This window comes from Mesorhizobium sp. B2-3-6 (assembly GCF_006442305.1).
Taxonomy (GTDB): domain Bacteria; phylum Pseudomonadota; class Alphaproteobacteria; order Rhizobiales; family Rhizobiaceae; genus Mesorhizobium.
The window spans coordinates 57,038-114,708 of the sequence record NZ_VFVW01000011.1 but is presented as its reverse complement, the minus strand read 5'-3'; the positions used below and the strand labels follow the sequence as shown (position 1 = coordinate 114,708).

The following is a 57,671-nucleotide window of genomic DNA, read 5'->3' as shown; positions in this document are numbered from 1 at the left end:
CGCAAGCACCTGATCATCGGCAACAATGACGGAAGCGATGCAACGCTCGCATCCGGCTGGGCCAGCATCCAGCACTATGCGGAACTGGTGGTGGACGGCACCCTCCTCATCCTGTGCCATTATCCCTTCCGGACCTGGAATCAGATGGGCAAGGGATCGGTGAATTTGCACGGCCATTCGCATGGCAAGCTGAAGCCGCTTACTCGCCAGCGTGATGTCGGCGTTGACATGTGGAATTTCCGGCCGGTTTCCCTGCCGATCCTGCTCAGCAAGCACAACCGTCGATCAGGCTGAGCGTGGCCCGTCGCCACTGACCGGCAGTCGTCCTTTATACAGTTCTGGATGTGCTTCGCTCAGCATCAAAGCCGGACAAGAATGAAGATCGATCACGATTTTCCGTTACAGGAACAACAAGGACGGCGCTCCGTTGGGAAAGTGATCGCAACAAGCGATTTAACCAATGGAGGCACTTATGATGAAAACGATCTTGGTCGCATCCGCCCTGTCCTTAGCGCTTGCCACATCCGCCCTGGCCCAAACGAGCGGCTCGGGCAATGCGGGCGGTACCGCAGGCGGCGGCATGAACAACAGCGGCACGAGCGTCAACGGCTCCGGCAGCACCACGGGGACCGTCACAACTGATCCGAATGCGACGAACTCGACCACGACAACACCAAACGGCATGAATGACCGTTGCAAGGACACTGCGGGCAATGACGTCGACACCAATACCGCCAGCGGCACTGCCACCTCGCCGTCCCAAAATTGTAACAAATAGTTCCGCCAGCAGAATTCAGCTCAGGCCTGGCGATGACGGGCCTGAGACATCATGTCGAATCGCAAGGCTGGGGCTATCGAAAGACGGAGTGCATGACCGCTATAGCGTCTTGGAGCACAAAGTCTTGAGCCTCTCAGTCGCACCCGATCGGCAGCGGTTTCGTTTTGCCGGTCAATCTGGCTCCCAGCGTCAGGCTGTTCGGGAAGCCGCTCACGAACGTGTTCATCGCGGCAGCGGACATGGGATGGGAGGCAAGGCGTGCCAACAAGGCAGCCACGCGAATGCGGGTTGCAAATTGGCTGTTCCAGACCTTCGAATAGCGGCGGCCAACAGCAATCCTCGCCGCTCGGTCCCAACGGGCGAACCTAGCCAGTTCATTGGCCAACAACCAGCCTGACTGCAAGGCCATCGAGATGCCTTCAGCGATGATGGGATGGGACTCACCGGCGAGGTTGCCCACCCGAAATATGTCGTTGGCAAAACATGGGCGTATGCCAGGCCGTATGGGACCTGCGGCGAGCCATTCGCCATCGAGCGTGGCATTCACGATCGTGGAGGCGACACGGGGACACGAAGCAAGGATATGCGCATGAACAGCTTGGGCTGCCGACGAGGCGTTGCCTTTTTTGCGTAGCCTGATCAAGGCGTCGCGGCGTATGCAGCACGACAGCGACATCCTGTTCCGGTCGGCCCAGACCATGCCGCCATAGCCGCCCGGAAATGCCAGCAGGGGCATGAGGTCGCGGTCGAGCTCAGCGCCGGTGAAATGAGCCTTGAATCCGAAAAGATCGTGCGGCGCGTTGGTTTTCGGCAGGTTCGTCGAAAGCTTTCCTTGTTCCCATGAGCCATGCGCGGCAATCACGACCGGCGCAACGAGAACTCCCTGATCGTGCTTGCTTTCGATCCGAACCGTAGCGTTGTCACCATCGGTGCTGATCTCCGCCGCCCGCCAAGGCTGGAACACGTCGGCCCCGGCATCGCGAGCCGCATCCAAAAGCATGCCATCCAGAACGTCGCGCCCGAGCGCGCGTCCAAATGCATCTCCCGCGGCCCGCGGCATGCCCGCATCCGTGCCGGGACCCGATGCAAAAAGTGCAACCCGCTTGACCTCCGGACCGGCTTTGGCGCGAACCGCGGCGCCTCCGCCCAATCTATCCAACAGATCCAGATTGACCGCGGACATGAATTCCCCGCAAACTTTGCGGCGCGGGAATTCACTTCGCTCGACGATGGCAACAGCGCGCCCCTGGCCGCTCAAAGCCAGGGCCACCGAAGAACCACTTGGCCCGGCGCCTATGACGATGGCGTCGTACATCATGGCAAACCTTCCGAAGCGCGGTCGACGGCAAGGAAGGCATGGGTAAACGGTCCAATTCTGCGTTCTGCACACTGGCGCCTGAAATCCGGGGGCCATAGGCTGGAAAGCTCATGACCCGCAAAACCGGCGCGGACGCTTGCCGGCGCATCGTGCAAAGTCACCTCGTTCGCGCCAATGATATGCAGAAGCGAGCAGGCTCTTAAGGCAATGGCGTTTCGGCTCGGCTCGGTGGCGAGAAACACTGGCGCCAGAGGGCGAAGCGCCAAAAACAGGCGTTTCAGGGCTGCGTCCGGAAAATGGTGCAGAAACAAGTTGGCCGATACCACATCGAAGGCGCCGGCTCGGGGGCTTTGGATCCATTCGAAGACATCATCGATGATGGTTTCGACCCGCCAACCAAGTGCGTAGAAATCAGCGAACCGCCTGTCTGAAATGAGGTTGAACTGGTCAAGCATGACCAGGTCGACATCTGTCCAGCGCCGGGCGAGGCGCTTTGCGACGGAAAGCATGAATGCTCCATCGCCGGAACCAATTTCCAAAAATCTGGTCGGGCTTTTGCGCACGCTTGCCTTCAACAGGCTGGCCATGATCGCGCTCTGAAACATCAGTGCGTTTATCCAGGCGAGATCACGCCGCGAACCGACGGCCCTTGGATCGTCGGGAGGCAAATTGTCGAGCAGTTCCCGCTCGATCCGACGATGGTCGAGATCATTGACCATTCAGGTATCGCCGGCTGTGTGGAACATCATCGTCTCGGTCGTCAGGCCAGGTCCGAATGCCATGGCACAACCCACACGGTCTTCCTTTGTGGCCTCGCGCAGCATTCGCTCGAGTACGAACATGACGGTAGCAGAGGACATGTTTCCGTTTTCACGAAGGACCTCGCGGGAGGTCGACAACGCATCGGAACGGAGATTCAGCGCGCGCTCCACTGCGTCGAGAACGGAGCGGCCGCCCGGGTGGACGGCCCAAAGGTCGACGTCTGAAACGCTCCTGTTTCCCAGAATGCTGCCTATGTCTGTGCCGAGTGCATGGTGGATTGCGGCGGGAACCTCTCCCGACAACACCATGTCGAAACCGTCGTCGTGTATGTTCCAGGTCATGAGGTCGCGGCTGCCGCCATCGACGAGCGCGTGAAAACTATCCAGTCCTATGCCAAAAGGACTGGCGCTTATCGACGCAGCCGAGCAGCCATCGCCCCACAGGCAGAACGAGAGCAGCTTTTCAAGGTCGGAGGTCTCCTTGAGGTGAAGCGTACAGAGTTCGATGCTGACCACCAGAACCCGGGCCTCGGGTTCCGACCGGATGATGTGTCGTGCCTGCTTGAGTGCGTTGATCGCTGCATAGCAACCCATGAAGCCGAGGATTGTGCGCTCGATGGAGGTCGGCAGGTTGCACCGGGCAATTATTTCCAGATCCAGGCCGGGGGCGGAAAACCCCGTGCAGGTGGTGACGATCAAATGTGTGATACGGCTCCTGTCCTGACCATGAAGGAGCTTCTCCACGGCCTGTTCAGCCAGAGCGGGCGCTGTGGCCGCGAACATCTCCATGCGCTTTGCCGTGCCTGGAAACGCGCCGCGTTTGAAAACACCCTCCAAATCGACACTTGGGCCTTCAGGATCATCGGCGGGCGCAAAGCACGAATAACGATGCTCTATTCCGCATCTGTCCGCCATGCGATCAAAGATCGCCCGGCGACGGGGATCTGCCGTCAGCTGGGAACCGGCAAATTGAAGAAAGAAGCGGTGAACGCCATTCTCCGGAACGGCTGCCGCAATCCGGTTGATGAAAGCTTGAGCGGGCATTTTTTCCTCGGCCTACAGCTTTAGGCTGGTGTACCGCGGGCGGTGACTACGAACCCGACCGGGTCGGGACCAGCCCCTGAGAGGTGGTAAACACCCTCATAAACGTTCGGGACAGATGAAAGCTTCCCTCGTCCTCGACGATTTCCAAGGTGCCGGCCAATGGCGGCACCAAGCGCAATTGGAGGCCTCCTCGCTGTCGGCGGCGCAGGCGGGCGAGCGTCGAATGTGGCACCGTACCGCAACGGATGCCGCATTCGCGTCAGGATGGATGGCATCGCGGCCGCCATATAGCCAGACGAGTCATCCATTCCTTGACCGGCCAAGGCCTTGGCCAGTCGACCGCGATCTCGGTCGGACCGGCGGGTTCCCCGGACCACCAGGGGTATTGTCAAGCGGCTTAGCTATCATGGCAGCGGGGACAAACCGCTGTCGAATGGCCGTGCGCGGAGATACCCTATTTGGCGTTTTTGGCCCCGCCGATCTCCTTGTCCCACTTCTCGAACATGGCAACCAGCGGTTTGGCGTCGAGCGGCGGTTCGATCGGGTTGTCGGCGATCATCGCGGCATATTCGGGCCGGCCGAAACGCATGATCGTGTCCTGGCTGTCCTGCGGCGCCATCTCTATCGGCACGTCCCTGATCGACGGGCCGGGGTACATGTAGCCGTGATCGTACATGAATGCCTGCTGCTCGGGCTCAAGGATGAAGGCGATCAGTTGCAGGAGAACGCCGAGCTTTTCGTCGGAAACGCCCTTTGGGATAGCCACATAGTTGGCGTCGCTGACCCAGTGGAAGCCCTTCAGGGTCGCAATCTTGTAGTCTTCGGGAACGATGCCGAGATAGCGCGGATTGATGTCCCATCCGGTGGTCGTGGCGATGATATCGCGCGTGCCGTCACCCAGTTCCTTCATGGTGACGGTCGTGCCGGAGGGATAATAGTCGATGCAGTCGTTCAGTTCCTTGAGATAGGCCCAGGTCTTCTCCCAGCCGTCGATAGGATCCAGCGGATCCTTGTCGCCGAGCAGGTAGGGAAGGCCCATGACGAAGGTTCGGCCGGGGCCGGAATTCGCCGGGCGCGCATACATGAACTTTCCCGGATGCGCCTTGCACCAGGCAAGCAACTCTTCAGCGGTCCCAGGAAGGTCCTTGACCCGATCCGGCGCATATTCCAGGAGCGGGCCTGACGGATACCAGCTATCGACGAAGGCTTGGCCCTTCGCCATCTGCTGCATGGCATAGGCGCCCGGTAGGTAGCGCTCGTCGAGCTTGGGGAACATATCGGCGTAGTCGGGCAGGATCTGGGTCCACAATCCCTGGTCGATGCCCGCGGCAAGGGCGTCGTTACCGGTGAGCACGAAATCGATGTCCAACCGGCCTGCCGCCTGCTGGGCCTTGAGCTTGGCGGCAAGTTCGGGCGCGGGCGCCTGCGTGTAAACGAACTTCGAAATCAGTTCCGGATGGGTCTCGGCGAACTTTTCAAGCGCCCGCTGGCTGAGTTGCAGGTCGCCGGCAACGTCGACCACATTGATGACCAGCGGTTCCTTCGGCTTCGGGAACTCCTTGGCAAGCACGAAAACCGGCCTTGCCGCCGCGGCAACGCCAGCACCCAGGATCGTTAGAAGGGCATTGCGTCGGGTTGTCATTGGTGTCTCCTCCCTTTCTAGGTTGCGTGGACGGTTATTCGCCCACGGTGTCCGGCACTTCGCGAAGCAGAGCAGCCGATTGCGGATCGAGAAACAGGTGGCAGTCGGCATGCCTGCGCAAGATACCGGCCGGCACCATCGGCGAGATCGGCGCTTCGACCGTATCGCGCACCGCCTCGGCCTTGCGGCGGTCCGGCACCGCCAGCACGATCAGACCGCTTTTCATGATCTGGTTGACGGTCATGGAGATCGCCCTGTGCGGAACGTCTTCCAGCGTCGGAAACCAGCCTTCGCCGAACTGCTGGCGGCGGCAGCGGTCGTCCAGCGTTACCAGGTGGAACGGTGCGGTCGTCTCGAAGTCCGCGGGCGGATCGTTGAAGGCGAGGTGGCCGTTCTCGCCAATGCCCGCGAATGTCACATCGATGGGGTGACGCTCAATCAACGCATTGATGCGCGCCACCTCGGCACCTGGATCCGGCACGTCCCCGTCGATGAAATGAAAGGCCCCGAGCGACGGCAGCAACGCGGTGAAGCGCTCCTTGAGATAGCGCCGAAAACTGGCCGGATGCGTATCCGGCATGGCGACATATTCATCGAGGTGAAAGCCGGTGACGCGCGACCAGTCGATGTCATCCCGCTTCACCAGCGCGGCAAGTACCTCGAACTGGCTGGCTCCGGTGGCGACGACGATATTGGCCGCCCCGCGCGCCTCGATCGCGGCGCGGATCGACTGCGCCCCCAGTTCAGCGGCAGCGGCGCCCAGCAGCTTTTTGTCCGGTTTCACGTAAATTCGCATGATCACTCCGTGGTTGTAAGTCGATCGAGCCCCGCCGTTTCTCGCTGCGAGCACGGGGCCTGGGTTGTCGCCCTGATGACGAATTCGGTGACGAGATTGATGCGCTTGTGCGCGAGCGGCTTGCCTTGCAGCATAGCGACGAGAAGCTCGACCGCCTGCCTGCCGGCCTCCGCGCAATGGGTTGCGATGGACGTCAGGGGCGGGAAAAGGGTCGGCGCCAGTATGCCGTCGCAGCCGATCACGCTGTAGTCGCCCGGCACCGACAGGCCGCGCGCGGCAAGCCCGGCCATGATGCCTTGCGCCATGACATCGTCGAATGCGAGTATGGCGGTCGCGCCCGTCAGGACGAGTTCATCGACGCAGGCCTGGCCGGCCTCGAAGCTTGGCCGCGAGGTCGGAACCCGTACGATCTCAACCCCAAGCTCGGCGGCCCTCCTGGTCACGGTGCCGTAGCGCTGGCTGTTCGACCAGGAGAATGCCGGCCCGGCAACATAGGCGATCGATCTATGGCCCAGCGAAACCAGATGCTCCAGCGCCTGCCCATAGCTTGGCCCGCTATCGACCAGAAGCCGTACCATGCCGGGAATGTCGCGGTTGACGAGGACGCAAGGCCGCCTCCGCGCATGTTCAAGGATCTGTTTCGTGTGCAGGCGCGAAGAGGCGATGATGAAACCTTCTACCTGCGCTGACAGCTTGGTCAGGAGAATGTCTTCCACTTCCGGCGTCTCGTCAGAATCGCCGATAAATGTCGCATAGCCACAGTCGCGGGCCGTCGCCTGCCCCCCACGCATCAACGCCGCGAAGAACGGGTTGGTGATGTCGGGCACGATCAGCGCGATATTGCCCATCCGGCCGGTGCTTAGTGCGCGCGCGGCATGGTTGGGGACATAGCCGAGTCTTGCGGCGACCGAGTGAACCCGCGCGACCGTCTCGCGACTGAGAAGCTCCGGCCGGCTGAAAGCACGCGAAACCGTAGCCGAAGAGACGTTGGCTGCGTCCGCCACCTCGCTCAGCGTCGGTGCTGAAGATGAATTGTTCCGCCTTCGGTCAGGCATGCGCGCCCCTAATGCAAGCGCTTGCATGAAAGCGCTTGCACGAAGTCGTGTCAAGGATTGATTGGCCTAGAACAGGTCGGATAATCGGACTGTCCCCCGAGGCAGTCCTCCACAGGCGGAAACCGACCTAATGCCGATCGACGTCAGGGATAGGGCAGGATCGGCGCAGGCGGACCGAAGCCGCGCCGATCACGGTAGGCATTGCCGCGCTGTCAACCCTTCGACTGGAGCGCGTGGATCACGCCGCGCAGTTCCGCCAGACCGCGCAGGCGACCTATCGCCGGATAGCCGGGATTCACCGTTTTTGTGAGATCATCCAGCATGCGGTGGCCGTGGTCGGAGCGGAAGACGATGGTGTCGTGCGGTTCCCGTTTGCCGTCTTCGGCCAACAATTCGCGCAGTACCGCAACCATGTCCACGTCGCCGTCCAGATGCGCCGCTTCATGGAAGGTGCGGCCATCGCCTTCGCGCTTGGTCGCCCGCAAATGTGCGAAGGGGATGCGCGACGCGAAGTGCTTCGCCATCGCCGGAAGATCGTTGTCGGCGCGCACGCCAAGGCTTCCGGTGCAAAAGCACATGCCGACGGCCGGCGACGGAACTGCCTCGAAGAGCGCGTTGTAGTCGGCGGCGGTCGAGGCCACCCGCGGCAGACCAAAGAGCGAGCGGGGCGGATCGTCCGGATGCAGCGCAAGCCGGACGCCGCTGCTCTCTGCGGCGGGCGCGATCGCCGCCAGGAATTCGGTGAGATGGTGGCGCAGCCGGGCGGCATCGATGCCCGCATAACGCGCCAGCCGGTCGCGAAACTGCGGGACCGTCAACGGCTCCGTGGTCGAGCCCGGCAGCGCACTGGCGATGTTGGCGACGAGGGTCGCGGCCTCCTCTTCGCTCATCGCCTCGAAAACAGCTTTCGCCCGCTCGCGGTCCTCGTTCGAATAATCGGCTTCGGCTCCCCTGCGCTGCAGGATGTGGAGGTCGAAGGCTGCAAACCGGTCCTGGTCGAAACGCATCGCGGTCGCGCCGCTTGGCAGTTCGTAATCAAGATCGGTGCGGGTCCAGTCCACCAGGGGCATGAAATTGAAACAGATGATATGGATGCCGTTGGCCGCAACCGCTTCCATGCTGGCGATCCAGGCCTCGATCTCGGCTTTCGCCTCGCCGCCGTGACGCTTGACAGCGTCGGGGACCGGTATGCTTTCAACGACCGACCAGACAAGCGGCGAGCGGTCGGACGGCGTATCCTCGATCATCGCCTTGCGCGTCGCCACCTCCGCCTTCGTCCAGGCACGCCCGATCGGGACTTCGTGCAACGCCGATACGATATCGGTGGCGCCGGCCTGACGCACCGCATCGAGCGGAACCCCCGCATCCGGCCCAAACCATCTCCATGCCTCGCGCATTCGTCATTTCTCCAACTATTTCAGGGCTGGTCGGCTCAAATAAACCAGTCGGGGTAGGCGTCGCGCAGTTGCTCGACATCGGGAATGACAGCGCCCAAATGGATTCGCATGGCTTCACAGGCAGCCTTCACGTCATGCACCGCTATGGCGTTGCGGATGACCGTATGCTCGCCGATCACATGGTCCATGCGGCCAAGCGCGGGCAGCGTCATGCGCCGCGCCCGGTCGATCTGCACCTTGACCGGCTTCAGATAGTTCCAGATGCCGGAATAGCTGGCTATTCGGGCAATCGCCTCGTGAAAGGCCTCGTCGGCCTCGTGAAAGCCGTTCATGTCCTGTCGTTCGGCAAGGAACCGCTGCCGCGCCAATATGTCGTCGAGCTTTCCCACATCGTCGCCGTTTGCGCATTGCGCGGCCTTTTCGACCGTGGCGCCTTCCAGCGCCTTACGGATGACGACGGCTTCAGGAATGAGCGAGATCGGTATCGGCGCGACGAAGGTTCCCGACTGGGGATAGATATTGACCAGCCCGTCCTCGACCAGGCGAATCAACGCCTCGCGAACCGGCGTGCGGCTGACACCGAAACGCTCAGTCAGGACCTTTTCATTCAAGGCGTTGCCGGGCTTAAGCTGCATGGATACGATCGCTTCGTGCAGTTCGCGGTAGACTGCGGACGCAGCGGTCGTACGCACGATGCCCGGCCGACGCATCTTCGTTCGAACGGGGACGGCGTCGCGGTCGGAGCCCGCAATGCCCGCATGCGCCTTTGCTGATGTCATTTCTCGATCCCCGATCTTCAATCAGTTGACATATTAATATATTATTCCTTACTGTTCGCCAATATCGGAACGCCGCTTCATCCCAAATTATGATCGCGCGCATTCAATCGCCCCTCCCTTCCGAACGCCGCTTTCGCGGCTCGACCGCAAGGATTTTGCAATGCCGCTCCATCCCGACAGGCTTTTTTCGCCTGACCCTACCGTCCGTTCCATCGCCAGGCGCCTCTATGAAGGCGTGCGTGCCTTGCCGATCATCTCCCCGCACGGCCATACCGAGCCGGATTGGTATGCGTATGACCTGCCGTTCCCGGATCCGGCCACGCTGTTCGTCAAGCCCGACCACTACATTTTGCGCATGTTCTATTCCCAGGGAATGCGCATGGAAGATTTCGGCGTCCCGCGGCTGGATGGGGGGCCGATCGAAACCGATCCTCGCAAGATCTGGCGCCGCTTCGCCGAGAACTACGCCCTTTTCCGCGGCACGCCGACGCGGCTGTGGTTCGAGCATTCGCTGGCAACGGTCTTCGGAATCGAAGAGCGGCTCGGCGCGAAGAATGCCGACCTTCTTTATGACCGCATCGCCGAACAGCTCGAGCGGCCGGAGATGCGCCCGCGCGCGCTCTACAAGCGTTTCAACATCGAAGCCATCTCAACGACGGACGCCGCCACCGATGCGCTTGCCGCGCATGATGCGATCAAGGCTTCCGGATGGGACGGCCGGGTTGTGCCAGCCTACCGGCCAGACGCCGTCGTCGACCCTTCGCGCAAGGGTTTCCATGCCGAGGTGGAGCGGTTCCTGGCGTTGGCCGGAACGCCGGCCAGCTATCCCGGCTATCTTGAGGCGCACCGAATCCGCCGTGCATATTTCAAGCAGCGCGGCGCGACGTCCACCGACCACGGCCATCCGAATGCCCGCACCGCCGACCTGTCGAAGGCGGAAGCAACGGCACTGTTCAACCGGGTGCTGAAGGCCGATGTTTCGCCCGAGGATGCCGACCTGTTCCGCGCGCAAATGCTGACCGAAATGGCGCGCATGAGCGTCGAGGACGGCCTGGTCATGCAAATCCATCCCGGCTCTTTCCGCAACCACAACCCGCAGATTTTCGCCGAGTTCGGCTTCGACAAGGGCGCAGACATTCCCACCGGCACCGATTATGTCCACGACCTCAAGCCGCTCCTCGACGCGTTCGGCAACGACACGCGCCTGACATTGATCCTGTTCACACTGGACGAGACGGCCTATGGGCGCGAGCTTGCGCCGCTTGCCGGGCATTATCCGGCGCTGCGCCTCGGCCCCCCCTGGTGGTTTTTCGACAGCCCCGAAGGCATGTACCGGTTTCGCAAGCTTACCACGGAGACAGCCGGCTTCTATAACACGGTGGGCTTCAACGACGACACCCGTGCCTTCTGTTCGATCCCCGCGCGGCACGACATGGCGCGCCGCGTCGACTGCAATTTTCTCGCGGAATTGGTGGCTGACCACCGGCTCGACGAGGACGAGGCGCAGGAAGTGGCGCACGATCTCGCCTACCGCGTGGCCAAGAAAGCCTATAGGCTCTGACCATGGCGCAGCGGCTTTCCAATCGGACCTGGGTGACCTGCCGGCCGGGATCGGGCGCGCGGACCGCAAAGATCGGCTTGGCTGCCCAACTGGCCGCCGTCTTCCTGCGGCTGAAGCAGGTCCTCGGCACCGATCTCCCGGCCGAGCCCATTTCGCAAGCCTGGGAACCCTATTGACCGATCTTTTGAACGACGGCGCCGCAGCCACCGTGGCATGATTGGCGCAGCGGTTCATGCACGGAGCAGAAAGCGGTTGTTTTTGATGACTGGTAGATTAATATATCAAAATTGAAATCCTGCCGGACAAGACAGGACCCCAGCGGAGGAGATGAAGATGATCAAGATCACTCGGCGACAGGCGGTCGGCGGACTAGCCGGCATGGCGGCGCTTCCGGTTGCGCGCGCGTTTGCCCAGACCGCCAAGCTGCCGACCGCGCCCGTCACCATCAATATCGTCGATGTCGCCGGCAATCTGGCGCTAACCCAGAAGGCGATCGAGAATTACAAGACGGCCAAGCCGGAACTGATCTCGAACATCGTCTTCACCAAGGCGCCCGCCCCCGAGCTTCCCGGCAAGATCAAGGCGCAGCAGGCGGCGAACCGCGTCGATATCGACCTCGTGCTTACCGGAACGGATGCGCTGTCGGCAGGCCTCGAGATGGACCTGTGGGTCAAGCTGCTTCCTGACGATGCGGGCGCCTTGCCGAAGCTGGCCGATATCTATCAGGAGCCGGCAGCGCGGATGCAGACGCTGGCCAAGGACCACGGCGTCGTCGTCACCTACTACCCGTCCGGGCCGCTGCTCGAATACATGCCCGACAAGGTCAAGACGGTGCCGACCACGGCGGAGGAGCTTCTGGCGTGGGCCAAGGAGAACCCGAACCGGTTCCTCTATGCGCGCCCGGCCAATTCCGGCCCCGGCCGCACCTTCCTGATGGGTCTTCCCTATCTGCTCGGCGACAGCGATCCGAAGGATCCGGTCAAGGGCTGGGACAAGACCTGGGCCTATCTTAAGGAACTGCACAAATACATCGAATATTATCCGACCGGCACCGGTGCGCTGATGAAGGAACTCGGCGAAGGCACGCGCGACATGACTGTGTCGACGACTGGCTGGGACATCAACCCGCGCGTTCTCGGCGTCGTGCCGAAGGAAGCCAAGGTTGGGGCGCTGAAAGGCTTCCATTGGGTCGCCGACGCCCATTACATGTGCGTGCCGAAAGGGGTCAGCGACGAAAAACTGGCCGTGCTCAAGGACCTGATGGCATTCCTGCTGACGCCTAAGCAGCAGGCCTATACCTATGACGAGGGCTATTTCTATCCGGGCCCGGCGGTCAAGGATGTCACCCTCGACATGGCGCCGCAGGAAAGCCAGGATGCGATCGCCGAATTCGGCCGCACCGAATATGCCGACCTGATCGCCAACAATCCGATCGAACTGCCGCTGGAGCCAGCTTCGATGGTCACGGCATTCCGAACCTGGGACGAACAGGTCGCCGCCGCCGCGAAATGACAAACCTTTGAGTTTCAGCGCATAATAGGAACCGGGCATGCCGCCCGGTTCGCCTACAACAATGGGGCTACGAACGGATGCTGCTCGCCTCGTCGAAATTCGACGAACTCCGCCTCGATCATATGAGTCGAAAATTCGGCAGTATGAGCGCGCTGAGTGACGTTTCGCTGACCGTGCGCAAGGGGGAATTCATCGCCCTGCTCGGACCTTCGGGCTGCGGCAAGTCGACCGCCCTGAACTGCATCGCCGGACTGCTTTCCACCACGGGCGGCAGCATCTATCTCGACGACAAGCGTATCGACCAGCTTAAGCCGGAAGACCGCGGCTTCGGCATGGTCTTCCAGAACTATGCGCTGTTCCCGCATATGACCGTCAAAGCCAATATCGGCTTCGGCCTGAAGATGCGCGGCACGCCCAAGACCGAGATCACGCAACGCGTCGACGAGGCGCTGGGACTGGTGCGGCTGGAAACGCAGGGCCACAAGCTGCCGGGTCAACTGTCAGGCGGTCAGCAGCAGCGGGTCGCCATCGCCCGCGCCATCGTCATCGAGCCGCCGCTGGTGCTGATGGACGAGCCGCTCTCCAACCTCGACGCGAAATTGCGCATCGAGATGCGTGCGGAAATCCGGCGCATCCACAACCAGCTCGGGGCCACCACCCTTTATGTGACGCATGACCAGGATGAGGCCTTGTCGCTTGCCGACCGCATAGTCGTGCTGAGCGATGGCCGAATCCGGCAGGTCGGCGCTCCGCGGGACCTCTATGAGAGCCCGGACCATCTCGACGTCGCCGAATTCATGGGCTACCGCAACCGGCTAACCGGCAAGGTCACCCGGCGCGACGGCGACATTGCCACGGTCGAAGTCGGCGGCGTCAGCCTTTCGGGCAGAGTGCGCGACGATCTCGCGGTTGGCGCGCACGCCGTGATCGCCGCCAGGCCGGACGATGTCACCGTGAGCGACAAGGGCGTCGGGACGCTCGATGCGAAGGTCGAAACCATCGAGTATCGCGGCCGGGAATTCGTCGGCACGGCACGCACCGAGGGCGGCCTCGAGCTGATTTTCCATGCCAGCCAGGCCGCGTCGGTCGGGAACACGGTTTCGCTCTCGATCGATTCTGCCCATGCCCTGATCTACGCGGCCTGAGGATGGCGATGTCGACGCTCGATCATACGCCCTCTCCTTCTCTGCGCCAGCGGCTGGCCTTGCACGGGATCGACGGCGTCACCCTTCTGGTGCTTCCGGCCGCCTTGTTTACGCTGGCGATCTTCGTCTATCCCTTTGTCTACGGCCTGCTCCTGTCCTTCCAGCCGAAGGAAGGGGGGCTCCTCGCCAACTACCAGCGTTTCTTCACCGACCCGTTCCTCTACAACACCATTGCCACCACGCTGTGGCTGGCGGTGCCGGTCACCGTTATCAGCCTGGCGCTGGCGCTGCCCATCGCATTTCGCGTTCGCCTGATGACGCACCAGCGCATGCTGACCACCATCCTCGTGCTGCCGGTAACGCTCGGCACGGTGCTGGTGGCGGAAGGCCTGCTCAACTATCTGGGACCGCAGGGCTGGTTCAGCCGCACGCTGATGTTGTTCGGCGTCATCGGCAGTCCCGTGAAACTCACCAACAATTACTGGGGTGTTTTCGCGTCGCTGATCATCACCGGTTTCCCGTTCACGTTCCTTTTGACGCTTTCCTACGTGACAGGCATCGATCCGGCACTGGAACAGGCGGCGGCGACCCACGGCGCGCGCTCCTGGCAGCGGTTCCGCTATGTGTTCCTGCCGCTGCTGATCCCCGGCCTGGCCATCGCCTTCCTGCTTTCGTTCGTACAGGCCTTCGCCGTCTTTCCGTCGGCGGTTCTGCTCGGTGCGCCGGCCGGGCCGACCCGCGTGATCTCGATTGCGGCCTACCAGGCCGCCTTCGAGCAATATGACTACTCGATGGCCTCGGCAATCGCGATGATCATGGCCGGTGTGCAGTTGGTCATCGTCGTCGCCATCCTGATGCTGCGCAACCTGTTCTATCGCGGCAGCACCGCAGGCGGAAAGGGCTGACATGATCCGCGACACAACCATCGCCGCCAAGCTCTGGATCACCGCCATCTGGGTGGTGGTGGGTTTCTTCGTACTCAACCTCGCGGCGATGATTGCCACGGTCATCCTGTCGTCCTTCGGCACGCGCTGGCTGGGCACATGGATTCCTGCCGGCTTCACCACCCGCTGGTATTTCGCCGCCTGGGCGGAATTCCAGCTCCACGATATCCTGATCGTAACCTTCCAGATCGCCTTCACCGTGGTCGCGCTTTCAGGCCTGCTCGGCGTGACGGCAGCCTATGCGCTGGCGCGGCGCGATTTTCCCGGCAAGAAGCTGATCATGCTTCTGTTCCTGCTGCCGCTTCTGGTGCCGCCGATCACCTTCGGCATTCCGCTGGCTACCGTGCTCTACCAATCGGGGGTCGGCGGCACATTCTGGGGCGTGGTGCTGGCCAATCTTGTGCCGACGGTTCCTTTCGTCATCCTGGTGATGATCCCCTTCATCGAGCAGATCGATCCCAAGATCGAGGCGGCCGCGCGTGTCTTCGGCGCCAACACGTTCCAGCTCTTCCTCCATGTTCTGCTGCCGATGCTGATGCCGGGCATCTTGGCGGCGCTGCTGCTGGTGCTGGTGCGTACCATCGGCATGTTCGAACTGACCTTCCTGACGGCCGGGCCGACCAGCCAGACGCTCGTCGTGGCGCTGTACTATTCTGTCTTCGCCTCGGGCGTGCGCGCGGTGCAGTCGATCGACGCGATGGCGGTGGTGTATATGATAACGACGCTGGTCTGGCTGCTGATCGCACTGCGCTTCGTCAATCCGACGCAGATTGTCGCGCGGGCAAAGCAGCAGCCCGCCTCCGCCTGAAGCAGGCTTTTCTTTCCGCCGCATGATGGCGGCGGAAAGCCACTCTCTCCAGGAATCCTGGAGCGTTCGAGAAGGAAGCTCTTATACGGGTTGGTTGCTGGCCGGATCCGCACGGATGAGGGCTGCGATCAGGCGCTGTGTCTGGAGCGCCTCCTCACCCGTCACGACCGGATCGCGGTCTTGCGAAATCGCATCGGCGAAATCGTCAATCAGCGCACGATGCGCGTCATGGGGGAAGTCCATGATGGCTGCGCCGCTGCCTGTCTTCCCCTCCGCCTCGACGCGCTCTTCGCGCCCGTCGAGCCAGTCGACGCTCAGCGCCCCGCCGGTCAGCGTGGCCGTGCCGACCGAGCCGACAATCTCCATGGTTTCAGGCGAGCCCGGATAGGCCGCCGTCGTGGCGAGCAGCGAGGCCGGTGAGCCGTTGCCGAGCCGCATCAGGGCGGTGACGTAATCCTCAGCTTCCATCCGGTGCAGGCCAGTCGTCCGCACCTGCGAAGCCAGCACCTCTACCTCTCCCAGCAGAGAGCGGAAAAGGTCGATGGCGTGGATGGCCTGCGACAACAGCACGCCGCCCCCGTCCCGCGCGAAGCTGCCGCGGCCGCCGGTGTCGTAGTAGGCCTGCGGCCGCCACCACGGAACCCGAAGACTGGCCGCCTCCACCGTGCCGATGGCGCCGGAAGCCAGCAGTTGGCGCAGCCGCAGGCTGGCCGGCCGGAAACGGTGCTGCAGGACGACGCCGAGGCGCAGGCCGGCCCCGCGGGCCAGCGTGACCAGCTTCTCGGCGCGGGCCAGTGTTGTTTCGAGCGGCTTTTCGACGAGCACGTGCTTGCCGGCGGCAAGGGCCAGTTCGGCCACCGCCAGATGTGCGTTGGCCGGCGTCAGCACCAGCACCGCCTGAACCTCGGGATCGGCAATCGCGGCCGCAATATCGGTCGTCACGGGAAAGGAAAACTGGTCGGCAAAGGCTTCTGCCGTCGCCTGGCTGCGGCTGGCCGCCCATTTCACCTCGATCCTGCCAGCAAGATCGACGAGGCTCTTCGCATGCGGCAACGCCGCCGGACCCAAGCCGATCATGGCGACACGTAGCCTGCTCATCGCGCGTTCCTTTCCTGCCCCGTCACGACGACCGCCGCCGCCTGCGCCTCGAGCGCCAGCCGGCAGACCGTGAAGACATGCTCCTGCGTCATCGCCGTTTCGGTACGCTCGCACACGTCGGCAAGCAGGCGCTCGAAATAGGATATCTTTTCGCCCGACGCATCGAAATGGCGCGTGCCCTGGCCATCGACGAGGAATACGTGGTCCGTGCCAGGTTTGCCGGCTATGTCGACATATTTCCTAAGTTCGATCGTGCCCTTGGTGCCGAGCAGGATGAGCCGTCCATCCCCCCAGGTCGGCAGCCCGTCGGCGGTGAACCAGTCGACGCGGATATAGCCGCTCGCTTTGTCTCCGCGCAGGAGGATGTCGCCGAAATCCTGGAATGCTGGAATGTCAGGAGCGCCAAAATGGCCGACCGCACTTGAAACGACATTCGCGTCGGCGCAGCCAGTATAGAACAGGAACTGATCAATTTGGTGCGAGGCGATATCGACCAGGATGCCGCCGTAATTCACGGGATCGAAAAACCACGCCGGGCGTAGCGCACGGTTGAGCCGGTGCGGCCCCAGGCCCGTCACATGGATGACTTCGCCGATGGCGCCCTCCATCGCCAGCTGCGTCGCCAGCGTCGAGGCTCGGGTCAGGAGGCGCTCCGAAAAGCAGATCGAAAAGATGCGTCCCGTCTCACGCACGGTCTGCCGCACGGCGGCAAGCTGCTCGAACGTGGTCAGGCCGGGCTTGTCCGCAAGCACGTCCTTGCCATGCCACATGGCCTCGACGGCAATGGCGGCCCGGTCGGAGGGGACAGCCGCGGTAACGACGAGGTCGATGGCGGGATCCTCGATCAGGCGCCGTCGTTCGACCGGCGCGATCCGTGGAAAACGCTCGGCGATGCCGGCGGCAACCTTGGGATCGGTCGTCGCGGGATCGTAGCCGGCGCACTCGGCGCCGGCATCCAGAAGCCCACCGATCAGGTCATAGACGTGACGATGATCGATGCCGATCACGGCAAATCGCATTGGTCCGCTATTTCATCTTGTTGGCACCGACCTCGCGGTCCCATTTCTCGAAGGCGGCGACCAGTGCTTCCGGCTTTAACGGCGCTTCGACCGGGAACTTCCTGATCAGCTCTTCATATTGTGGGCGGCCGAACTCTGCGATGGCGTCCTGGCTTTCCTGCGGCGCGGCGCTGAGTGGTACCCCCTTGACCGCTGGACCGGGATAGAAATAGCCCTTGTCGTAGGTATAGGCCTGCTGCGCGGGTTCGAGCATGAAGGCCATGAGCTTGACCAGAACCGCGACCTTTTCCTCCGCGACGCCCTTGGGAATGCACATGAACTGCGTATCGGGCACCCAATGCGTGCCTTCGAGCGCAAACGTCTCGATCTCCTTCGGCACGATGCCCAACACACGCGGGTTGATGTCCCAGCCGAAGGTGGAAACGATCATGTCGCGGGTGCCCTCGGCCAGCTCCTTCATCGTCACCGTGGTGCCGGAGGGATAGTAATCGATGCCTTCATCCAGCGCCTTCAGATAGGCCCAGGTCTTCTCCCAGCCATTGATGGGATCGGAAGGATTCTTGTCGCCGAGGATGTAGGGCATGGCCATCAGGAAGGTCCAGCCCGGTCCCGAATTGACCGGCCGCGCATAGCAGAATTTGCCGGGATTGGCCTTCACCCACGCCAGCAGTTCGTCGGTGTTCCTGGGGATGGTCTTGACCCTGTCCGGCGCATATTCGAAGAGTGGGCCCGACGGCGAATAGACGACGGCGACGCCTTCGTTCTGGCCGAAGTTCTTCTGCATCATCAAGGCGCTGTCGAGATAGACGTCCTCAGCCTTGGGCAGCACAGTGGGGTATTTCGTCCACACGTCGATCCACAGGCCCTGGGTGATGCCGTCCGACATGGCACCCGGCCCCGTCAGCACCAGGTCGATGTCGACCCGGTTGGCCGCCTGCTGCGCGGCGAGCTTGGCCGGCAGTTCGGGGGACGGCGCGCGCGAGAACGTGATCTTGGAGACGAGCCCCGGATTTTCCTTGCCGAATTTCTCGATTGCCGCCTGGGTAAGCTGCAGATTGCCCGCGACATCAATGATGTTGAGCGCCACCGGCGAAGTGGGCAGGGCAAGCTCGTCGGCGAATGACCTGCCAAAGGGCAGCGCTGCAAACCCGGCCAATCCGCCGAGCGCCTGGCGGCGTGAAATCGTGAACATCGTCGTCGTCCTCCTCATTTATCTCCTTGAAAGAGCGGCATCTCCACACTTTCATCCCGGCTCTCCCAGACGAATGATATATTAGTCTATTAGTATCGAATGCAACGCAAATGACGCCCCGCTGCGCTGAAGGTCCCGTCGCGGACAGGCCGCGTCAGGCCGCGCCTGGCATGCTGCACTATCCTAGCGCCAGCCCCTCGACGCGGCCGGCCTTTGGCGAAGCATCAGGATTTCTTTGCGCCGACCAATTCGTCCCACTTTCGGAAGGCGGCGATCATCTTTTCCGGCGGCAGCGGCAGTTCGATCGGGTTGTCGGCGATGAGGCTGGCATACTCGTCCCTGCCGAAACGTTTGACGATGTCCTGGCTGTGCTGCGGCGCCATGGAGACAGGCACGTTCTTCACCGCCGGGCCGGGGTAGAGATAGCCCTCATCGTAGGAATAAGCCTGCGCTTCGGGCGTAAGCAAAAATGCCATCAGATCAAGCACCACGGCGAGCTTGTCGTCGGAAATGCCTTTCGGAACGCACATGAAAAAGGCGTCCGAAACCCAATGGAAGCCCTTGAGCGTGCCGATCCTTGCCGATTCCGGCACGATGCCGAGGGCACGTGGATTGATATCCCATCCCGTGGTCGAAATGATGATGTCGCGGCTGCCTTCCCCGAATTCCTTCATGGTGACGCCGGTGCCCGCGGGATAATAGTCGATATACTGGCCGATCTCTGCCAGATAACCCCACGTCTTCTCCCAGCCGTCGACGGGATCCTGCGGATCCTTGTCGCCGAGCAGGTAGGGGAGACCCATCATGAATGTGCGGCCAGGGCCGGAATTGGTGGGCCGCGCATACATGAAGCGGCCCGGATTGGCCTTGGCCCAGGCTAGCAGCTCCTCGACCGAGCCGGGAACCTCCTTCACCCGCTCAGGGGCGTATTCGATCAGCGGGCCGGAAGGATAGTAGTTGACGACAACGCCATATCCCGCGCCCTGCTTCTTGTGCAGGGCCAGTGCGGCCGGTTCGTAATTGTCCTCGATTTTGGGAAACTTGTCGTTGAAATCAGGCAGAATCTTGATCCATGTGCCGTTGGCTAGGCCTGCCGCCAGACCGTCGGAGCCGGTCAGCACCATGTCGATATCGACGCGGTTGGCTTCTTGCTGCGCGCGCAGCTTTCCGGCAAGCTCGGTCACCGGCGCCTTGGTGAAGACGATCCGTTCGGTGCGCTCGGGATATTTCTTGGCGTAGTTTTCGAAGGCCGGCTGCGAAAGCGCCAGCGCGCCGCCCACGTCCATCACCGAAATGACGACCGGCGATGCCGGCAATTTGGGTGACTGCGCCCAGGCCCGCGTCGTGCCGGCGAGGAATGTACCGCCAATGCCGCCAAGGATGGTGCGGCGATTCACCTTGAGTTCACGAGCAGTCATGGTTGTCTTCCTTCCCATTTTGTCGTTTGCCGGTCGTATTCGCGTTCTTCTTCTCCGACGCGCGCATGGGTGATGGTCATGTCGGGCGCCCACTCGATCTCGCTGGCGGGCACGCGAAGGCCATGCGCGTCCAGCACCGGCTGCAGCAGCGCCATCACATTTGCCGAGGCCATATCGACAGCCTGTGCGAAACCGGCGATGCCCCAGCGCACCAGGTTGCGCACGGCGTCGTCCAGTCGCAGCGCCGACCCGGCGAGCCCGATGCCGCCAGGAACGCGGACCGAGCCATCGGCGCGGCTCTCGACCCGCATTCCGGCAAATTCGTAAGACCCGTGCGGCGCACCGGCCGCCGAAACGGCATCGGTAACCAGGACCGACCGGTCCAGCCCTTTTGCCCGGACCAGCGATTTCAACGCGCCTGGCGGAACGTGAATCCCGTCGGCGATGAATGTCGCGGCGAGACGGTCTTCGGCCAGTTGGGCAAACAGGGTATTGTCCAGTTTCGGCAAGGTTTGCGGCAGCCCGTTGCCGAGATGGGTGGAAAGGACAGCGCCAGCCGCCGCGGCCTGCGCCACGAGCTCAAAACCGCAAGCCGAGTGGCCGATCGAAACAAGAATGTTGTGCCGGTTCATGGCCCGTATGAAAGCAATGCCACCTTCCACTTCGGGAGCCAGCGTCGTCAAAAGGATCGGGCGCTTGAGCAGCGACTGCAGACGCTCAATGAGCGCAGGATCCGCAGCGGTCATCGCCGAGGCGGGATGGCATCCGGAATAACCCGGGGCGGGATTGAGGAACGGACCTTCCAGATGATAGCCGGGGCACATGAGGGGACCGAGGCGGCTTTCGGAGACAGCCTTGTCGAGGGCGCTGAACCGCGCCGACAATTCGTCCGGCCTTGCCGTGATGATCGTCGGCAGGCACGCTGTCACGCCGCACGCCAGGAGGGCCTCCAGCGCTTCGTCGAGTTCCGCCGCCGTCAGGGTCCCCGAGTTGAAATCGACGCCGGCGAAGCCATTGACCTGCATGTCGACCAGACCGGGAGTAATCATGTTGCGGCCGATCGCCAAGATTCCTTACGCGGAGAGTACACGGCTTGATACCGCTTGCAAGCCATTTTTGAATAATGTTATCCAAAAATGCGAAAGGAAAAGAATCCGGGCATGTTGACGCTCTACACCGCGGATTTCGAGGACGCCCGCCAACGCCACTGCGCACGCGTCATCGCCAGCCTGCACGAAGGCGGCGGCAAATCCCGCGCCGCACTTGCCGCCGAGTTGGACATGACCTCGATGGCGATCTCGCGCGCCATCGCCGACCTCGTCGGCAGGGGCATCATCGAGCAAAGCGTCGGCCAGGTGAGCGGCCGTGGCCGCCCACCGGCGCAAATCGTTTTGAACCCCGGTTGCGCGGGCGCGACCGTCCTTCTTGTTTCCAGCCAGGAACTGGTTGGCGTCCTTGTCGATTTCCGCGGAAGTGTCCTCGCCCGGCAAACCGCCCATGTTCCGTCCGACGCCGATTCGGCCCGCATGACCGCGACGATGCGTGACCTTGTCGCCGGTCTGCTCGGCAGCTGCCCGTCTGGCATGCGTCATGTCGGAACGTCCGTTGCCGTTTCCGGCATCGTGGACGTGAAGACCCGGACGTGGATATTGACCTCGCGATGGCCGAACGTTCGCGATTTCGACGTCGGCAAGGCGCTCGATGGCATCACGCCGCGCGTGTTCCTGTTTCGCCAACTGGATGTCGAATTGAGCGCCCGATACGCCGTGCCGGGCATGGAACGACTGGAAGGCGCCTTCATTCTTCATTGGGGTTGGGGCATCGGCCTGGCCTATCGCGGCAGCGACGATGCGCCGATGCGCCAGGGCGGCCCCTTCGGCGAAATCGGCCATTGGCGTTTCAACGTGCTCAAGGATCGCCCCTGCGGATGCGGCAACCGGGGCTGTCTCGAAACAGCAGCTTCGCTGTCAGCCCTGTTGCCGGTCATACGGGAGATATATCCGTGGGCTTCAGGGGAGGAGGAACTCCTCTCCAGCCAAATCGAGACGATGGAGCTGACGGATATTCCCGAAATCCGGGTCGCCGTCGATCTTATGGCGCGCGCGCTGGGGAACGCCTGCAGGCTGCTTTTCCCCGAGAAGGTGTTCATCACCGGCCCGTTTACCTGCAATGCCGGACTCTACGAACTTCTACGCTCCCGCTTCGAGGCGGAAGGATTGATCGGCACCTTGCGCCTGCCGACCCTGATCTCCGATCGCTCCAGCCTGGACTACGTCGTCCAAGGCGCCGCGCAACCGCTTCATGAAATCGCCGTTCGCGTGCTGCTCGGCACACCGCAGGGGAAACCGAATGGCGCAGGGCGGACCCGGCGGAATGGAAAGCGGCAAAGGCCGATGCCCTGACACGAAGCATCTGAATGATTCACGCTGCGGGTTCAGAGATCCGGGAGCAATCTCGATGCCCCACACCTCTCACGTCCTGTGGAGAATGCTGCGACGCCGCTCGGGCGAAGCTCACTGCCTCGCGGAGGTTTTCGAGCCGGTTCTCACTAGCGAGCCGCACAGCGAACAGCCGCATTTAGCATGTCGCCAGCGTTTTCTTCTTTAGGCCAGGAGCGCATTCCCGCGCCGTTCCATCTCTGCCGGATCGAGGTCCTCCCTCCACGACAGGAGCACCCAGACGTGGCCGAAGGGATCGCGCACGGTGGCGGAACTGGCGCCATAGAACATATTCGTGGGTGGCTGAATCTCTTCCGCGCCAGCCTTGACCGCGCGCCGCAGCAAGGTCGCGTTATCATCAGTGAAGATGTGAAGGCCAGCTGTGCAGCGACCAAGTGTCTGCGGCTCGCCGTATAGTCTCTCGTCCGGATCCCCGATCATGATCACGGCTCCGCAGATCAAAATCTCGGCGTGCATGATTTTGCCGCCTGGGTGGGCAATTCGGAACAATTCCATCGCTCCGAATGCCCGCTCGTAGAACGCGATCCCATCCGACGCCCCGTCGACGTAGATATGAGGGACAATCGCATTTCGATATCTCTCCGGTCGTTCAGTCATCTCGGTGTCCTCGCGCCAAATATCAGAGCGCTCGTTTGCGGTGCACAAGCCGGCGAAACACTCTTTACAAGACCCGGCGGAAGGCTCGCCTCAGGTCGCCCACCGCACCGCCGGAGACCATCAACCGTGCGTCGACACGATCCGTTCCGGGTTCCACGCGATCATCTGCTCGATTGCCGCCGAAGCCGGCGCCGGCTCGACTTGAAATTCCTCGAAAATCGAACGGTGCCTCTCTTTTCCAACACGGCAGGTCGGCAAAAATCCAGGCCGACTCCAACCTGGAGACTGTCCTGATATTTCCGGCGATCAGCGGCTGGCGCCAGAAGGCGATACGGTCCTGCAAGCGATGGCCTGGATAGTCGCCGGCATGAAGCACGGATGGCCGAAGGCGGTCGGAAGTCGAACGCCGTCCGCGGCTGCTCGCCCCTAGACGCCGAGATGATGCTGCAGCAGCCCCGGCTGTGTCTTGAGCTCGGCGGCCGGGCCCTCGTGGGCGATATGGCCGTTATTGATGATATAAACGCGGCTCGCGAGCGCCAGCGTCGCGGCGATGTTCTGTTCCACCAGCACGATTGTCTGCCCTGCCTGGGCCAGTTCGCGGCAGGCGCGCACCAGATCGTGCACAATGACTGGAGCAAGTCCTTCGAAGGGCTCATCAAGCAGAAGGATCTTCGGGTTGCGCACCAATGCACGGGCTATGGCCAGCATCTGCTGTTCGCCACCCGAGAGATCCGTGCCACGGCTGGTGCGCCGTTCCTTCAGCCGTGGGAACATCGTGTAGATGCGTTCCAGCGGCCAGCGGCCGTCGGCGGTCAATCCGGCCAGAATGATGTTTTCCTCGACGCTCAGGCTGCCGAAGATGCGCCGATTTTCGTGCACGAGCTGCATGCCTTCCCGAGCGATGCTGTGCGCCTTCCTGCCAACCAGCTCAACCCCGTCGAGCTCAACCGAGCCGGCTCGTGGCGTCACCACGCCCATCAGGCTCTTCAGCGTCGTCGACTTGCCCGCGCCGTTGCGCCCGAGCAGCGCCACGACCTCGTTTTTCTCGACCCTCAATGAGACGTCGAACAGAATGTGACTGTCGCCATAATAGCTGTTCAACGCCCTGACTTCGAGCAGGCTCATGCCACCTCTCCATGTACCCCGCCGAGGTAGGCTTCCTGCACCTTTGCGTTGGTCTTGATCTCAGCGGGCATGCCTTCGACCAGTACCCTGCCCTCCTGCAGGACGGTCACTTTCTCGACCAGCTCGAAGAGCGAATCCATGTCGTGGTCGATGATGATCATCGTGCGTCCACGCGCGATTGACTTGAGCAGCGCCACGGTCTCGACGCGCTCGCGCGGGCTCATGCCGGCAAGCGGCTCGTCAAGCAGGAGCAGGCTCGGCGACGTCGCCAGCGCAAGGCCGATTTCCAGCCGCCGCTTCTCGCCATAGGCCAGTTCCGAAACGGGCCGATCGAGCCGCGCCGTAAGGTTCACCAGCGCCGCCGTTCGCTCGACCTGCTCATTGAGACCGGGAACGCTGTGGATACTCTTGAACAGGTCAAGCCGGAACTTTCCACGCGCCTCGCCCAGCGCGGCAATCATCAGGTTCCGCCGCACCGTCAGGCGGTCGAACAGCTGGTTGATCTGGTAGCTCTTGGTGAGCCCGAGCTGGCACACCTCGGACACACCCATGCCCGTAATGTCGCGGCCGGCCAGTATGATGCGGCCGGAGGTCGGCGCGATCTCGCAGGTGAGCATCTTGAAGAACGTCGTCTTGCCCGCGCCGTTGGGTCCAATGATGCCCCTTATCTCCCCATGGTCGACGCTGAAGTCGATGTCGCTGTTGGCTGTGATACCGCCATAGCGTTTGGTTAGGCCCTGCACCTGCAGGATCGGTCCGGATGCTGGCGCAGTGCCATGCCGGCGCGCCGGCATCGGTTCGACGACGGTCACGACGTGCGGCGCACTCTCGACCGCGGGATTGGCCCGTTCGATGCGCTTGCGGCCGCCGGTCAACCCATAGAGATCGACGATCGCACCGACGATGCCGCGCCGCAGGAAGCAGACCAGCAGCACGAAAACGATGCCGAGCACCAACTTCCATGTAGCGCCGAGATGCAATGTGTTCTGGAAAAAGTCGCTCAGATAGAGCCACACCGTCGCGCCCACCAGCGGCCCGAACAGTGTGCCGGCACCGCCGATCGCCGTCTGCATCACGACCTGGCCAGACGTGTCGAACATGAAAGCGTCCGGCGGCATGAAGCCCTGCATGACGCCCAACAGGCCGCCGGCAAAGCCGGCATAGATCGCCGCAACCACGAAGGCCGTGAGCTTGTAGCCGTGTATGTCGTGGCCGAGCGCCGCGGCGCGGAGCGGATTGTCACGGATCGCCGAAAGGATCGCGCCAACCGGCGAGCGTACGATGCGAAGTGCGACGACAATGCCCACGAAATACCAGAACGCCAGGAAGGTATACATCGTCCAGTCGGTGTTGAATTCGAGTACCGTGAAGCCGAGGTTGACGACCGGGGTTGGCACGCCAGGCAAGCCGTTCTCGCCGCCTGTGAATGCCGAGAGCGGATTGAACTCGACAAAGAAGAAGACTTCGGCGATGGCCACCGTGATCATGGCGAAATAGATGCCGGTGCGTCTCAGGGCGATCAGGCCGATCACATAGCCGACGACACCCGACACGACGGCGCCCATGACGATGGCAGCCATGACATAGGAGAAGCCGGTTTCAGTCAGGAGATAGGCGGCGAACATCCCGCCAGTACCGTAGAAGGCCGACTGGCCGAACGACAGCAATCCCGTGTAGCCGAACAGGATGTCGAAGCCGATCCCGAACAGGCCCCATATAAGGATACGATTGATCGTGCTGGGCGAAAAGCCGAGATGGGGCAGCACGAACGGCGCCAGGACGAGCGCCAGCGCCGTCAGAAGCTCGACAAGGAAGGGATGTTTGATGTTCATGGCGACCGCGTCTACTCGCGCCCTGCCGTGCCGAGCAGCCCGTGCGGGCGAAGCACCAGCACCAGAGTCATCGCCACGAACAGCATGACATAGGAATAACCGGGATTGAACATCGAGGTGATGCTGATGATTTCGCCGGCGATGAGGCCGCCGAGGATCGCGCCCGGAAAGGAACCGACGCCGCCGATCACCACGACCACGAAGGTCTGGACCAGTATGGCTTCCCCGACATCGGGCGCGATCGACACCACGGGTGCGTTGACGATGCCGGCGAAGCCGGCCGCCATGGCTCCGATGCCGAAGACGAGCATGAAGATCTTGTAGACGTCGATTCCAAGCGAATCGACCATTACCGAATCCTCGATGCCTGCTCGCACGATCATCCCGATGCGGGTGCGATAGAGCACGACATAGAGCATCAGCAGAGCCAGGGCGACGATGCCGAGGAGCGCCAATCGGTAGGTGGGATAGACCATGAAGCCCAGATGGGTGATGCCGACCAGCGAGGCGGGCGGCGGCACCGTGCGCGAGAGGCTGCCGAAGAAGAAGCGGATCGTCTCGACGAAAACGATGCCGAGCCCGAACGTAACGAGAAGCTGGTCCTCAAGCGGCCGCATGTAGAAATGGCGAATGATCAGCCGCTCGATCAACACGCCGATGATCATCACGAACAGCGATCCGGCCGCCACCGCGGCGAGGAATGAACCTGTGTAGGTGTAGGCGAGCCAGCCGGCATAGCCTCCGAGCATGAACATCGCGCCATGGGCAAGGTTCAGGACGCCGAGCGTCCCGTAGATGATGGTCAGCCCGGAGGAGATCAGCGCCAGAAGCGCGCCGAGCACGAGCCCATTGAAGCACTGCGAGATGAAATTTGCCCAGTTGATCACTCTGTGCCCACCTTAATCATGAAAAATATGCCCTGCCCTCGCGCCAGCAAGGGTTTGGTTGACAAGTCGCGAACAATCGACATTCCACCGACCGCCGGGAGACGAACCGTCTGAGTCCAGCCAGAGCCAGTCCCGGTGCGAGCGCCTTCTCCACCCGTGGCGGGCGGAGAAGGCGCTGCGGGATATCAGGTGTAGCTGCCCAGGTTGCAGCCGAACTCGTCAGGCTTCTGCATCAGCGGCGCGCCATCGACCACCTCGACCACGTTCCAGTAGTCGTCGTCGCTCTTCATGTCCTTGGGGTCCTTACCCTGGACGAGTACGACCGGTCGCACGCACTGATGGTCTTCCGGCCGATAGTGAACGTCGCCGACGAGTGAAGGGATGGTCTCACCCTTCTCGTATTGCTTGATGACGTCCGGCGGATAGAAGCTACCGGCCTGCGACACCATGCGCGCCCAATGAGCGAAGCTGACATAGGCATTTTCGGCGCCCCATTCCGGCCGATAACCGAACTTTTTCTGGAACGCGTCCACGAACTGCTTGGCGAGCGGATACTTGTCCTGCAGGGTCCACCAGAAATCGGTAGCGGCAAAAACGCCGGCTGTCAGTTCGGGGCCTACTTCCTTGGCAAGGAAGGGGATCTGGTAGGGGATGACCATCTTCATGCTCGGAGTCAGGCCGAACTGCTTGGCCTGCTGGATCGACAGCACCGCGTCGCGGCCCCAGTTGACGTTGACAATGAATTCGGCGCCCGAATTGGCGATGTTGGTCAGATACTGGCTGAAATCCTGGGTGCCTAGCGGCGAGACCTGGTCCGTCACCATCTCCCATCCACCCTGAGAGGTCAGGTAGTCGTTCACCGACTTGGTGACGGTGTGACCGTAAGTGTAGTCCGGCGTCATGAATGCCGCCTTCTTTCCCTTTCCGTAGGTCTTCAGAAGGATCGGGCCGATCGCGTTGGCTGCGGTCTGGCCGTAGAAGTTCTGGCGGAAGCCGTAGCGGACACAGTCCTTGCCTGTTGTGTCGTTTGAGCCGGAGATGCCCGCGACGTAGAGGATCTTCTCGCGCTGCGCGAATTTGTTGAGCGCAACCGCGACCGCCGATGAAGTCGAGCCAGTCATCAGGATGATGTTGTTTTGGTGGATGAAATTCTGCTCGAGCTCGACGGCCTGGTTCGGCTTGGCCGCGCTGTCGGCGGACAACAGCTCGACCTTCTTGCCGAGCAACCCCTTGTCGACTTTCGGCGCCAACGCCTTCATCAACTCATGGCCGTTGTTGATGTGGTCGACCGCCAGCTGCCAGCCCTTAAGTTCATCAGCACCCTGCACGGCATAGGCACCGGTGAGGGGCACCGCGGCTCCGATGTAGACGGTGTCGCCCGCCGACCCGGCCGGCCAGGTGCCTATCGCGGGCTTGTCGTCGGCTGCAAAAGCCGCAAAGCTGGATAAGGGCAGAACGGCACTACTGAGAAGACCTGCGCCCGCGTGCAGCATGGTGCGGCGGGATATATTGGAAGTATTTTGATCGTCGAGCGGCATCAGCTGTTCCTCCTTAGCGTGGAGCCGTCGGACGGCTCTCATTTGTTGTTCCCGCAAACCGGTTTTTTCCAGCGAAACGCTGAAAATGGCCTATTTGCATGGGCATTCGCAGTGGCGTAGGCCTGCCAGTCAATACAACTTTCGTTTGATAATTCTGTTCATTGATCTGGATTAATAAGCATAGGAAAGTTTCGTTGAAGGTCATGAACATTTGGAGCATGGCATGCCGCTGACCGGCCACCCGATCGTGACCCGACTGACACGTGCAATGAAGCTGGATTCGCTAGACATCAAACGTCTTGAGGCAATCTTCGAGCGCGATCTTACCATTCGGAAACGGGAGGAACTCGTCGTTCACGGCTCCGAGTTCCGAAACCTGTGCTTTGTTAAAGACGGCTACGCGATCCGCTACAGGTTGCTGCGCAGCGGCAGGCGGCAAATCCTGAAGCTCATCCTGCCCGGTGATGTCATTGGATTCCCGGTCAGCTTTTTCGATCGATCCACTTGTTCGGTCGTTGCCGTGAGCGAACTGACCTACGCCGTCTGCTCGTTCGACGCGTACATTCGTCTCTGCTACGAGCAGCCCCAATTCGGTCTGGTGTTAAGTTGGCTCGCCGCCCAAGAGGCAGCGACTTATGCGGAACACATCGTCAATCTAGGTCGGCGCACTCCGATTGAAAGGTTGGCGCACCTTTTGCTGGAGATTCACGCGCGTCTCCTGGAAGTCGAACGCGCCGACGAAGCAAGTTTCGATCTGCCGTTTTCACAGGAAATCATGGCGGACGCGCTCGGGTTGAGCGTGCCCCATCTCAATCGCATCATTCAGCAATTGCGCGCCGAACAGCTTATCACCAGCAACGCGCGCTTCATCGACTTGACTGATCTTGCGGGCCTTCGAAGACTGGCTCAGTACCAGCCGATGTCCCTCGTTCCGATCCCGGTGCTGAAGCAGCGGGAATGAAAAGCGTCCCGTCGATCATATTAGCACCCTGCGTGAATTCCTTCACATACAAATCTCACCCGCGGCGTACAAGAGATGACAGAGCAGGCAATTTAGTCTCTCTTTCGGACAGATCATAAAGAAAATAGCAAAGATCAAGCCCGAAGAGGAAGTTGGTTTTTAAACTAAGCCAATTTCGTTCTCATCACGAATTTTGTGATGCCATCAACCAAAGGGAGAGAAACATGTATAAGATCATTACAGCTGCGTCTGCATTCTTCATCCTCACGGTGCCTTCGTTCGCGATCGACTCGACCTTCGTCCACAGTCTGCGAGCCGACAATGGTGACTTCGAAGCCCCGGGTGACTTGAAGGGTCAACATTCATTGGCTTCAGAAGAAGCGGTGTATGGCTTCCCGACCGGGTCGATCGGATTGCCTGGTGGCGCTTCGAACTCCAAGTGCATGGGGGTCAGCCCACACCAGTACGATCCTGTCAGCCCGGACTGCCGGAATTGATCCAGATAAGAGCGGTGGCTAGCGCCACCGCTCTGCCTCCTTGAGCGGGTACCGACTGACCGACGGACTATTAAGAAAAGCCCGACCATAGATCGCGCGACAGCCGTGGCAGGTCCAATCGCCTGGGACGGCGTCAGGATGCTGAACGGAGGTTCCCAGTTCGTCACCACGACAGGTGGAGGACTATCCCTTCATGCCGATCCGGTCTTCGTTGCGCAATCTAATTTCGCGGCTCTGATGCACGCGCGCCGATTGCGAATGGCGACATCAGTCATCGTCCTGTGACTCGGCGATGTGACGAAGCGCACCGGCGTTCCTTATGCGCAGGCCACCACGCTTGATTGCGATGATCGAACGGTTGCGCCAATCGTTAAGTGTCTTGTTGACGGACTCGCGCGTGGCGCCCAGGAACTCCCCCAGTTCGGACTGGGAGATCGGTATCCAACCTGAGCCATCCGCCATAACGCCGGCCAAAAAGACCAGTCGTTTTGCCAGCCTGGCCTCAATGCCGAAGAAAGCCTGATCGCCAAGTTCGCCGCTGACCCAACGCAGCCGTGCGCACAAAAGCTCAATCATGGCGCGTGCCAGAGGTGGGTTTTTTTCGATGCGATCGAAGAGCTGCTTCCGACCGAGCGAGGCCAGATCGCAAACGGTCAGGCAAGTGGCGGTTGCGGTGCGCGGGCGCCCGTCGAGCGCGCCGATCTCTCCGACCAAGCTGTGCGAAAGCTCGATATTGGCCACCAGCTTCCGGCCTCCCGGCGAATACATCGAGATCTCCACCGTCCCGCTCATCACCCCGTAAATACGATCGGATGGATCTTCCTGGACGAAGAGAATCTGGCCCGCCGCGTGGCGTTCAACCTTGCAGCCGCCGAAAAGAAGATCGAACAGGCGCGGATCGATCCGTGCAAGGCGCGGGAGATCATTTCTTTCGTTCGCGCCGCCAAAAGCCATGTCGCCCCCAAGTTGCCGATCGGATAACTCCAACGCAGGAGAGTATCTTAGATCTTGTCTTGCCGGCGCCTCAGCTCGGCCGCAATGATCGACTGATCCCTGCGTAACGAGAGGCGCCGCGCAGCCGCGAGTGCTTGCCGCCAAGTAGAGACGGCGCGGTCACCGCGCCCGTCCAGCCAATGGGCCACGCCGACCCACAGCCCATACTGAGCAGTGCCGACAGGAAACGCGCGGCGGTAACGCTTGAGCTCATGCAGCGCTTGGCGCTCCCAGTGGCGCCACTGGTCGTACTCGCGCGAGAGGCCTACCTCCCTGCCGCGCAGAAGCACTTCGCACACGCCGGCAATGCCGGGCAGTGTGCTGTGCACAGTCGGGCGACGCATCTCGCGCAGCAGGCGTAGCGTCTCGACCACAGCCCGAAGGCTCTCAGCATGGAGCCCGACCCGTGCAAGCGCGAGCGCAAGCGACCCTTTGGCGGAGACCAAGTCGGCGAGATCGGCGGATCCGACCATAGCGGACGTGGTCAGCCGAAGGATGTCGACCGCTTCACGGGGGCTATCCGTGTGGAGCACACACAACGACTTGCATCGGAGCGCCCAAATCTCTTGCTGGAGGTTTCCGCTGTTCTGCGCGCGGGAGAGCAGCGCCTGGGCGGTGTACTCCAGCGCACCCGATTCACCGCGGTAGTACATTGACCAGAAGCGCATGGCCTGGGCGTTGCACCAACTTAGTTGATCGCCCGCCTTTAGACACAGCTCTTGAGACTGATCCAGACGACGATCTACCATCAGCCAGTCGCAGCGGCCGATGCGCCAGAGCGCATCGAGATTACACAGGTGGGCATGGACCGCTGGATCGGCGAGCGCAGTCACCACCCGTTCTGCCCTTGCCATGAAGTAGTTGCAAGCGCGCCGGCGCCCCAGAATTCCCAGCCCGCATGCCAGTTGGGCGGACGCGATCACCATCTCCATGGTGAGCCCCGTGCGCTCCGCATGGGCGACAGCCGCGACGGTGTGGGAAAACGCTCGCGAAAAGCGAAGCTCGAAATAGTCCACGACCGCCGCCTGGTTAAGGCAGCGAGCTAGTTCTCGCTCCCAGGAGTCCAGCACACCACCCTGAGTTGACCATAGCGAAGGAGGGAACACTTGTTGGAACGCGAGCCGCATTCCACCCCCAAGCAGCCGCATCAAAAGGGCTGCCGAGGAACGTGGAACCGGCGTGCCCGCCAAGGTGAGGGCGCGCCTCACCGAAATGCCCTGAGCATGGAGGTCGCCACGACTGTAATGGGCCTCGCCGAGCTGCCTGCGCCAACGCACCGACTGAAGTCTTTGCTCAGCACTCCAAGGCTGCTTCGACTCGTATCTCAAGCAGATTTCCAGAAACGCCTCGACCTCTCGAAACGCACCGACCTGCAGCGCCTTGATTGCTGCCAAATTGGCATATCCAACTGCCTTGAAATTGTTTCCGGCGGCCTCAAAATGCTGAACGAGGGCCGCGACATCCGCGCCCATGGCGGCCGACTGGCTCGACTCGATCCAAGCGGCCAGAGCTGCATGAAGTCGCTGTCGCACTTCACTGGGAATTGAGCCATAAACGACGTCTCGGATTTGATCATGACGGAACTCGTAGTTCCCTGATCCAGTGCCCTGACGCACGAGATGCGCCGCCACGAGCGACTCGACAGCTGCACCCACACCGTCGTGATCCAACTCGCCCTCGAGCAACGTCGCCAGGGCCTCGCCGGTAAATGAACGCCCGATCACGGCCGCAGCCCTGAGAACGTGCTGGACTGAGGTCTCCAATCGATCAACGCGCTCCCGAATGACCCGATCGACACCTTCGAAATATCGAAGGCTCTCGAGCGGGCGGATCGGACACCACAAACCATCGCGTATGGCGATGAGCCCCTGGCTCTTTAATGTCAGCGCTATCTCCTCGGCGAAAAACGGATTGCCACCGGCTAAGGCCGAGACCCGGCGCGCCAGTTCGCCATGTGGGGGCACATCCCCGAGCGTGCGGGCGACCAGTTCGCAAATCGACGCCTCGCTGAGTTCCTCAAGATCCAGGATACGACACAGGCGCGCGGGATCGTCAGGTTCCGTTCCGGATGTATTCCTTCTTGTGGCCTCGGCTCGCCTTCGTAGGTTTTTTAACTCCTCCGGAACTTCGTCCGAGCGTACGCACAGGACCAGAAGCAACGAGGACAGAGATGAGAGAACCCACTCGACGAGGCGCCACGATGCCGAATCCAGCCACTGACTGTCCTCCAGGACCAATGCCAACGGGCGCGGTGCCAAGTTATCCATGAGATCACCCAAAAGACGCATGGTGGCATCAGCGCGATGAGGTCCCTCCAGATGTCGCGTCCCGTCGTTTTGGGGAATTTCGATGCTCAGAACATCACCTAGCAAGGGCAGTCGCCCAACGAGCGACGAGTTGCCTTGAACCCGTTGTGTGACGACATCAAGCACCGCAAATCCATCGCTGTCGGACGGTAGGCCGAGAAGGGACACAAGCACCCGCCGCCATGGCAGGAGCGATGTCCGGCGATCGTCACGTTCGGCGCGCGCGGTCAAAACCTCGATTGCGGTTGAGCGCAGTTCGTCCGTGAAAGCTCTGATCAAAGCGGTTTTTCCAATGCCCGACTCACCCAAGACAACGAGCAAACGCCTGCCTCCACGGCGGGTCTCCTCGAACGTACGTTTCAGGAACTCCAGCTCGCTCTGCCGACCAATCAGCGGACTAAGAGGTTGGACCGGGGCGCGCGGATCCATGGGACAAAATACCGTTGCCATGTCCCCAAGTCCGTCCAGTTGCAACGTGCCGTGTTCTTCGAACCAAAACGCCGTCCGGCTGGCTCGCTCTGTTGGTGCATCGCAGAGAACGTTTGCCGATGCCGCCGTCATAAGCCGCGCCGCCCGATTCACGGGCGCGCCGATCACCATCAGCTGCCGCCGACGTGCGCTTCCGACAACACTAAAAAGCGCATCGCCGGTAGCCACGCCCATCGACGCGGAGAGGCCCAAGCGTTGGGCCGTCAGACGGATCGCGCGAGCAGCATCGACGGCACGGCAAGGATCGTCGCGGTGGAAACTGCCTCGCGCTCCGAACGTCGCAAAGAAAATCAGACCTTTGTCGTCAAAGAGCAACTCGCCGGCCGGCCCACCGCGCGAACGCAGATCCTCCTGGAGGGTCGCGCATAGCAATTGATAGCGCGCAAGCGCCTGAGGTTGACGATGGTCAAGTCCGGCAATTCGCGCGAAAAGGGCGGTGATCGGCCTAATCTCCGCCAGGGCGTCTAAGCGGGCGGTCGTTGGACGATCTTCTTCGGAACGGATGGCAACGGCGCCGTCCGCGGCAACTGAGCGCAAGTCGGCTTCGGACAGCAGGTCCCTGAGCTGCAAAGGCAAAAACCTTGCCAGCCAGCCCGGAGGCGGAGAAGCCAGCGTAGGCCGGCTGCGCCGCGATTGAGACGGCTGCGCAAGGGCCAAGTTGGCTTTGTCGGAAAGTACATATTCCCATCGGCGCGCAGCCGCTTGGGACTGAGCGGCCTGCATGATGGCATCTCCCCCTGCAAAGAGCGTCCAGACCGGCTGGCCGCCCAAAGCCGCCGCCCAGAGGGGCCCCGCCCCTACTCCAACATGCAGCGCGGGTGCGATTTCAGCTGTTCCGTTCTCCAAACGCTCGTTCTGGCCGCCGCAGATTGCCTTGGCACAGGCTGTCGCCGCTCGCACCGCGCTTTCAAGTCCGCGGACATCCGCCGACCAGTAGGCCAGCAGTTCGTCGCCAGCGAGGTACAAAATCTCGCCTCCACGATTGTATACTTGCTCCACGCATCGCGCGTAGGAGTGACTAAGCAGGCTCGGGATTCTTTCAAGTCCTTCTTGCCCCCGTCGTGCTAGTTGCTCGACCAAGGCCGTGTATCTGGACACATCGACAAACACCACTGCAGCCTGGAATTCGACGGCTACTGGGCCATCCGCTCGAAGTGCGTGAATTCTACCGAGTAATTCCAGCGGCAGAAAACTCTCAAGTAGCTCGCAAGTACCCTCCATGGGTTCCTTCCCGCAGCCGTGCCCATGGTTTCAGGGCAGAGAAAGGCACCGCCGACCGCGCACTTCCTAAAGGGAATGAATATCGCCCCGATAGATTGCGTGACTTCCTGACGTTACACCAAATTTCGTATATGATTGATATCTAAATTAGGGAGGACGCATTGCCTGTACACATCAAGGCAGCGCCGGAGCCGCCACGTGCGACGGCTTGGCTCTCGCACCGACTCGAGACATTGGTCCACGATTTTCCGCAGATCGCCGATAGGGAAAGGACAACCGTCAAGGGCGGATATGACTTTGATGTTGTCATCGTTGGCAGCGGCTATGGCGGCTCGGTGGCTGCCGCCGAACTGAGTAGCTGCAAGGATGTGCAAGGCCAATCTTTAAAAATCTGCGTGCTCGAACGCGGCAAGGAGTACTTGGCCGGAATGTTCCCTTCGCGATTGGCCGATCTGGGTGGCCACATCCGCTTTGCCACCCCCTTTGCGAAACGCCAACGCGGCGTGTTCGATGGTCTTTACGACTTGCGCTGCAGCGACGACGCGGTAGCTCTCGTCGCGTGTGGCTTGGGTGGAGGCTCATTAATCAACGCCGGCGTGATGGAGATGCCGCTGCTGGAGATTTTCCGGGAAGCACGCTGGCCCACCAAAATCCGCAGGGATACGAATCTCGAGGAGACGGGTAAACGGCTGCGCGATTGGCTGGGAGCCAAGCCGATACGTGTCACCAAGCCTTTCCTGGCCAAGTCCGAAGCAATTAGAAATTTGGCTGGTGGCAAAGCACGGCCCGCTCACATAACCGTCGCTTCCGATTGCCACACCAACCACGCCGGGGTCGCGATGAGCAAATGTCGCCGTTGCGGCGACTGCGCCACTGGTTGCAACTACAATGCCAAAGAATCCCTCGACCTGAATTTGTTGCGGCTGGCTCGACAAAGCGGAGTACGAATCGTCACTGGCGCCACCGTCTTGCGCGTTTTGCGCGCGGGCGAAGGATGGCAGTTGGACGTCAATCACACCGACGGCCATCTACGCGATAACCAGCGGAAGCCGTTCGCGCTGCTGGCGAGGCGCGTGATCCTTGCAGCAGGCACATTCGGCTCGACGGAAATTTTGATGCGCTCGCAAATCCGCGGGATAAAGTTCTCCGATCAGCTGGGAAGCAAGTTCTCCGCCAATGGTGACATGCTCGTCGTTGCCCATGATTTGGCGGCACGGGTGAATGGCGTCGCTGATGAAACCGAGGATCCGGCCCCAAACACCAAAAGCGAGGATTGCGGTCGCGCGGTCGGCCCGACAATAACCGCAATGATCGATCTGCGCGACGGCAACGCGGCTACTGACCTGGTAATCCAGGATCTTGCCGTACCGGGACCGCTGCGCCGCCTGTTTGAGGAAAGCGCCACCACATTCGATGTGCTCAATCGCGTCGCCGATGGCGACTGGGCGAAGCATGAGCCGGATCCTTCACGAGTAGACGACGCAGCCGTCAATCCTGCCGCCATCACCAACTCCCTGGTGCTGGCCATGATCGGCCGCGACGACGCGGAGGGAGCACTTGCGCTAGGGCCCTCGATGCAAAACAGCGCCGATGAGATGCAAGGCGATCCTGAAAAAATGCGCGCCGACGGGATGCAAAAGGATGCTGAAAAAATGCGCGCCGACGGGGTGCAAAAGGATGCTGAAAAATTGCTCGCCGACGGGATGCTCACGGTGCGCTGGCCGGAGTTGCGACTGGACCCCCGGCTGGAGAACCATCATGCGCGCCTTGGCAAGTTGCTTCGAGAGTCTGGATTGGGCGGACGGCTGGTGAACAACCTGTTGTGGCGACCTTTGTCCGACAGGCTCGAAGCCGTGTTCGGTCGCCAACGCGGGCCGCTGCTGACGGTGCATCCCCTTGGGGGCTGCGCCATGGGTGACGACGTTCGCCAAGGCGTGACCGATCATTGCGGCCGCGTGTTCGATGCCGCCGCGGTCGGCCTCAGACGCACTCACGAAGGGTTGATCGTGCTCGATGGCTCGGTCGTGCCCACGTCGCTGGGCATCAATCCCGCCTTGACCATAGCCGTTCTGGCATTGCGAGCGATCACCGAGCTCAAGGAGGAATGGCAACTCAGTGGCGGCCGTTTGATCAACGCCCCCTTGCCTGGGAACTCTCGTGGCGAAACGCGGCCGATATATTCCACGCCGCGGACGAACCCTGCGCCTACGCCTACCAGCATCGAATTGACCGAACAGGTGCGCGGCAAGGTCCCTCTGGCTATGCGCGGCAACGGTGTGAAACCACACATGGTCGAACTGACGCTAACCACCAAGCCGGTGGTGCTCACCGATCTCTACGCGCTGCAAACGCCCCGTGGACGGTGTTTGCCGATTGCCCATGGTCGGCTGCGCATTCTGCGTGCAGGAAAGGAGTTCGACCCCATTGCAGATCAGGCCTATGAAAGCCATGTTGCGCTCGAGGCGGAGATCTCGGGATCGCTCCACCTGTTCGATCTGGAAAAATCGCGCCCCGTGCCCCGAATGCTGCGCGCTATCCTTGCGTGGGCGCTCAACCGCGGGATGCGCGACTTTGCTTACCGCTTGGTCCGCCAGGGCCAGGAATGGTTGCGTTTCACGCCGCCTAGCGGAGGGGCATCCCATCTCAGACTGCTCGACATTCTGCACCTGTGCTCGCGTGCGGGCGGGGTCCGCCTGATCGAATACGATTTGCACATCGACAAGGTTGTCGAGCCGGAAGATCTCGGCACGGGCGCGAGGTTCGACAACTCTCTGTTCACGCAGAAGAAAATCAGAGCGGTGAAGCGGCTCACCTATGCGCGCGGCGCCAGCCCTTGGCAGCAATTGATGGAGATGTCGGTCGAAGTTTTCCCGCAGATGAGCAAGACCGTCATTGGCAAGAAGCTACCGTCGCTCGAGCTAAACAAACGATACCTGGCGCGGCAATCGGTGCCTCTGCTGCGAATAGTGGGGCAGCAAGACCGTGTCGCGGCACTGGCAGATCTGGCCTCTTTCATACTCTACGGTTTTCGCGTCGTGCTTCAGATACATGCACTGAGTTTTCGCCGCCCTGACCCGCCATCTGCGCGTGAACCACAACGGCTGCCCGGGGCGGTGCCGGGCTTACCAGCGCCTCAAATCGACTGGTTGACCTTGAAAAGTCAGATCAGCCCGCCGATCCGCATTCGCCTGGCCCGCTATGACGGCAGTATCGAGAAGGGCGTCCCGAAACGCCCCGTCTTGCTCATCCATGGTTACAGTGCGAGCGGCACCACATTTGCTCATGCTGCCGTACCCGGCAACCTCGCTCAATCGCTGTGTGATGCTGGGCGCGATGTCTGGGTGCTCGATATGCGATCGAGTTCAGGCCTGACTACCGCCACAGGCGGTTGGTCTTTTGAGGAGATGGCGGAGAATGACATTCCGATCGCCGTCCAACACGTGCTGGCTGCGACAGGGCAGGAAAGGCTCGATGTCGTCTGCCATTGCATGGGCGCGGCAATGTTCAGCATGGCAGTGCTTGGCGAGCATGATCGAAGGAATTTGCACAATAAGATCGGGCGCGTGGTGTTTTCGCAAGTCGGCCCGGCGATGCTGTTGAGTTCGGCAAATGTGCTCGCCGCATATGTGATGCGATATGTACGTTATTTTCTTCAACTTGAAGACTATGTGTTTAGTCCGCATGGCGATATCTCGCTCGCCGGTCAATTGCTGGACAGAGCACTCTCGGCAATGTGGCTGCCGTCCGACGAGTATCGGCGCGAGAATCCCCTCTGGCCCCCAGGCAAAGCGACGCCTTGGGTCGGCACAAGACATCGGATGGACGCGCTCTATGCACGCACCTTCTCGCTCAACAATCTCTCTGACCTCGTACTCGACCACATCGACGATTTCTTCGGCCCGCTCAGCGTCGAGACAGTCTCGCAGGTCATACATTTTGCTGGCTTCAACACCGTGACCGATCGCGCCGGCATAAATCGCTATGTGCTGCCGGACCGGGTGAGGGATCGACTGAAGTTCCCGATGATGTCGATCCATGGAGCGGAAAACGGTTTGGTCGCCCCCTCAACGCTAAGACTGATGCGAAATATGCTCAAAGGGGCCGGCGTGCCACATTTGAACTCATCTCTGCATGCGGTCGAGGCGGTGCAATCGGAGGAAGAAATCAGGGATCTTATCGACAAAAGCGGCCAGTTCCTGGCGCTCGGCCAACCGTCCTACCTGACCTGGTGCATTGCCGGCCACGGTCATCAGGATTGCCTGATCGGCAAAGACGCCTCGTCGATCTGCGGCGTTATAGCGAAATACCTAGGAATGCCGGATATGCCGGGCCCCTTGGAGGACAAGCCATGACGCATTCTCTCCCCTCTGAAGCCAGGGCGCCCGCCTTCGGGGTGCGCGTAGAGGTCGAGGCGGGCAAGATCCTGGTGCAAGCGGCCGATAGCGGAGGGCGGGGCTTGCCTCATGCAGCTTTCATTGTTCCCGTCTACGCAAAGGGCGACCGCCTGCACATGATCGGTCCGCCGGTTACGAGCCGCGGCGACGAGAAAGGACAGAGGGACGATAGCCTCTATAATAGTCTTCCGCATTACTATATTAAGCAACCCGCATCTCCTTACGTATTTGAAGTTCCGCTCCATGAGTGGCCTGAAGCGCAGCAGGTAGTAGTCTTGCTGCTGTACGTTCAGGCGCAGGGTATTGGCGGCTTGGCTCGGTTACCGAAACTGCCCGACGCGGCGGGATCACCACCTGAAATCCTCGACACAGGTTCGCATGCCAAGAACGCGGTGAAGAGGGCCGCCGAGGCTATTCGGTATGCGCTCGAGACTGACACATTGGATGATTTGCAAGGTGGCCTGATCGTCGGCAGGCCTGGAAGGTCGCACAGAAGCCATCGGCACAAGAGCGATGTCCGCGCGGTATCGAACCTTTCATTCGCTCTCGCAAGTTGCCAATACCCCAGTGATTTCCTCGACCACATGCCCGACGGTCAGCATGCGACACGAGGGCCCGCGGATGCGTCTCTGCTCGCGCTCGGCGATCTACTGGGCAAACCCGGCGCCCCGACGTTGCTGCTGCTGGCCGGCGATCAGGTATATATCGACGCTACGGCAGGGCTTTTCGACCCTAAGGTAGTCAACGACCGATTCCGAATACCCTACGAACGCCGGGGCCAGAGCCGCGGTGTGAAGGCGGTGATGCAGCGCTTGGACATGGCGGTTGAAATGATGCTGGACGATCATGAGATTCGCGACAATTGGGCAAAAGACCCCGACCCGGCGATGCGCAAGAATGATATCGTCATAAAGCCTGGGAAGCTGGCTTACTTCAGGTACGAACGTGGCAAGACCGGGCTGCTGGAAAAGCGCCTGCCGGCACACATCTGGCGAGACGATTTAACCCACAACGGTATGCCATTCTTCCTTTGCGACACGCGCACCGAACGTGAAGGACGGACGGTTTCGAACTGGTGCGAAGCGCGGATCATGGGTTCAACGCAATTCGCCAAACTTTGTGAATGGCTTACCAAGCCTGAACACACCGAAATGCCCAAATTTGTTCTCACATCCTCGGCAGTGCTGCCGCGGCGGCGGGAGGTGGCGGAGGCCCCCACTTGTGCCTTGCGTTCGGACGCGTGGGATGGATACCCGTTTTCCTTACATAGGCTGCTCAGGTTCGTGTGCAACAAGGAAATAAAGGGACTGGTATTCCTGTCGGGTGACGAGCACGTGAGCAGCCTGGTCACCGCTCGTGTAACAAACAGCAAAACCGGCAAGCAGAGCATCCTGCATTGTATCCACAGTTCGGCGCTGTACGCGCCATATCCGTTTGCGAACGGAACTGCCGACAATTTCCAGGCCAACGAGACTTTTTGCTTTCCCGATCCCGATCCTGAGCAGGGGCCGTATTGTTGCGAGGTGCAGACAAGTTTCGCCCCTGGCGACGGTTTCGCGCTTGTAACGACATGCCGCCGCCGTTCGCATTGGCGTCTGGATGTCAAGTTCCACGACAGCGGGGGGCTCAAGGAGAACGGAACCTTCACGCGCGACCTAGAGTAATAGCCTGCGCGTGAAATAAGGCTTCACTCGGATGTATCCCCTTCGAACATGTGAATCGATAGGTCGATTTATGGGATAGTGAGGCTATGCAAATTACCGCTGCCCCGGTGATTCCCTTTCTGTCGCGTTGTGAGATATCATGAGCGATGGGATACGGGTTACATTGTCGGGGGAACCACCTATGCCGCCAGAGGATAGCGACATCAAAATCAAGATCGATTTTGATGACACAGACAGTTCGGCGTCGCGCGTTTTTGACATTGCCTCAAATCTAATTAAAGCATTCGAAGACCTCGACCGCGTTCTCATAACGAGTGTCGACTCCAAAATATCCACCGCGCTAATCCTCGAAGATGTCGAGAAATCCAGCCTTACAATCTGGCTTCGAAACATGCTTAGAGCGACCGACGATGACGCTCTAAAGGGCCTCGATTGGAAACCGCAGGTTGGAAAGTATCTTGTCAAAGCAAAGTATGTCGCTTTGCAGTGGCTGGATAAATCCGTTGGCGACGATACGCCGAAGCTCGAAGACCTTACCGAGACGATCCGCGAACTGGCCGCCGAAACGGACGCGCGTCATCTGCCGGATTATCCGCCTATAAACCCGGCTCGAATTGCTCAACCGCTGGACGCAATCCAGCGGGTGAAGGGGCAATTCAAGAAGACGGAAAAACTGACCGTCACGCTAGATAAGTCGGAATACCAGGTCGACATAACCAAGCAGTGGCTACCATCTCAGCACCTGCCAGAAACACCGATAGCGCAGGAGCTTTCGAACGAAGCCGATATGCTCCTTATCGTGCGAAAGTTGGATTTGCTCGGTAGATCGCAGTGGACCTTCAAGCATGGGAAATCCTCGATATCTGCATCGATTGACGATCCCGACTGGATCCGAGAATTTCATCAGGGCAAGCACCCGATCACGCCGGGCGATGCACTGAAAGTGCGCATGCGTTTCGATTACCGCTATGATGCTGGCGGCGATTTGTGCGATCAGAAGGAAACCATAATCAAGGTGTACGCTGTCATTCACGCGGCGGCACCACCTGCGGACTTATTCAAAGATGACGAATGAACTCACTGGTCGTTTTGATCGCCTTCTTGAGGCAATGGCTAAACGTCCGCCCTTGGACGTGGGAAAGAAAGCAAAAGCGCGTCCAGCATCAGGTGAGGGTTCTTCCGAAGGTTCTGGCGGAACTCGAACTCCCAAAGGTAAGTCTGGAGCCACTTCTTCGAAACGGAAACATAAGTCCCGCGCATCGAACGCTTAACGTGCGACCAGAAAGCCTCGATATTGTTGGTGTGAACGGCACCATTCACGTACTCGCCGGCACTGTGGTTCACGGTGCCATGCAGGTAGCCAAGCTCTGACAGTTCACGAAACGCGCCAGCCTCATCGGTGGCAATGCGCGAACCATCCTTAACCCACTTGAAGATTGCCGGCAGAACGTATTTCCGACCGCGACCCGGCAGGATGGACGTGACGACTTCGCCGCCGCGCTCGATAGCACCGAACACAACCGTCTTGTCGTCCTCGCCCTGCTTATCCTTGCCGCCGTAAAACATCTTGTCGGCTTCAACGATACCGCCGTCGCGACCGCCAAGCGGCGCGTCGCCATCAACATAGCCCATGTACTGGCGGATCAGGTTGCACATGCGCCAAGCGGTCTTATAGGTCACGCCGATGGTGCGCTGGACTTCCTTGGCCGACACGCCGTTGCGAGATGAGCAGAACAGGAACATGACAGTGAACCAATCGCGCAGGGAAGTGCGCGTGGCTTCAAACGGCGTGCCAGCGGTCGGGTAGACCTGATAGCCGCAAAAATCGCACTCATAGCAGCGGCGTGTCTTCACGCGATGGAAGTTCGCTTCCTTATCGCACTTACCGCAGGTGTGCCGTTTGCCGTAACGCGTCTGCATCAGATGGTCGAGGCACGAATCATCTGTAGGGAAGCGTTCGAGGAACGATTTGAGGGTTTCGAGTTTCGGCGCCTTGCTCATGTGACAAGAATATAGCACTTCATTCTACATGTTTCAAGGGGATACATCCGGCTTCACTCAGTTTTTCTCACTATACCAAGCGGCCCGCGCTCGATCAGGCGCGGCGGCAGCTATTTATCCCGAGATAATCGTCTCTGAGGCCGTATGTCCAAACGATCGCCTGCCCTTTGCATGAGCCTGGTGTAGCTGTTCCGCATAAGGAACGTCGCCATGAAGCGAAAACGCTTGGCCGGCAATCGGTCTCCTTAATCGACAATGGTGGCGGACAGGGTCCGCCACCATTGTGATAACAAGCCACGATAGAGGCCTGCCCGGATTATTTCCCGGCGGCAGCCGCATTCTTTACCCAGCCATCGAACTCCGACTGATTTGCGGCAATCCAATCGTTGGCGATCTTCTTGATCTCGGCGTCGGTCTTGTTGCCGGCCCCCAGATCGCCTTCCCACTGGCTCCAGATGTCCAGCGACCATTTCGCTTGTTCGATGAATTTCTTGGCCGCCGGATTGTCAGCCAGGAACTTCTTGTTGGCGAGCGTGCGCCAGTTCCATGGGCCGACCGCCATGCGGCATGGGTTCTGCCCCCCCGCACAGCCAACCACGTCCTTGACCTCGTGCGTCTTCGGTTTCGATACGCCTTCGGGAAGAGCGTCATACGGGATCGGCAGCCACACCACGTCCTTGCCGGGCTTCAGCCGATAGACGATCCAGGATGGGCTCCAGGTGTAAAGAAGGATCGGCTCTCCTCGGTCGGCCCGTGCAAAGACCTCGCCGATCAGCGGCTCGTATTTGGCGCGGATGGAGCGCACCGTATCGCTCAAGCCGAACTCCTTGACTTGGAAATCGACGACGTCACCGCACTTCCAAGCGGGATCGCAATTCACCAGATTGGCTTTTCCATCACCGTCGGTGTCGAACAAGGCCGCGATCTTCGGGTCCTTCAGTTGCGAAACATTGGTGATGTTGTTGGCTTCGGCCGTCTTCTTGTCGATCATGTAGCCGTTGATGCCGCCGCCCGCGATCGTGCCTTCATTGATCAGTTCGACCATATCCGAGATCTGTGCGATGGCGGGCTCGGCCTGCGGCCAGTTGATGTCGCCGGTCATGTCGAGATCGTCCTGCGAAATGGCCTGCAGGATCGCCGACATGTTCATGGTCGACAACTTTACGTCGTAACCGAGTTTCTCGAGGCCCGCTATCAGGACCTGGTCCTGAATATAGTTGGCGCCCAGGCTGTCGGAGGACGTGAAACGAATGGTCTTGCCTTCGCCAGGCTTATCCTGCGCAAAACTCTGCCCACCCATCATGGTTGCTGCAACAGCCATGGCGCAGGCCAGTCTCAGCCCTTTGCGGTATCGATAATTCGCCGACATGTATTCTCCCCTTGTTGTGATATTTGTTGCGTCGGTCCGCCTGATCGAGACGGTGTTCAAACCTGCTGGTGGTTCGTTTCGAAACTCCCCGCTTCCTCATTTCTGGGACGCAGCAACTGAGCCAGGGCGGCTCGGATGCCCCGGGTTGGTCCGGCCTTGTCCTGGTTGGCCAGGCCCTGCGTGATGCGATCGAGGATCATGGCTAGCAGGACGATGGCGATGCCGCCGACGGCAGCCATGCCGACATCGAGACGTCCCAGCCCCTGCAGGACCACAAGTCCGAGCCCTTCGGCCCCGATCATGGATACGATCACAGACATGACCATAGCCATCAGTACTGTCTGGTTGAGGCCGCCCAGAATGGTTGGCAAGGCCAATGGAAGTTGGACTTCCCAGAGAAGTTGGCGATCGGTGGCACCGAAAGCCCGCCCCGCCTCGACCATCTCCTTGTCGACAAGACGAATCCCGAGATTGGTGAAGCGGATCAGCGGCGATATCGCCGCCACGATGACCGCGACTGCCCCAGGCACCGTTCCGACGCCGAACAGCATGACCACCGGGACCAGGTAGACGAAGCTGGGCGTCGTCTGCATGACATCGAGCACCGGCCGCACGATGGTCCAGGCGCGATCGTGGCGCGCGCACAGGATTCCGATTGGAATGCCAAGAATGACGCACACCACGATTGCCGTAGCGATGAGCGACAGGGTGGTGATCGCTTCCGCCCACAGGCCCATGAAGGCAATCAGGGTCAGCGAAAGCAGCGTGAATATGGCCACGCCACGCGATGCGGAGCGCCATGCGATGAGGGCAAAGATCCCGATCAGGATTGGAAACGGAATGGCATGGAGTCCATGGTCGATCGCGGTCAGAAGGGTCTCGACGGGCCACTTGATGGTCTGGAAAAGCGGCCGGAAATGCATTGCCAGCCAGCGGACGCCGACCTGGATCCACTGGTCCAGCGGGATGACATAGAGATTATCGACATCCAGCATGATCAGGCCTCCGCTCCCCGGGATTGCGAGGAAGCCGCCGCCGGAGCGCCAATGCGGGACAGGATTTGGAGTGGATCGACACGCCCCAAATATCGGCCGCCCTCGTCAACAACGGCTATCGGCCGGTCTCGATGGCACAGGCTGGCCACCACCGACAGCTTTTCCGTGCCGCATACCGTCTCATAGTCCTTGCTCATCAATGATTGGATCGCCGAACCATCGGCGAGGCGTGGCAACTGGCGTGGTCCGACGACACCCACGACCTGCATCGAATCGTCGACGATGAACACCGGTTCGCCCTCGGCATCGCGGCCGCCGGACGCACGTCCGTCTAGCCGGAGCGGGCTGCTTTCCACCATCACGGAACTCGCATCGAACAGATGGGCCCGGTTGACGTCGCGGGTGAAGGCGGCGACGTAGTCATTGCCGGGCTTGGTCACGATGTCCTGCGGAACGCCTTCGCGCATCACCATTCCATCCGCCATGATGGCGACCCGGCTTCCGAGCTTCAGCGCCTCCTGGAAATCATGCGTGATGAACAGGATGGTCTTGTGGAAAGTCCTGTGCAGGCGCAGCAGTTCGTCCTGCATTTCGCTGCGGATGAGTGGGTCCAGCGCGCTGAAAGCCTCGTCCATGATCAGGACATCGGCATCCGTGGCGAGTGCGCGGGCCAATCCGACGCGCTGACGCATGCCGCCGCTCAGCGTACCGGGAAGATGATTTGCCCACGAAGCCAACCCGACGACCTCCAGCACCTCCATCACCTTCTTCCTGCGCGCGGCGGCTGGCACACCGCGCAGTTTCAGGCCGAACTCGGCATTCTCCAACACAGTTCTGTTCGGCAACAGGCCGAAGTGCTGGAACACCATGGAGATACGCGTCCGGCGGATTTCGCGCAGCCGCGCTTCGCTGGCGCCGGTGATCTCCTCGCCATCGATAAGGATGCGCCCTGCATTCGGCTCGATGAGGCGATTGATGCATCGCGCAAGCGTCGACTTACCGGAGCCGGACAAGCCCATGATCATGTAAATCGAACCGACGGGAACGGACAGCGACACGTCGCTCAAGCCGACGACCTGCCCGGTCTTCTGGAGCACAGCTTCCTTTGTCTCGCCAGACTTCAGCATGGCCAAAGCCGATTCCGGCGATCTGCCGAAAATCTTGTACACGCCCTCGACCGTTATGCGATCCGTCACACCTGTCCTCCACTCCTGGCCTGGCGGACGATAGTCAGCACATTCCAGAGCCACGATCCCGATTAATGAAGATAGAACTGCACCCGCCGTCTTCCCCCGTTCGGCAGGATACCCGCGTGGCCCAGTGCTACGAAGGAAAGCATACGGCTCGCGGGTTCGATGGTATAGGCTCTCCGCTACCCGGATAGGTATAATCCGGGGCGCCCGTATGGAGAAACGGCGTGCTGGCTTCGCTTAAAAACCCTGCCCTCATGGTCGTGGACATGCAGAACGATTTCGTGCGCAGGCATGCGCCGATGGAGGTTGCATCCGCGCGCGAAACCATACCTTCGATCGGCAGACTCATTGCGGCGTTTCGCGGCAACGGCAAGCCGGTGGTATTCACGCGATACGTTGCCGACTCCCTGTATCAGGCCCTCGCCGGCAAGCTGACCTGGATCAAGCTGACCGATGCGCCGACCCATGCGTGCGTACCAGGCTTCATGCGCTCCTACGGCGATGTCGAGGGCATGCGGGATGCCGCGGAGGTGATTGACGAGCTTGCGCCACAGGATGGCGATATCGTGCTGGACAAGGTCTATTTCAGCGCCTTTCATGCCACGGATCTTGCCAAGACGCTCAAGCTGCTTGCGGTGGACGGTCTGGTATTCGTCGGCACGGTAGCGGAGATGTGCGTCGAAGATAGCTGCCGTCACGCCGTGCATTTCGGTTATCCCACGATTGTGGTGGAGGATGCTGTTTCTTCCAACCATCCGCCCAGCCGGCAGGCCATGCTCGATGCTTTCGCACGCAACTACGGCTGGGTCATGACCACGGACCGGCTCCTGGATTCTTTCGCGGTCGGGCAAGCGGGAAGCGAGGTCTTGAACCTACCGCAGCGGTGAAAAATCGGTCGGGATCAGGATTCGGTTTTCCATCGTTTCGATATTCTCGGTGAGCTTGACGGTAAACGCCCGCCACGCGGGATCTTCGGCCAGCCGCTGACGCCGCTCGGCGCGGTCGTTCAGGTCGCTATAGCCCCATAGATGCACGACATGGTTGAGAGGTCCGATCTCGGTGCGGAAATAGCCGATCAGGTTGCCCAGGATCGGCTGCTGGATGGCAAGGCCTTCCTCGCTGATAAGCTGCATGTATCTGGCGAGACGGCCGGCCCTTATCTTGTAGATGCGTTCCTCGACAATCATGGCGCGACAGCTCCCATCAGGCGATCACCCGCGACTTTTCCCTGCCCGCTTCCTTCTCGCGCATCGCAAATACGGGCATCACTTCCTTGATGAACAGCGCCAGCGATTTCTTCTGCACCTCAAACGGCAGGTCGAAGGCGAGGCCGAGGCAGAACTGGTCTACGCCCGCCGCTTCATAGACCATCAGCTTTTCGACCACCTCGTCCGGGGTGCCGAAAAGGAGATTGTCGCGGATCGACCGCGGATCGTAGTCGCCGCTGTTGCCAAGGGTGTCGTAAGAAACCGCTTCAGGAAAGCCGTTCTTCACCGTGCCGATGTTCTGGAAGAGGTTCTCGAAGCTGCGCCCATATTGATAGCTGTAGCGAACCGGCAGTTCCCAGTCCTCGGGACGTTCATACACGCAAGTGCGGCGCAGCATCATGAACCGCGGTCTCGGCACTTCGGGATGATCCTGGACCGCCTTCTTGAACTTGTCGCCGAGAATGCCGATTTCCGCGACCGGCCGCGACAACGGCGTGGAGAGGATGTTGTGGCCATTGCGCACCGCCCAATCGAATGTGCCGGGGTCACGCGCCGCCACCCAGATGGGCGGGTTGGGTTGCTGCAAGGGCTTCGGCACCGAGGTTGCCAGCGGGAAGTGGTAATACTTACCCTCGTGGGCGTAGTCGCCTGCCCATAATTTCTGGACTGCCGGCAGCAGTTCCTGCATGTAGGCGCCGCCTTCCTGTTGCGGGATGCCTCCCGCCATACGGTCAAATTCATACTGATAGGCGCCGCGGGCGATGCCGAATTCCAGCCGCCCTCCCGTCAGGTGATCGCAAAGCGCGGCCTCTCCCGCGAGACGGATCGGGGTCCAGTACGGCGCGACGATGGTGGCGGTGCCAAGCCGGATCTGTTCGGTATGAGCTCCCCACCAGACCAGCAACTGGAACGGGCCGGGCGCGATCGTGAATTCAATCGTGTGATGCTCGGGCGACCAGGCGGTCTCGAAGCCGCCGGCATCGGCCATACGCACCAGTTCCAGCGTCTCAGCCGCCACCTGGCGCATATCCTTGTCGGGACTGAACCTCTCCATGTTCAGGGAAACGGAAAATTTCATGGCAATGACCTTTTCGAATATTAGGGAACCGTCGGATGAGCGTCAGCGCAAACGGATTACGAACGGGTCCTGCGTGGCGCCGGAGTAGTCGATGACGACATTCTTCAGGCGGGAGAACTCGCGCATGACCTCGAAGCCCCCGCGCTTGCCGTAACCGCTCTCCTTGAACCCGCCGGAGGGTGACATGTAAGCAGCCGAGCGATACGTATTGACCCAGACCGTGCCGGCATCGACGTTGCGCGCAAAGCGAAGCGCCCGGTCGATGTCGCGGGTCCAGACACCCGCCGCCAGCCCATAATGGGTGTCGTTGGCAAGCCCAATCAATTCGCTTTCATTGTCGAACGGCACGACGCCCACGACCGGGCCGAAAATTTCGTCGCGCATGAAGCGCATGTCGTTGCGCGCATCCGCCAGAACCGTGGGCTCGTAATACCAGCCGCCGGAGAGGTCGTCCCGCCGCGGCCGGTGGCCTCCGGCAACCAGCCGCGCGCCATCGGCGACGCCGTAGTCCACATACTGCTCGACCTTGTCGAGTTGGGCAGCCAGCGCCAGCGGACCGATTTCCGTGTCCTCATCGGTCGGATGGCCGATACGCACGCGCCTGGTACGATCCGCCAGCTTTTCGACGAATGCGGCATAGATGGATTTTTCGACGAAACAGCGCGAGCCTGCGATACAGGTCTGCCCGGCAGCGGCGAACACGCCGGCAACCACGCCGTTCACCGCGCGCTCGATGTCGGTATCGGCGAATACGACATGAGGCGACTTGCCGCCCAGTTCCATCTGACACGAAACAAGTCGGCTGGCAGCGTTGGCGGCGATGCGGCGGCCGGTTGCCGTACTGCCCGTGAAGGCGATCTTGGCGACATCGGGATGCAAGGTCAGCGCTTCGCCCGCCGTAGCGCCCTTGCCGGTAACGACATTGAAAACGCCAGCCGGGAAGCCCGCTTTTGCAATCAGTTCGGCGAGGGCAAGGGTGGACGCGGAAGTATGCTCTGATGGCTTGACCACGACCGTATTGCCAATTCCCAGGCAGGGTGCGAGCGTGCCGGTCAGCAGCATCAGCGGTGAATTCCACGGCGAGATCATGCCCACCACGCCGATCGGCTCGCGCAGCGTGAAGTTCAGCATATCGAGCTTATTGACCGGTATGGTCTCGCCATGCAGCTTGTCGGCCATTCCGGCGAAATAGAGGTAGCTGTCCGGCGCCGCGCGCAGTTGCACACGCATCTCTTTCAGAAGCTTGCCGTTGTCACGCGTCTCGATGGCCGCGAGTTCATCGGCGTGTTCCGCGATGAGATCGGCCAACCGGCGCAGCAGCTTGCCGCGATCCGTCTGCGTCAGCCTGCGCCAGGCCGGATCGTGAAACGCTCTTTTGGCTGCCTGCACGGCGGCGTCGACATCATCCGCCCCGGCGTCGGCAACCTCATACCAAGGCGCCGCGTTCGTCGGATCGTAGCTCGGCATGTAGCGGCCGGACCGCGGCGCGAGGCGCTCCCCGGCAATGAAAAGATCCTGGCGCGATCCTTCGATCACCTTCAGCGTCAGGTCCATCATCTCATCCCTTCGCGGTTTCTCGGTCGCCGGCCAAGCCGTTAAGCGACCGCCACGGACGCGGGGCGCCGTCTATCATCGCCACCCGGCCGCCATCGCTGGAATCGACGTAGATCCCGAAGCGAGAGTCCGCGCGCTCATGCAGGTAACGGCGCAGCGTTGCGCGTATCTGCCTGATCGGAATGCTGTCCCAAGGCAGCTCTTCATGGGCAAAGAACCTCAGCGACGGCGACAAATCCGGAATTTCGCCAGGCGGGCCCGCGAGCGCGCCACGGTAAACGACATAACCGGGCTGCTGGTCGGCCACATCGAAGACCGAATAGAGAAACGCATCGCTGGTGAGCGGCGCAACCACGCCGCCGCCTTCGAAGCTGAGCATGTCGCCCGGCTTACGGTGCGTTGCCGTCGGCAGTTCCCAGCCTCCGGCGCCATCGTCGCGCAGCAGGATGCGGCCGTCATGCTCGACCAGGTAGCCGATGATCATGCGATGGGAAGGCGTCCAGCCAGGCGGCATCGGGTCTTCCACGCAGACATAGCGCCCCCGGCAAAACCCTAGCGGAGCGGCAGGGCTGGTGCCGAAAGCACGCACCCGGCCGATCAGGATCACATGGTCTCCCGCCTCGATACGGTCATGCACCGTGCAGTCGAACCAGGTAAGGCTGTCGGTGAGCACCGGCGAGCCCGTATGCACGGTAGTATGGGCTATCGTCTCGAACTTGGAGAGTGACTTCGAGGCGAAGAGGCTCGCCACCTCCTTCTGGCGCTCGTGCAGTACGTTGACGGCGAAGCCTTCGGCCGTGTTGAACGCCGGAAAGCTGCTGGCGCTCTTTCCTATGCAGACGAGCAGCAGCGGCGGCTCAAGGGAGACTGAGGTGAAGGAATTCGCAGTCATGCCGCGCGGCGAACCATCTTCGTCCCGCGTCGTCACCACCGTGATGCCCGTGACGAAGGTGCCGAACGTTCGCCGCAGTTCCACTGGATCGATCGTGCTCAGCTCTTTTTCCCTCTTGTCCGTCATGCGTCCTGCCTCTCCAGGAGGGTGGAAGGATAAAGGGACGTGAGAGAGGGTCTTCCTGCTCTACGCAGGAGAGGCGGCAGTCAGACTCCTAGGACACGAAGCAGAGACCGCATCAGACAGGTTGCTCCCGGGCAATGGTCTCGTTGAGGCGTATTGCCAGTTCAAGCGCGAACCGACGTTCGGGTGAATCGATCTCGATGCCAAACAGTTCCTGGATACGGTTCAGGCGGTAGCGAAGCGTTGTAACATGCAATTCCATCGCGTCCGCGCAGGCCTGGCTGCGGCAACCGTGCTCCAGAAAGACGGTCAGGGTCCTGATATAGTCCGTTGCATGCGCCTCGTCGTGACGCACGACCGCGCCAATGGCGATATCCACGAACGACCTCACTTCCTTGCTGTCGGCCGCCGAAAGCAGCAGCGGAAAAGGACCGAAGTCCTGGGGCGCAAGCAACCCGGTACGGTTGAAGCGGACGGCAAGACGGATCATGCGCTCGCATTCAAGCCATGCCTGGGGATAGTCGTGAATGCTCGAACAGGTCTTACCCGCCACGATGATCGGCTTGGTGCCGATCAGCCACTGCGTTTCCTCGATCAGCTTGCGCACAAACGTCTTGACCACCGTGTCCGCGTCGCGGGGCGCGTCGGGAATGCGGCACAGAATGATCTCGCCCAATGCGGCGGCGGTCGCCTGCGGCGCCAATTGGCCGGCGAGCCGCATGATGGAGCGGTGCAGTTCGGGTATAGTCTTGCCCTTTTCCGGCACAGTTTCCGGGAGGCCGATCGCGACCAGCCTGGCGGTGGCGTTTACGTCAATGCCGAGCCGGCGCGCCCGCGCCGTCAAATCGTCCACGTTGCGCCAGTTGCCGGAAACGATTTCCATGAACAATTCGCTGGAAGTCTGCGATTCCGTCTGGAACCGTAAATGGCTCCGCATCAACTGGACGCTGAGCGCGAACCGAGCGCTCTGAAGAAGAAGATGATCGAGGTCGCCGAAATTGGCGTCGAGCGAAAACACGATCAGCGCCCCTACCGTCTTGCCATCCACGACCAACGGCTCCACCGCCGCCGGCAGGTTGAGGTGATGGCCGCCGCAGTTCAGGTACAGCTTGCGCATTTCAAGCCCGGCCTGGTCCGAGATATCGCGAGCAAGACGGAGAAACTGGCGGCTCATGCAATCGTCCATCTCCTCGCGCCAGCGGTCGGTGTCGATGAGGTCCGGCTTGGGCGAACGTCCGGCAACGACCAGGTTGGCAGTCAGATCCACCACGACGATTGCGTTCGGCAGGAAGGTTTCGACCATGGAAGCCGCGGATGCGACGGAACCGTCCGACAGGACCTGGTGCATCAGGGAGGAATGCGCGGCAAGTGCGTTTTGGAGTTGCGCGGCGGCAGCATGTTCCGCCCTTAGCCTGTGGGCCTTGTCCACGGCTATGGCGCCCAGATGGACGATCGTCTGCAGGAATGCGAGATCGGCCGCTGACAGATCGACAACGTCGCGCGACTGCACCGACAAGACCATCGCGCGGTCTTCCATGTCCCGGCAGCCCAGAGGCAAAACCACGACAGTGCGATAACCGCGCTGGATTGCCTCTTCCCGATAGCCCGGAAATTCGATGCTCTCCTGGGCATCGCGAATGATCACCGGATCATTGCGGGTCAACGCGATGAGGGATGGACTTGTCGCCAGCGTCCAGCGGTTGCGATAGGACTTCGTCAACTGGCTAGGATCATGCCGGGTCACGACCACAGCATTGCCATCCGCCTGATCGATGCTCATCACCGCCGCCATCGACCAGGCATCGTGCTGGCATGCCGCATCGACAAGGTGCTGCAGCGTTGTCTCGAGGTCGACGCTGGAATTGATGAGGCTGGTCACGTCGCGCAGGACGCGTGACAGCGGGCGATCCAAAGCGCTCAACAGAACCTCGCTGCTTGCCGGTACTCGATCGTTACATAGCCTTCCTGGTCGATGGCGCGCCACAGTCATATTCGTTACCGGGGGTCATGCCGCCGCCATATGGCCGGCATGGATAGGATCGACCTTGCCGGCTGTTCGCGAAAGGTTTGGCAGGCCTTCAAAGCGACATGATGACCGACTTGGTCTCCGTATAAAGGTTCAGCCCTTCCTGTCCCCGTTCCCTGCCCCAGCCGGATTGCTTGAAGCCGCCGGTGGGTATCGCCGCGTCCACCGAGCCGTGTACGTTGACCCCGATCCGGCCCGCGCGAATTCGCCGTACCATCTTGTGGGCGACGCTCAGGTCCCGCGTCCAGACGCTGCCAGCTAGTCCGAAGATGCTGTCATTCGCCTGCCGCGCGATCTGTTCCAGGTCGTCGTCATCGAAGCTCATGGCGCACAGGACAGGACCGAAAATCTCTTCCTGCACCACCGCCATGTCGGGTCGGGTATCGGTCAGCACCGTCGGCGCAATGAAGTTGCCTTCATTGCCTATCCGCGTGCCGCCAAACGCCACCGTTGCACCGGCGCTCCTGCCCTGCTCGATATAGCTCATGACGCGGTCGCACTGGACCGGGGAAATGACCGGCCCCATCTGGACGCCTTCGCTGAGGCCATGACCGACGCGGATGTTCCCCGCCCGCTGGCCGATCCCATCCACGATCTGGTCGAACACCTTCTTGTGGGCGAACAGCCGCGATCCTGCGGTGCAGACCTGGCCGCTATTGGCAAAAATGCCCTGCGTGACACCGGGAATGGCAACCGACATGTCAGCATCGGGAAAGACGATGACGGGCGACTTCCCTCCCAATTCGAGCGACACTTTCTTCAAATTGCCCGCGGCAGCCTTGACGATGATGCGGCCGACCTCGCTGGAACCCGTAAAGGCAACCTTGTCGATCTGGGGGTGCGAGGCTATCGCTGCGCCCGCCGTAGGTCCAAAACCGGTCACGATATTGATCACGCCGGCGGGAATGCCGGCCTCCTGGACCAGTTCACCGAAGCGCAGCGCCGTCAGCGGCGTCTGCTCCGCCGGCTTGAGCACGATCGTGCAGCCGGTGGCCAGCGCCGGCGCTGCCTTCCAGGACAGCATGAGCAGTGGCGCATTCCACGGAATGATCTGCCCGACGACGCCGACCGGCTCGCGCACCGTGAAGGCATGGTACTTGTCCGGCGCGGAGATCGAAATGGTTTCCCCTGTGATCTTGGTCGCCCAGCCCGCCATGTAGCGGAACATATCCACGCTCAGCGCGACGTCGGAATTCCGGGCATTGGCAAGCGGCTTGCCATTGTTGAGAACCTCCAGTTCGGCCAGTTCATCGGCGTTCTGTTCCAGCAGATCCGCCAGTTTCCAGATGAGACGTCCACGTTCGCTGGGCGTGATGCGGCTCCATGGGCCTTCTTCAAAGGCCCGCCGCGCAGCTTTGACGGCATTGTCGATATCGGCGGCGTCGCCCTCCGGAACCTGTGCAATTATGCGTCCCGTGCCCGGATCATACGTGTCGAAAATCTTCCCGGACTGAGCCGGCACCCATTTTCCATCGATAAGGAGTTTTTTCTCCTGGCGTAAAAAGGACGCCGCCTTCTCTCCAATTCGGAACTGATCAGCATGTGTGTTCATCGAATTCTCCATAGGTATCGGGAAGCGCCTTGCCCGGATTCGTTCAAGGGCGTCCATCTGAAGCGCCCTCGTTAAAGCTTTTCACTCGATCACGAAGTGGTCGGGTCCGACCGCGCGAGGCTGCCGCTTCGGCGGAATGAAATCGAGCGGCCGCACGGGAGACGGCAATTCCGTCACCGGCTTGCCGATCAAGCGGTGCCTGTCCGCGGCCGGCTCTGGGTTCGGCACCGCTGCCATCAGCTTCTGGGTATAGGGATGTTTCGGATTCCCTATCACCTCGCGGCTGGGCCCGATCTCCACAATCTCGCCAAGATACATGACCGCCACGCGGTGGCTGACACGTTCGACAATGGCCATGTCGTGACTGATGAAGAGGTAGGACAACCGCAGGTCCTCCTGCAACTCAAGCAGCAGGTCGATCACCTGCGCCTTTACCGAAACGTCGAGCGCCGAGACGGCCTCGTCGGCTATAATGACCTTCGGGTCGAGCATCAGGGTCCGCGCAATGCAGATTCTCTGGCGCTGTCCGCCGGAAAACTCGTGCGGAAGACGGGTGATCATCGACGGTTCGAGGCCGACACGCTCCAGAAGATGTTTCGCCTTGTCCAGGGCCTTGGCCCTGGTCGCCAACCCATGGCATAGCAGGGGCTCCGCCAGGATCGCACCGACGTTTTGCTTCGGGTCCAGGGAACTGAAAGGATCCTGGAAGATCATCTGCACATTGCGCCGGAGATCCGAAAGATCGGACCTGTTGTCGCGCCGCACCGTGCGTCCGTCGAAGACCACCTCGCCGGAATCCGGAGGATTGAGAAACAGGATGCTGCGTCCGGTCGTCGACTTGCCGCAGCCGGATTCGCCAACCAGCGACAGCGTTTCTCCAGGCATGATGTCGAAGCTCAGACCCTCGACGGCATGGAGACGCCCCACCTTGCGACGCATCGCCCCGCCACGCACGTCGAACCGGGTCACCAGCTTGCGCACGCTCAAAACCGGCTTCGGCACAGCATCCTTGGCGGGCGCGCGGTAGGAGCGGGCGACGCCTTGCCCCAGGCGGGGGACCGCGTCGATCAGCATCCTCGTATAGTCCTCGCGCGGACGCTCGAAAACGTCCTTTACTGCTCCCGTCTCCACCACGCGTCCCTTGTGCATGACCATGACGCGGTCGGCGATGTTGGCCACTACGCCCATGTCATGCGTGATGAACAGGATCGCGGTGCCGGTATCGCGCTGGACCCCGTTCAGGAGATCGAGGATTTGCGCCTGTATCGTCACGTCGAGCGCTGTTGTCGGCTCGTCGGCGATAAGCAGCTTCGGCGAGCACGCCAATGCGATGGCGATCATGATCCGCTGCCGCATCCCCCCGGAGAACATGTGAGGATAGTCATTGAACCGCCGCCGCGCGTCAGGAATGCGAACGCGGTCGAAAAGCCGGATGCCCTCCTCCCGCGCCTCGGCATCGCTTAAGGGTCGATGCTGGCGCAGCATTTCCTTGATTTGGGTGCTGACCTGCAGAACCGGGTTCAGGCTCATCATCGGTTCTTGGAAGATCATGCTGGCAATGCCGCCACGCACCCGCCGCAATGTCGATGTCGACGCCCCCACCACTTGCTGGCCATCCACGATGACCGAACCGGTCACTTGGGTATTGCCGGAAAGCAGTCCCATGATCGTCATGGAGGTGACGCTCTTGCCGGACCCCGACTCGCCGACAAGCGCCAGCGTCTCGCCAGCATGGATGGCCAGATCGACATCATGCACCACCTGATGCTTGCCGAAAGCGACGTTGAGGCCTTTTACCTCGACCACTGGATCGGATTTCCGTTCACTCATGAGTTTGGCGCCGGTGCAACAGTGAAGCCCGCCTGCGAGCGAGAGCGCTCCGAAGTTGGAGCCCAGGTGAGCATTTCGAGCGCGTACAGCGCATCCAGCGTCTCGCGCGACAGGGGAATGCCCTTCTGGTGCGCCATGGCGATCTTTTCCCGAGGCCGAACGACAACGTGCCCGGACGCCTTCAGTTCAGGCCTGCGGGCGCTGACCATGAGAAGCGCGCAGCCCGGCGTCAGCCCGGCGGCGTCGATCGATTCCAGAACCGCCGTGTCCTCACCGAGGAGCGCCGCCAGGGCATCCCGGCCCCGGCCCGAATAAAGCACACCCTGTGCGTCGGGTTCAGCCAACAGCCAGTCGAAGGTTCCATCCCTGGCGATGATGCCGATAGAGGAGAGATTGTAGTCCATCGCACCGACCAGCGTGGCCGGAACAAGCGACAGCTCGGTCGCCGCCAATATCCGGCACATTTCCCATTTGGCGCCGCCTGCATGCGCGGCGAGAGCATCGATCGCGGCAGGTCCCGTTTCCAGAAATGAAACGCCGGCGGCGTCCAGCATCGTGAGCCCGTTCGATTTCCGGTAGCGGAAGCCATGGGAGGGCCGCGGTCCCGCCTGGCGAATTTC

At 61.1% G+C, this 57,671-nt stretch carries 48 protein-coding genes (2 of these 48 running past the window's edge); 15 read left to right on the top strand and 33 right to left on the bottom strand.

Features of this window, described 5'->3' with window-relative positions:
- Both FJ953_RS27255 and FJ953_RS27250 read left to right on the top strand, forming a co-directional pair.
- On the top strand, positions 1 to 294 hold the 3' portion of the coding sequence (locus FJ953_RS27255) for a metallophosphoesterase family protein (protein WP_140567322.1). Its footprint begins 207 nt before the window's first position; 294 of the gene's 501 nt are visible here — the last part of the coding sequence; its start codon lies beyond the left edge, outside the window; its stop codon occupies positions 292 to 294.
- Between the two features lie 178 nt (positions 295 to 472).
- Entirely contained in the window at positions 473 to 778 is a 306-nt protein-coding gene (locus FJ953_RS27250; RefSeq protein ID WP_140498458.1) for a hypothetical protein, read from the top strand.
- Between the two features lie 133 nt (positions 779 to 911).
- Here the strand turns inward: FJ953_RS27250 and FJ953_RS27245 are convergent, their stop codons facing one another.
- The 8 genes from FJ953_RS27245 to FJ953_RS27210 form a co-directional block, all read right to left on the bottom strand.
- Positions 912 to 2,096: an NAD(P)/FAD-dependent oxidoreductase gene (locus FJ953_RS27245; protein WP_140625469.1), complete on the bottom strand. Its 1,185-nt coding sequence runs from the start codon at positions 2,094 to 2,096 to the stop codon at positions 912 to 914.
- Positions 2,093 to 2,815 (bottom strand): class I SAM-dependent methyltransferase, encoded by a 723-nt coding sequence (locus FJ953_RS27240; RefSeq protein ID WP_140625468.1) that lies wholly within the window; start codon positions 2,813 to 2,815, stop codon positions 2,093 to 2,095. Before FJ953_RS27240 ends, FJ953_RS27245 begins: the two co-directional genes overlap by 4 nt.
- Entirely contained in the window at positions 2,816 to 3,901 is a 1,086-nt protein-coding gene (locus tag FJ953_RS27235) for a type III polyketide synthase (protein WP_140625467.1), read from the bottom strand.
- A 454-nt stretch (positions 3,902 to 4,355) separates the two neighbouring features.
- On the bottom strand, positions 4,356 to 5,543 hold the full coding sequence (locus FJ953_RS27230) for an extracellular solute-binding protein (RefSeq protein WP_140498462.1): 1,188 nt from the start codon (positions 5,541 to 5,543) through the stop codon (positions 4,356 to 4,358).
- Between the two features lie 34 nt (positions 5,544 to 5,577).
- Entirely contained in the window at positions 5,578 to 6,339 is a 762-nt protein-coding gene (locus tag FJ953_RS27225; protein ID WP_140525309.1) for a glucosamine-6-phosphate deaminase, read from the bottom strand.
- Between the two features lie 2 nt (positions 6,340 to 6,341).
- Positions 6,342 to 7,394 (bottom strand): LacI family DNA-binding transcriptional regulator, encoded by a 1,053-nt coding sequence (locus FJ953_RS27220; RefSeq protein WP_140625466.1) that lies wholly within the window; start codon positions 7,392 to 7,394, stop codon positions 6,342 to 6,344.
- A 212-nt stretch (positions 7,395 to 7,606) separates the two neighbouring features.
- Positions 7,607 to 8,791, bottom strand: coding sequence for a mannonate dehydratase (gene uxuA / locus FJ953_RS27215; RefSeq protein WP_140625465.1), 1,185 nt, complete (start codon positions 8,789 to 8,791; stop codon positions 7,607 to 7,609).
- Positions 8,792 to 8,826: 35 nt separating this feature from the next.
- On the bottom strand, positions 8,827 to 9,501 hold the full coding sequence (locus tag FJ953_RS27210; protein ID WP_140558072.1) for a GntR family transcriptional regulator: 675 nt from the start codon (positions 9,499 to 9,501) through the stop codon (positions 8,827 to 8,829).
- Positions 9,502 to 9,730: 229 nt separating this feature from the next.
- On the opposite strand from FJ953_RS27210, the gene uxaC reads away from it, so the two are divergent.
- From uxaC to FJ953_RS27185, 6 genes are all read left to right on the top strand, one after another.
- The gene (gene uxaC, locus FJ953_RS27205; RefSeq protein WP_140625464.1) at positions 9,731 to 11,131 is read left to right on the top strand and encodes a glucuronate isomerase; all 1,401 of its coding nucleotides are present in this window, start codon (positions 9,731 to 9,733) and stop codon (positions 11,129 to 11,131) included.
- Between the two features lie 2 nt (positions 11,132 to 11,133).
- The gene (locus FJ953_RS30635; RefSeq protein WP_181167349.1) at positions 11,134 to 11,307 is read left to right on the top strand and encodes a hypothetical protein; all 174 of its coding nucleotides are present in this window, start codon (positions 11,134 to 11,136) and stop codon (positions 11,305 to 11,307) included.
- A gap of 160 nt (positions 11,308 to 11,467) precedes the next feature.
- Positions 11,468 to 12,643, top strand: coding sequence for an extracellular solute-binding protein (locus FJ953_RS27200; protein ID WP_140625481.1), 1,176 nt, complete (start codon positions 11,468 to 11,470; stop codon positions 12,641 to 12,643).
- Between the two features lie 77 nt (positions 12,644 to 12,720).
- Positions 12,721 to 13,788, top strand: a complete 1,068-nt coding sequence (locus tag FJ953_RS27195; RefSeq protein ID WP_140625463.1) for an ABC transporter ATP-binding protein — start codon at positions 12,721 to 12,723, stop codon at positions 13,786 to 13,788.
- A gap of 8 nt (positions 13,789 to 13,796) precedes the next feature.
- Positions 13,797 to 14,693: a sugar ABC transporter permease gene (locus FJ953_RS27190; protein WP_140513475.1), complete on the top strand. Its 897-nt coding sequence runs from the start codon at positions 13,797 to 13,799 to the stop codon at positions 14,691 to 14,693.
- Between the two features lies 1 nt (position 14,694).
- On the top strand, positions 14,695 to 15,540 hold the full coding sequence (locus tag FJ953_RS27185) for an ABC transporter permease subunit (protein ID WP_140513473.1): 846 nt from the start codon (positions 14,695 to 14,697) through the stop codon (positions 15,538 to 15,540).
- Between the two features lie 81 nt (positions 15,541 to 15,621).
- On the opposite strand, the gene FJ953_RS27180 is transcribed toward FJ953_RS27185, so the two are convergent.
- From FJ953_RS27180 to FJ953_RS27160, 5 genes are all read right to left on the bottom strand, one after another.
- The gene (locus FJ953_RS27180) at positions 15,622 to 16,617 is read right to left on the bottom strand and encodes a Gfo/Idh/MocA family oxidoreductase (protein ID WP_246674916.1); all 996 of its coding nucleotides are present in this window, start codon (positions 16,615 to 16,617) and stop codon (positions 15,622 to 15,624) included.
- A gap of 17 nt (positions 16,618 to 16,634) precedes the next feature.
- Complete coding sequence (locus FJ953_RS27175) at positions 16,635 to 17,657, bottom strand: Gfo/Idh/MocA family oxidoreductase (RefSeq protein ID WP_140625461.1); 1,023 nt, start codon at positions 17,655 to 17,657, stop codon at positions 16,635 to 16,637.
- 7 nt (positions 17,658 to 17,664) lie between these two features.
- Positions 17,665 to 18,849 carry an extracellular solute-binding protein gene (locus FJ953_RS27170; protein ID WP_140513467.1) on the bottom strand — a complete coding sequence of 395 codons (1,185 nt, stop codon included), beginning with the start codon at positions 18,847 to 18,849 and terminating at the stop codon, positions 17,665 to 17,667.
- 224 nt (positions 18,850 to 19,073) lie between these two features.
- A complete protein-coding gene (locus tag FJ953_RS27165) occupies positions 19,074 to 20,267 on the bottom strand; it encodes an extracellular solute-binding protein (RefSeq protein WP_140513465.1) in 1,194 nt (397 codons plus the stop codon).
- On the bottom strand, positions 20,264 to 21,316 hold the full coding sequence (locus FJ953_RS27160) for an N-acetylglucosamine-6-phosphate deacetylase (RefSeq protein WP_140513463.1): 1,053 nt from the start codon (positions 21,314 to 21,316) through the stop codon (positions 20,264 to 20,266). Before FJ953_RS27160 ends, FJ953_RS27165 begins: the two co-directional genes overlap by 4 nt.
- A gap of 111 nt (positions 21,317 to 21,427) precedes the next feature.
- Between FJ953_RS27160 and FJ953_RS27155 the strand changes: the two genes are divergently transcribed.
- Entirely contained in the window at positions 21,428 to 22,669 is a 1,242-nt protein-coding gene (locus FJ953_RS27155) for an ROK family transcriptional regulator (RefSeq protein ID WP_181171651.1), read from the top strand.
- Positions 22,670 to 22,870: 201 nt separating this feature from the next.
- Here the strand turns inward: FJ953_RS27155 and FJ953_RS27150 are convergent, their stop codons facing one another.
- The 6 genes from FJ953_RS27150 to FJ953_RS27125 form a co-directional block, all read right to left on the bottom strand.
- Positions 22,871 to 23,323: a VOC family protein gene (locus FJ953_RS27150; protein WP_140625459.1), complete on the bottom strand. Its 453-nt coding sequence runs from the start codon at positions 23,321 to 23,323 to the stop codon at positions 22,871 to 22,873.
- A 64-nt stretch (positions 23,324 to 23,387) separates the two neighbouring features.
- Positions 23,388 to 23,666 (bottom strand): hypothetical protein, encoded by a 279-nt coding sequence (locus FJ953_RS27145; RefSeq protein ID WP_140625458.1) that lies wholly within the window; start codon positions 23,664 to 23,666, stop codon positions 23,388 to 23,390.
- Between the two features lie 83 nt (positions 23,667 to 23,749).
- Positions 23,750 to 24,448 carry an ABC transporter ATP-binding protein gene (locus FJ953_RS27140; protein WP_140561318.1) on the bottom strand — a complete coding sequence of 233 codons (699 nt, stop codon included), beginning with the start codon at positions 24,446 to 24,448 and terminating at the stop codon, positions 23,750 to 23,752.
- Complete coding sequence (locus tag FJ953_RS27135; RefSeq protein WP_140561320.1) at positions 24,445 to 26,280, bottom strand: branched-chain amino acid ABC transporter ATP-binding protein/permease; 1,836 nt, start codon at positions 26,278 to 26,280, stop codon at positions 24,445 to 24,447. Before FJ953_RS27135 ends, FJ953_RS27140 begins: the two co-directional genes overlap by 4 nt.
- Before the next feature lie 11 nt (positions 26,281 to 26,291).
- Positions 26,292 to 27,167: a branched-chain amino acid ABC transporter permease gene (locus tag FJ953_RS27130; protein WP_140525296.1), complete on the bottom strand. Its 876-nt coding sequence runs from the start codon at positions 27,165 to 27,167 to the stop codon at positions 26,292 to 26,294.
- A gap of 185 nt (positions 27,168 to 27,352) precedes the next feature.
- Positions 27,353 to 28,705, bottom strand: coding sequence for a substrate-binding protein (locus tag FJ953_RS27125; protein WP_140513453.1), 1,353 nt, complete (start codon positions 28,703 to 28,705; stop codon positions 27,353 to 27,355).
- Between the two features lie 223 nt (positions 28,706 to 28,928).
- On the opposite strand from FJ953_RS27125, the gene FJ953_RS27120 reads away from it, so the two are divergent.
- On the top strand, positions 28,929 to 29,666 hold the full coding sequence (locus FJ953_RS27120) for a Crp/Fnr family transcriptional regulator (protein ID WP_140498481.1): 738 nt from the start codon (positions 28,929 to 28,931) through the stop codon (positions 29,664 to 29,666).
- A 224-nt stretch (positions 29,667 to 29,890) separates the two neighbouring features.
- Positions 29,891 to 30,163, top strand: a complete 273-nt coding sequence (locus FJ953_RS27115) for a hypothetical protein (protein ID WP_140498482.1) — start codon at positions 29,891 to 29,893, stop codon at positions 30,161 to 30,163.
- Between the two features lie 267 nt (positions 30,164 to 30,430).
- Here the strand turns inward: FJ953_RS27115 and FJ953_RS27110 are convergent, their stop codons facing one another.
- Both FJ953_RS27110 and FJ953_RS27105 read right to left on the bottom strand, forming a co-directional pair.
- Complete coding sequence (locus FJ953_RS27110) at positions 30,431 to 31,117, bottom strand: Crp/Fnr family transcriptional regulator (RefSeq protein ID WP_140525295.1); 687 nt, start codon at positions 31,115 to 31,117, stop codon at positions 30,431 to 30,433.
- A 47-nt stretch (positions 31,118 to 31,164) separates the two neighbouring features.
- Positions 31,165 to 34,917 (bottom strand): adenylate/guanylate cyclase domain-containing protein, encoded by a 3,753-nt coding sequence (locus FJ953_RS27105; protein WP_181175049.1) that lies wholly within the window; start codon positions 34,915 to 34,917, stop codon positions 31,165 to 31,167.
- A 416-nt stretch (positions 34,918 to 35,333) separates the two neighbouring features.
- Between FJ953_RS27105 and FJ953_RS27100 the strand changes: the two genes are divergently transcribed.
- From FJ953_RS27100 to FJ953_RS27090, 3 genes are all read left to right on the top strand, one after another.
- On the top strand, positions 35,334 to 39,524 hold the full coding sequence (locus FJ953_RS27100; RefSeq protein ID WP_140625456.1) for a GMC oxidoreductase: 4,191 nt from the start codon (positions 35,334 to 35,336) through the stop codon (positions 39,522 to 39,524).
- Positions 39,521 to 41,230: an alkaline phosphatase D family protein gene (locus FJ953_RS27095; RefSeq protein WP_140625455.1), complete on the top strand. Its 1,710-nt coding sequence runs from the start codon at positions 39,521 to 39,523 to the stop codon at positions 41,228 to 41,230. The genes FJ953_RS27100 and FJ953_RS27095 overlap by 4 nt, the downstream gene beginning before the upstream one ends.
- Positions 41,231 to 41,411: 181 nt before the next feature.
- Positions 41,412 to 42,305: a hypothetical protein gene (locus FJ953_RS27090; RefSeq protein ID WP_140625454.1), complete on the top strand. Its 894-nt coding sequence runs from the start codon at positions 41,412 to 41,414 to the stop codon at positions 42,303 to 42,305.
- A 38-nt stretch (positions 42,306 to 42,343) separates the two neighbouring features.
- Here the strand turns inward: FJ953_RS27090 and FJ953_RS27085 are convergent, their stop codons facing one another.
- The 4 genes from FJ953_RS27085 to FJ953_RS27070 form a co-directional block, all read right to left on the bottom strand.
- On the bottom strand, positions 42,344 to 43,231 hold the full coding sequence (locus FJ953_RS27085) for an IS1595 family transposase (protein WP_140625453.1): 888 nt from the start codon (positions 43,229 to 43,231) through the stop codon (positions 42,344 to 42,346).
- 316 nt (positions 43,232 to 43,547) lie between these two features.
- The gene (proX, locus tag FJ953_RS27080; RefSeq protein WP_246674914.1) at positions 43,548 to 44,600 is read right to left on the bottom strand and encodes a glycine betaine/L-proline ABC transporter substrate-binding protein ProX; all 1,053 of its coding nucleotides are present in this window, start codon (positions 44,598 to 44,600) and stop codon (positions 43,548 to 43,550) included.
- Between the two features lie 56 nt (positions 44,601 to 44,656).
- On the bottom strand, positions 44,657 to 45,595 hold the full coding sequence (locus FJ953_RS27075; protein ID WP_140498487.1) for a proline/glycine betaine ABC transporter permease: 939 nt from the start codon (positions 45,593 to 45,595) through the stop codon (positions 44,657 to 44,659).
- A gap of 2 nt (positions 45,596 to 45,597) precedes the next feature.
- On the bottom strand, positions 45,598 to 46,791 hold the full coding sequence (locus FJ953_RS27070) for a glycine betaine/L-proline ABC transporter ATP-binding protein (RefSeq protein ID WP_140498488.1): 1,194 nt from the start codon (positions 46,789 to 46,791) through the stop codon (positions 45,598 to 45,600).
- 221 nt (positions 46,792 to 47,012) lie between these two features.
- On the opposite strand from FJ953_RS27070, the gene FJ953_RS27065 reads away from it, so the two are divergent.
- Entirely contained in the window at positions 47,013 to 47,675 is a 663-nt protein-coding gene (locus FJ953_RS27065) for a cysteine hydrolase (RefSeq protein ID WP_140625452.1), read from the top strand.
- Here FJ953_RS27065 and FJ953_RS27060 read toward each other — a convergent pair.
- The 8 genes from FJ953_RS27060 to FJ953_RS27025 all read right to left on the bottom strand — a co-directional run.
- Entirely contained in the window at positions 47,661 to 47,975 is a 315-nt protein-coding gene (locus FJ953_RS27060) for an NIPSNAP family protein (protein ID WP_140498490.1), read from the bottom strand. The two genes, FJ953_RS27065 and FJ953_RS27060, sit on opposite strands and share 15 nt — an antisense overlap.
- A 16-nt stretch (positions 47,976 to 47,991) precedes the next feature.
- On the bottom strand, positions 47,992 to 49,074 hold the full coding sequence (locus FJ953_RS27055) for an LLM class flavin-dependent oxidoreductase (RefSeq protein ID WP_140625451.1): 1,083 nt from the start codon (positions 49,072 to 49,074) through the stop codon (positions 47,992 to 47,994).
- Between the two features lie 42 nt (positions 49,075 to 49,116).
- Positions 49,117 to 50,628, bottom strand: a complete 1,512-nt coding sequence (locus FJ953_RS27050) for an aldehyde dehydrogenase (protein ID WP_140625450.1) — start codon at positions 50,626 to 50,628, stop codon at positions 49,117 to 49,119.
- 4 nt (positions 50,629 to 50,632) lie between these two features.
- The gene (locus tag FJ953_RS27045; protein WP_140498492.1) at positions 50,633 to 51,646 is read right to left on the bottom strand and encodes a flavin reductase; all 1,014 of its coding nucleotides are present in this window, start codon (positions 51,644 to 51,646) and stop codon (positions 50,633 to 50,635) included.
- Between the two features lie 112 nt (positions 51,647 to 51,758).
- Entirely contained in the window at positions 51,759 to 53,633 is a 1,875-nt protein-coding gene (locus tag FJ953_RS27040) for a helix-turn-helix domain-containing protein (protein ID WP_140498493.1), read from the bottom strand.
- Positions 53,634 to 53,721: 88 nt separating this feature from the next.
- Positions 53,722 to 55,221, bottom strand: coding sequence for an aldehyde dehydrogenase family protein (locus FJ953_RS27035; RefSeq protein WP_140525287.1), 1,500 nt, complete (start codon positions 55,219 to 55,221; stop codon positions 53,722 to 53,724).
- An 81-nt stretch (positions 55,222 to 55,302) separates the two neighbouring features.
- A complete protein-coding gene (locus FJ953_RS27030; protein WP_140625449.1) occupies positions 55,303 to 57,051 on the bottom strand; it encodes an ABC transporter ATP-binding protein in 1,749 nt (582 codons plus the stop codon).
- A protein-coding gene (locus FJ953_RS27025; RefSeq protein WP_140625448.1) for a hypothetical protein crosses the window boundary here: on the bottom strand, positions 57,048 to 57,671 show its 3' portion. It continues 135 nt past the right edge of the window; 624 of the gene's 759 nt are visible here — the last part of the coding sequence; its start codon lies beyond the right edge, outside the window; the stop codon is at positions 57,048 to 57,050. Before FJ953_RS27025 ends, FJ953_RS27030 begins: the two co-directional genes overlap by 4 nt.

Bases quoted from the DNA above. Each gene is read 5' to 3' on its own strand.
- FJ953_RS27250 (WP_140498458.1), top strand. From the start codon at position 473: ATGATGAAAACGATCTTGGTCGCATCCGCCCTGTCCTTAGCGCTTGCC.
- FJ953_RS27245 (WP_140625469.1), bottom strand. From the start codon at position 2,096: ATGATGTACGACGCCATCGTCATAGGCGCCGGGCCAAGTGGTTCTTCG.
- FJ953_RS27240 (WP_140625468.1), bottom strand. From the start codon at position 2,815: ATGGTCAATGATCTCGACCATCGTCGGATCGAGCGGGAACTGCTCGAC.
- FJ953_RS27235 (WP_140625467.1), bottom strand. From the start codon at position 3,901: ATGCCCGCTCAAGCTTTCATCAACCGGATTGCGGCAGCCGTTCCGGAG.
- FJ953_RS27230 (WP_140498462.1), bottom strand. From the start codon at position 5,543: ATGACAACCCGACGCAATGCCCTTCTAACGATCCTGGGTGCTGGCGTT.
- FJ953_RS27225 (WP_140525309.1), bottom strand. From the start codon at position 6,339: ATGCGAATTTACGTGAAACCGGACAAAAAGCTGCTGGGCGCCGCTGCC.
- FJ953_RS27220 (WP_140625466.1), bottom strand. From the start codon at position 7,394: ATGCCTGACCGAAGGCGGAACAATTCATCTTCAGCACCGACGCTGAGC.
- uxuA (WP_140625465.1), bottom strand. From the start codon at position 8,791: ATGCGCGAGGCATGGAGATGGTTTGGGCCGGATGCGGGGGTTCCGCTC.
- FJ953_RS27210 (WP_140558072.1), bottom strand. From the start codon at position 9,501: ATGCGTCGGCCGGGCATCGTGCGTACGACCGCTGCGTCCGCAGTCTAC.
- uxaC (WP_140625464.1), top strand. From the start codon at position 9,731: ATGCCGCTCCATCCCGACAGGCTTTTTTCGCCTGACCCTACCGTCCGT.
- FJ953_RS30635 (WP_181167349.1), top strand. From the start codon at position 11,134: ATGGCGCAGCGGCTTTCCAATCGGACCTGGGTGACCTGCCGGCCGGGA.
- FJ953_RS27195 (WP_140625463.1), top strand. From the start codon at position 12,721: ATGCTGCTCGCCTCGTCGAAATTCGACGAACTCCGCCTCGATCATATG.
- FJ953_RS27190 (WP_140513475.1), top strand. From the start codon at position 13,797: ATGTCGACGCTCGATCATACGCCCTCTCCTTCTCTGCGCCAGCGGCTG.
- FJ953_RS27185 (WP_140513473.1), top strand. From the start codon at position 14,695: ATGATCCGCGACACAACCATCGCCGCCAAGCTCTGGATCACCGCCATC.
- FJ953_RS27180 (WP_246674916.1), bottom strand. From the start codon at position 16,617: ATGATCGGCTTGGGTCCGGCGGCGTTGCCGCATGCGAAGAGCCTCGTC.
- FJ953_RS27175 (WP_140625461.1), bottom strand. From the start codon at position 17,657: ATGCGATTTGCCGTGATCGGCATCGATCATCGTCACGTCTATGACCTG.
- FJ953_RS27170 (WP_140513467.1), bottom strand. From the start codon at position 18,849: ATGTTCACGATTTCACGCCGCCAGGCGCTCGGCGGATTGGCCGGGTTT.
- FJ953_RS27165 (WP_140513465.1), bottom strand. From the start codon at position 20,267: ATGACTGCTCGTGAACTCAAGGTGAATCGCCGCACCATCCTTGGCGGC.
- FJ953_RS27160 (WP_140513463.1), bottom strand. From the start codon at position 21,316: ATGATTACTCCCGGTCTGGTCGACATGCAGGTCAATGGCTTCGCCGGC.
- FJ953_RS27155 (WP_181171651.1), top strand. From the start codon at position 21,428: ATGTTGACGCTCTACACCGCGGATTTCGAGGACGCCCGCCAACGCCAC.
- FJ953_RS27150 (WP_140625459.1), bottom strand. From the start codon at position 23,323: ATGACTGAACGACCGGAGAGATATCGAAATGCGATTGTCCCTCATATC.
- FJ953_RS27140 (WP_140561318.1), bottom strand. From the start codon at position 24,448: ATGAGCCTGCTCGAAGTCAGGGCGTTGAACAGCTATTATGGCGACAGT.
- FJ953_RS27135 (WP_140561320.1), bottom strand. From the start codon at position 26,280: ATGAACATCAAACATCCCTTCCTTGTCGAGCTTCTGACGGCGCTGGCG.
- FJ953_RS27125 (WP_140513453.1), bottom strand. From the start codon at position 28,705: ATGCCGCTCGACGATCAAAATACTTCCAATATATCCCGCCGCACCATG.
- FJ953_RS27120 (WP_140498481.1), top strand. From the start codon at position 28,929: ATGCCGCTGACCGGCCACCCGATCGTGACCCGACTGACACGTGCAATG.
- FJ953_RS27115 (WP_140498482.1), top strand. From the start codon at position 29,891: ATGTATAAGATCATTACAGCTGCGTCTGCATTCTTCATCCTCACGGTG.
- FJ953_RS27110 (WP_140525295.1), bottom strand. From the start codon at position 31,117: ATGGCTTTTGGCGGCGCGAACGAAAGAAATGATCTCCCGCGCCTTGCA.
- FJ953_RS27095 (WP_140625455.1), top strand. From the start codon at position 39,521: ATGACGCATTCTCTCCCCTCTGAAGCCAGGGCGCCCGCCTTCGGGGTG.
- FJ953_RS27090 (WP_140625454.1), top strand. From the start codon at position 41,412: ATGCCGCCAGAGGATAGCGACATCAAAATCAAGATCGATTTTGATGAC.
- FJ953_RS27085 (WP_140625453.1), bottom strand. From the start codon at position 43,231: ATGAGCAAGGCGCCGAAACTCGAAACCCTCAAATCGTTCCTCGAACGC.
- proX (WP_246674914.1), bottom strand. From the start codon at position 44,600: ATGTCGGCGAATTATCGATACCGCAAAGGGCTGAGACTGGCCTGCGCC.
- FJ953_RS27075 (WP_140498487.1), bottom strand. From the start codon at position 45,595: ATGCTGGATGTCGATAATCTCTATGTCATCCCGCTGGACCAGTGGATC.
- FJ953_RS27060 (WP_140498490.1), bottom strand. From the start codon at position 47,975: ATGATTGTCGAGGAACGCATCTACAAGATAAGGGCCGGCCGTCTCGCC.
- FJ953_RS27055 (WP_140625451.1), bottom strand. From the start codon at position 49,074: ATGAAATTTTCCGTTTCCCTGAACATGGAGAGGTTCAGTCCCGACAAG.
- FJ953_RS27050 (WP_140625450.1), bottom strand. From the start codon at position 50,628: ATGGACCTGACGCTGAAGGTGATCGAAGGATCGCGCCAGGATCTTTTC.
- FJ953_RS27045 (WP_140498492.1), bottom strand. From the start codon at position 51,646: ATGACGGACAAGAGGGAAAAAGAGCTGAGCACGATCGATCCAGTGGAA.
- FJ953_RS27040 (WP_140498493.1), bottom strand. From the start codon at position 53,633: ATGACTGTGGCGCGCCATCGACCAGGAAGGCTATGTAACGATCGAGTA.
- FJ953_RS27035 (WP_140525287.1), bottom strand. From the start codon at position 55,221: ATGAACACACATGCTGATCAGTTCCGAATTGGAGAGAAGGCGGCGTCC.
- FJ953_RS27030 (WP_140625449.1), bottom strand. From the start codon at position 57,051: ATGAGTGAACGGAAATCCGATCCAGTGGTCGAGGTAAAAGGCCTCAAC.